This is a genomic window from Limnohabitans planktonicus II-D5 (genome assembly GCF_001270065.2).
GTDB classification, from domain to species: Bacteria; Pseudomonadota; Gammaproteobacteria; order Burkholderiales; family Burkholderiaceae_C; genus Limnohabitans_A; species Limnohabitans_A planktonicus.
The window spans coordinates 1-52,516 of record NZ_LFYT02000030.1; the positions used below are offsets into that span (position 1 = coordinate 1).

Annotated in this window: 64 protein-coding genes and 1 tRNA gene; 28 read left to right on the forward strand and 37 right to left on the reverse strand. The window is 56.2% G+C overall.

The window, feature by feature from the left end; translation table 11 throughout:
- Positions 1 to 116: 116 nt before the first annotated feature.
- Complete coding sequence (locus H663_RS37475; protein WP_053172723.1) at positions 117 to 416, reverse strand: RNA recognition motif domain-containing protein; 300 nt, start codon at positions 414 to 416, stop codon at positions 117 to 119.
- A 250-nt stretch (positions 417 to 666) separates the two neighbouring features.
- On the opposite strand from H663_RS37475, the gene radA reads away from it, so the two are divergent.
- The 8 genes from radA (at position 667) to H663_RS37515 (ending at position 8,061) form a co-directional block, all read left to right on the forward strand.
- Complete coding sequence (radA, locus tag H663_RS37480) at positions 667 to 2,058, forward strand: DNA repair protein RadA (RefSeq protein ID WP_053172724.1); 1,392 nt, start codon at positions 667 to 669, stop codon at positions 2,056 to 2,058.
- A gap of 172 nt (positions 2,059 to 2,230) precedes the next feature.
- On the forward strand, positions 2,231 to 2,644 hold the full coding sequence (locus H663_RS37485; RefSeq protein ID WP_053172726.1) for a hypothetical protein: 414 nt from the start codon (positions 2,231 to 2,233) through the stop codon (positions 2,642 to 2,644).
- A 48-nt stretch (positions 2,645 to 2,692) separates the two neighbouring features.
- Entirely contained in the window at positions 2,693 to 3,631 is a 939-nt protein-coding gene (locus H663_RS37490) for a branched-chain amino acid transaminase (protein WP_053172728.1), read from the forward strand.
- Between the two features lie 11 nt (positions 3,632 to 3,642).
- On the forward strand, positions 3,643 to 3,849 hold the full coding sequence (locus H663_RS37495) for a zinc-finger domain-containing protein (protein ID WP_053172730.1): 207 nt from the start codon (positions 3,643 to 3,645) through the stop codon (positions 3,847 to 3,849).
- Between the two features lie 23 nt (positions 3,850 to 3,872).
- Positions 3,873 to 4,760 carry a glycosyltransferase family 2 protein gene (locus H663_RS37500; RefSeq protein ID WP_083451171.1) on the forward strand — a complete coding sequence of 296 codons (888 nt, stop codon included), beginning with the start codon at positions 3,873 to 3,875 and terminating at the stop codon, positions 4,758 to 4,760.
- Complete coding sequence (locus tag H663_RS37505) at positions 4,741 to 5,526, forward strand: glycosyltransferase family 2 protein (RefSeq protein WP_053172732.1); 786 nt, start codon at positions 4,741 to 4,743, stop codon at positions 5,524 to 5,526. The genes H663_RS37500 and H663_RS37505 overlap by 20 nt, the downstream gene beginning before the upstream one ends.
- A complete protein-coding gene (locus H663_RS37510; RefSeq protein ID WP_083451172.1) occupies positions 5,526 to 6,509 on the forward strand; it encodes a glycosyltransferase in 984 nt (327 codons plus the stop codon). The genes H663_RS37505 and H663_RS37510 overlap by 1 nt, the downstream gene beginning before the upstream one ends.
- Positions 6,510 to 6,855: 346 nt before the next feature.
- Positions 6,856 to 8,061, forward strand: a complete 1,206-nt coding sequence (locus tag H663_RS37515; protein WP_240620564.1) for an IS4 family transposase — start codon at positions 6,856 to 6,858, stop codon at positions 8,059 to 8,061.
- A 42-nt stretch (positions 8,062 to 8,103) separates the two neighbouring features.
- Here H663_RS37515 and H663_RS37520 read toward each other — a convergent pair whose 3' ends face one another.
- A complete protein-coding gene (locus tag H663_RS37520; protein WP_053172735.1) occupies positions 8,104 to 9,624 on the reverse strand; it encodes an AmpG family muropeptide MFS transporter in 1,521 nt (506 codons plus the stop codon).
- 119 nt (positions 9,625 to 9,743) lie between these two features.
- Here H663_RS37520 and H663_RS37525 point away from each other — a divergent pair, with 119 nt between their 5' ends.
- Together H663_RS37525 and H663_RS37530 are read left to right on the forward strand one after the other, a co-directional pair.
- Positions 9,744 to 10,616 (forward strand): M48 family metallopeptidase, encoded by an 873-nt coding sequence (locus tag H663_RS37525; protein ID WP_053172737.1) that lies wholly within the window; start codon positions 9,744 to 9,746, stop codon positions 10,614 to 10,616.
- Positions 10,617 to 10,699: 83 nt separating this feature from the next.
- A complete protein-coding gene (locus tag H663_RS37530) occupies positions 10,700 to 11,155 on the forward strand; it encodes a hypothetical protein (RefSeq protein WP_053172739.1) in 456 nt (151 codons plus the stop codon).
- Positions 11,156 to 11,168: 13 nt separating this feature from the next.
- Here H663_RS37530 and H663_RS37535 read toward each other — a convergent pair whose 3' ends face one another.
- Complete coding sequence (locus H663_RS37535; protein WP_053172741.1) at positions 11,169 to 11,810, reverse strand: MBL fold metallo-hydrolase; 642 nt, start codon at positions 11,808 to 11,810, stop codon at positions 11,169 to 11,171.
- A gap of 149 nt (positions 11,811 to 11,959) precedes the next feature.
- Here H663_RS37535 and H663_RS37540 point away from each other — a divergent pair, with 149 nt between their 5' ends.
- Positions 11,960 to 12,652, forward strand: a complete 693-nt coding sequence (locus H663_RS37540; RefSeq protein ID WP_240620563.1) for a class I SAM-dependent methyltransferase — start codon at positions 11,960 to 11,962, stop codon at positions 12,650 to 12,652.
- A gap of 4 nt (positions 12,653 to 12,656) precedes the next feature.
- Here the strand turns inward: H663_RS37540 and H663_RS37545 are convergent, their stop codons facing one another.
- On the reverse strand, positions 12,657 to 13,766 hold the full coding sequence (locus tag H663_RS37545; RefSeq protein ID WP_053172745.1) for an SMP-30/gluconolactonase/LRE family protein: 1,110 nt from the start codon (positions 13,764 to 13,766) through the stop codon (positions 12,657 to 12,659).
- Positions 13,767 to 13,833: 67 nt separating this feature from the next.
- Positions 13,834 to 14,625 carry an exodeoxyribonuclease III gene (locus tag H663_RS37550; protein ID WP_053173585.1) on the reverse strand — a complete coding sequence of 264 codons (792 nt, stop codon included), beginning with the start codon at positions 14,623 to 14,625 and terminating at the stop codon, positions 13,834 to 13,836.
- 10 nt (positions 14,626 to 14,635) lie between these two features.
- On the opposite strand from H663_RS37550, the gene pyrE reads away from it, so the two are divergent.
- The 6 genes from pyrE to H663_RS37580 all read left to right on the forward strand — a co-directional run bounded on the left by pyrE (position 14,636) and on the right by H663_RS37580 (position 22,488).
- Complete coding sequence (pyrE, locus tag H663_RS37555) at positions 14,636 to 15,340, forward strand: orotate phosphoribosyltransferase (RefSeq protein WP_053172747.1); 705 nt, start codon at positions 14,636 to 14,638, stop codon at positions 15,338 to 15,340.
- An 806-nt stretch (positions 15,341 to 16,146) separates the two neighbouring features.
- Positions 16,147 to 17,514: a TolC family protein gene (locus H663_RS37560; RefSeq protein ID WP_165803946.1), complete on the forward strand. Its 1,368-nt coding sequence runs from the start codon at positions 16,147 to 16,149 to the stop codon at positions 17,512 to 17,514.
- 35 nt (positions 17,515 to 17,549) lie between these two features.
- Entirely contained in the window at positions 17,550 to 19,766 is a 2,217-nt protein-coding gene (locus tag H663_RS37565; protein ID WP_083451176.1) for a type I secretion system permease/ATPase, read from the forward strand.
- A complete protein-coding gene (locus H663_RS37570; protein ID WP_053172755.1) occupies positions 19,763 to 20,992 on the forward strand; it encodes an HlyD family type I secretion periplasmic adaptor subunit in 1,230 nt (409 codons plus the stop codon). Before H663_RS37565 ends, H663_RS37570 begins: the two co-directional genes overlap by 4 nt.
- 24 nt (positions 20,993 to 21,016) lie before the next feature.
- Positions 21,017 to 21,688 carry a helix-turn-helix domain-containing protein gene (locus H663_RS37575; RefSeq protein WP_053172757.1) on the forward strand — a complete coding sequence of 224 codons (672 nt, stop codon included), beginning with the start codon at positions 21,017 to 21,019 and terminating at the stop codon, positions 21,686 to 21,688.
- Positions 21,676 to 22,488, forward strand: coding sequence for a helix-turn-helix domain-containing protein (locus H663_RS37580; protein WP_133240061.1), 813 nt, complete (start codon positions 21,676 to 21,678; stop codon positions 22,486 to 22,488). Before H663_RS37575 ends, H663_RS37580 begins: the two co-directional genes overlap by 13 nt.
- Positions 22,489 to 22,939: 451 nt before the next feature.
- Here H663_RS37580 and H663_RS37585 read toward each other — a convergent pair.
- Positions 22,940 to 23,015 (reverse strand) — tRNA-Arg (locus H663_RS37585).
- Positions 23,016 to 23,155: 140 nt separating this feature from the next.
- On the opposite strand from H663_RS37585, the gene H663_RS37590 reads away from it, so the two are divergent.
- Positions 23,156 to 23,671 carry a c-type cytochrome gene (locus tag H663_RS37590; RefSeq protein WP_053172762.1) on the forward strand — a complete coding sequence of 172 codons (516 nt, stop codon included), beginning with the start codon at positions 23,156 to 23,158 and terminating at the stop codon, positions 23,669 to 23,671.
- 44 nt (positions 23,672 to 23,715) lie between these two features.
- On the opposite strand, the gene H663_RS37595 is transcribed toward H663_RS37590, so the two are convergent.
- The 12 genes from H663_RS37595 to H663_RS37650 all read right to left on the reverse strand — a co-directional run bounded on the left by H663_RS37595 (position 23,716) and on the right by H663_RS37650 (position 33,132).
- Positions 23,716 to 24,267, reverse strand: coding sequence for a DUF2946 family protein (locus tag H663_RS37595; protein ID WP_053172763.1), 552 nt, complete (start codon positions 24,265 to 24,267; stop codon positions 23,716 to 23,718).
- Positions 24,260 to 25,273 carry a YheT family hydrolase gene (locus H663_RS37600; protein WP_053172765.1) on the reverse strand — a complete coding sequence of 338 codons (1,014 nt, stop codon included), beginning with the start codon at positions 25,271 to 25,273 and terminating at the stop codon, positions 24,260 to 24,262. The genes H663_RS37595 and H663_RS37600 overlap by 8 nt, the downstream gene beginning before the upstream one ends.
- 6 nt (positions 25,274 to 25,279) lie before the next feature.
- Positions 25,280 to 25,729, reverse strand: a complete 450-nt coding sequence (locus H663_RS37605) for a YybH family protein (protein WP_053173586.1) — start codon at positions 25,727 to 25,729, stop codon at positions 25,280 to 25,282.
- Between the two features lie 186 nt (positions 25,730 to 25,915).
- Positions 25,916 to 26,329: a F0F1 ATP synthase subunit epsilon gene (locus H663_RS37610; RefSeq protein WP_053172767.1), complete on the reverse strand. Its 414-nt coding sequence runs from the start codon at positions 26,327 to 26,329 to the stop codon at positions 25,916 to 25,918.
- A gap of 70 nt (positions 26,330 to 26,399) precedes the next feature.
- On the reverse strand, positions 26,400 to 27,803 hold the full coding sequence (gene atpD / locus H663_RS37615) for a F0F1 ATP synthase subunit beta (protein WP_053172769.1): 1,404 nt from the start codon (positions 27,801 to 27,803) through the stop codon (positions 26,400 to 26,402).
- 38 nt (positions 27,804 to 27,841) lie between these two features.
- Positions 27,842 to 28,729 (reverse strand): F0F1 ATP synthase subunit gamma, encoded by an 888-nt coding sequence (gene atpG, locus H663_RS37620; RefSeq protein ID WP_053172771.1) that lies wholly within the window; start codon positions 28,727 to 28,729, stop codon positions 27,842 to 27,844.
- 27 nt (positions 28,730 to 28,756) lie between these two features.
- A complete protein-coding gene (atpA, locus tag H663_RS37625) occupies positions 28,757 to 30,310 on the reverse strand; it encodes a F0F1 ATP synthase subunit alpha (protein ID WP_053172773.1) in 1,554 nt (517 codons plus the stop codon).
- Between the two features lie 44 nt (positions 30,311 to 30,354).
- Positions 30,355 to 30,885: a F0F1 ATP synthase subunit delta gene (locus H663_RS37630; RefSeq protein ID WP_053172775.1), complete on the reverse strand. Its 531-nt coding sequence runs from the start codon at positions 30,883 to 30,885 to the stop codon at positions 30,355 to 30,357.
- A gap of 22 nt (positions 30,886 to 30,907) precedes the next feature.
- A complete protein-coding gene (locus H663_RS37635) occupies positions 30,908 to 31,378 on the reverse strand; it encodes a F0F1 ATP synthase subunit B (protein WP_053172777.1) in 471 nt (156 codons plus the stop codon).
- Between the two features lie 36 nt (positions 31,379 to 31,414).
- Entirely contained in the window at positions 31,415 to 31,663 is a 249-nt protein-coding gene (gene atpE / locus H663_RS37640; protein ID WP_053172779.1) for a F0F1 ATP synthase subunit C, read from the reverse strand.
- Between the two features lie 56 nt (positions 31,664 to 31,719).
- Positions 31,720 to 32,598 carry a F0F1 ATP synthase subunit A gene (gene atpB, locus H663_RS37645; RefSeq protein ID WP_053172781.1) on the reverse strand — a complete coding sequence of 293 codons (879 nt, stop codon included), beginning with the start codon at positions 32,596 to 32,598 and terminating at the stop codon, positions 31,720 to 31,722.
- A gap of 15 nt (positions 32,599 to 32,613) precedes the next feature.
- Positions 32,614 to 33,132, reverse strand: a complete 519-nt coding sequence (locus tag H663_RS37650; RefSeq protein ID WP_083451177.1) for an ATP synthase subunit I — start codon at positions 33,130 to 33,132, stop codon at positions 32,614 to 32,616.
- Positions 33,133 to 33,323: 191 nt separating this feature from the next.
- On the opposite strand from H663_RS37650, the gene H663_RS37655 reads away from it, so the two are divergent.
- The 5 genes from H663_RS37655 to yghU are packed head-to-tail and all read left to right on the forward strand — an operon-like array spanning position 33,324 to position 36,727.
- Positions 33,324 to 33,770, forward strand: coding sequence for a CopD family protein (locus H663_RS37655; RefSeq protein ID WP_053172783.1), 447 nt, complete (start codon positions 33,324 to 33,326; stop codon positions 33,768 to 33,770).
- A 26-nt stretch (positions 33,771 to 33,796) separates the two neighbouring features.
- Positions 33,797 to 34,096, forward strand: coding sequence for a DUF493 family protein (locus tag H663_RS37660; RefSeq protein ID WP_053172786.1), 300 nt, complete (start codon positions 33,797 to 33,799; stop codon positions 34,094 to 34,096).
- Positions 34,097 to 34,098: 2 nt separating this feature from the next.
- Positions 34,099 to 34,761, forward strand: a complete 663-nt coding sequence (gene lipB / locus H663_RS37665; RefSeq protein ID WP_053172788.1) for a lipoyl(octanoyl) transferase LipB — start codon at positions 34,099 to 34,101, stop codon at positions 34,759 to 34,761.
- 47 nt (positions 34,762 to 34,808) lie between these two features.
- Entirely contained in the window at positions 34,809 to 35,822 is a 1,014-nt protein-coding gene (gene lipA, locus H663_RS37670; protein ID WP_053172789.1) for a lipoyl synthase, read from the forward strand.
- A gap of 32 nt (positions 35,823 to 35,854) precedes the next feature.
- Positions 35,855 to 36,727, forward strand: a complete 873-nt coding sequence (gene yghU / locus H663_RS37675; protein WP_053172791.1) for a glutathione-dependent disulfide-bond oxidoreductase — start codon at positions 35,855 to 35,857, stop codon at positions 36,725 to 36,727.
- Positions 36,728 to 36,730: 3 nt separating this feature from the next.
- Here yghU and ptsP read toward each other — a convergent pair whose 3' ends face one another.
- The 5 genes from ptsP to H663_RS37700 are packed head-to-tail and all read right to left on the reverse strand — an operon-like array spanning position 36,731 to position 41,044.
- Entirely contained in the window at positions 36,731 to 38,488 is a 1,758-nt protein-coding gene (ptsP, locus tag H663_RS37680; RefSeq protein ID WP_053172793.1) for a phosphoenolpyruvate--protein phosphotransferase, read from the reverse strand.
- A gap of 40 nt (positions 38,489 to 38,528) precedes the next feature.
- Positions 38,529 to 38,798 carry an HPr family phosphocarrier protein gene (locus H663_RS37685; protein ID WP_053172795.1) on the reverse strand — a complete coding sequence of 90 codons (270 nt, stop codon included), beginning with the start codon at positions 38,796 to 38,798 and terminating at the stop codon, positions 38,529 to 38,531.
- Positions 38,767 to 39,210: a PTS sugar transporter subunit IIA gene (locus tag H663_RS37690; protein WP_053172797.1), complete on the reverse strand. Its 444-nt coding sequence runs from the start codon at positions 39,208 to 39,210 to the stop codon at positions 38,767 to 38,769. The genes H663_RS37685 and H663_RS37690 overlap by 32 nt, the downstream gene beginning before the upstream one ends.
- Positions 39,211 to 39,221: 11 nt before the next feature.
- Positions 39,222 to 40,499 (reverse strand): MFS transporter, encoded by a 1,278-nt coding sequence (locus tag H663_RS37695; protein ID WP_053172799.1) that lies wholly within the window; start codon positions 40,497 to 40,499, stop codon positions 39,222 to 39,224.
- Entirely contained in the window at positions 40,496 to 41,044 is a 549-nt protein-coding gene (locus H663_RS37700; protein WP_053172800.1) for a hypothetical protein, read from the reverse strand. Before H663_RS37700 ends, H663_RS37695 begins: the two co-directional genes overlap by 4 nt.
- A gap of 53 nt (positions 41,045 to 41,097) precedes the next feature.
- Here H663_RS37700 and H663_RS37705 point away from each other — a divergent pair, with 53 nt between their 5' ends.
- From H663_RS37705 to H663_RS37715, 3 genes are all read left to right on the forward strand, one after another.
- Entirely contained in the window at positions 41,098 to 42,342 is a 1,245-nt protein-coding gene (locus H663_RS37705) for a CaiB/BaiF CoA transferase family protein (protein ID WP_053172802.1), read from the forward strand.
- On the forward strand, positions 42,342 to 43,070 hold the full coding sequence (locus tag H663_RS37710; RefSeq protein WP_053172804.1) for an alpha/beta fold hydrolase: 729 nt from the start codon (positions 42,342 to 42,344) through the stop codon (positions 43,068 to 43,070). Before H663_RS37705 ends, H663_RS37710 begins: the two co-directional genes overlap by 1 nt.
- A gap of 261 nt (positions 43,071 to 43,331) precedes the next feature.
- On the forward strand, positions 43,332 to 43,859 hold the full coding sequence (locus tag H663_RS37715; protein ID WP_083451224.1) for a TlpA family protein disulfide reductase: 528 nt from the start codon (positions 43,332 to 43,334) through the stop codon (positions 43,857 to 43,859).
- A gap of 42 nt (positions 43,860 to 43,901) precedes the next feature.
- On the opposite strand, the gene H663_RS37720 is transcribed toward H663_RS37715, so the two are convergent.
- Entirely contained in the window at positions 43,902 to 44,354 is a 453-nt protein-coding gene (locus H663_RS37720) for a c-type cytochrome (RefSeq protein WP_053172806.1), read from the reverse strand.
- Positions 44,355 to 44,453: 99 nt separating this feature from the next.
- Here H663_RS37720 and H663_RS37725 point away from each other — a divergent pair, with 99 nt between their 5' ends.
- Positions 44,454 to 45,116 (forward strand): cytochrome b/b6 domain-containing protein, encoded by a 663-nt coding sequence (locus tag H663_RS37725; RefSeq protein WP_053172808.1) that lies wholly within the window; start codon positions 44,454 to 44,456, stop codon positions 45,114 to 45,116.
- Between the two features lie 60 nt (positions 45,117 to 45,176).
- Complete coding sequence (locus tag H663_RS37730; protein WP_053172810.1) at positions 45,177 to 45,662, forward strand: GNAT family N-acetyltransferase; 486 nt, start codon at positions 45,177 to 45,179, stop codon at positions 45,660 to 45,662.
- 61 nt (positions 45,663 to 45,723) lie between these two features.
- On the opposite strand, the gene H663_RS37735 is transcribed toward H663_RS37730, so the two are convergent.
- The 13 genes from H663_RS37735 to H663_RS37795 form a co-directional block, all read right to left on the reverse strand.
- A complete protein-coding gene (locus tag H663_RS37735; RefSeq protein ID WP_053173589.1) occupies positions 45,724 to 46,230 on the reverse strand; it encodes a peroxiredoxin in 507 nt (168 codons plus the stop codon).
- A 101-nt stretch (positions 46,231 to 46,331) separates the two neighbouring features.
- Positions 46,332 to 46,601, reverse strand: coding sequence for a 30S ribosomal protein S17 (gene rpsQ / locus H663_RS37740; protein ID WP_053172811.1), 270 nt, complete (start codon positions 46,599 to 46,601; stop codon positions 46,332 to 46,334).
- 9 nt (positions 46,602 to 46,610) lie between these two features.
- A complete protein-coding gene (rpmC, locus tag H663_RS37745) occupies positions 46,611 to 46,805 on the reverse strand; it encodes a 50S ribosomal protein L29 (RefSeq protein WP_053172813.1) in 195 nt (64 codons plus the stop codon).
- 17 nt (positions 46,806 to 46,822) lie between these two features.
- Positions 46,823 to 47,239 carry a 50S ribosomal protein L16 gene (gene rplP / locus H663_RS37750; RefSeq protein ID WP_053172815.1) on the reverse strand — a complete coding sequence of 139 codons (417 nt, stop codon included), beginning with the start codon at positions 47,237 to 47,239 and terminating at the stop codon, positions 46,823 to 46,825.
- Positions 47,240 to 47,250: 11 nt separating this feature from the next.
- The gene (gene rpsC, locus H663_RS37755) at positions 47,251 to 48,129 is read right to left on the reverse strand and encodes a 30S ribosomal protein S3 (RefSeq protein ID WP_053172817.1); all 879 of its coding nucleotides are present in this window, start codon (positions 48,127 to 48,129) and stop codon (positions 47,251 to 47,253) included.
- A gap of 12 nt (positions 48,130 to 48,141) precedes the next feature.
- On the reverse strand, positions 48,142 to 48,471 hold the full coding sequence (gene rplV / locus H663_RS37760) for a 50S ribosomal protein L22 (RefSeq protein ID WP_019426902.1): 330 nt from the start codon (positions 48,469 to 48,471) through the stop codon (positions 48,142 to 48,144).
- A gap of 9 nt (positions 48,472 to 48,480) precedes the next feature.
- Positions 48,481 to 48,759, reverse strand: coding sequence for a 30S ribosomal protein S19 (gene rpsS, locus H663_RS37765; RefSeq protein WP_007847809.1), 279 nt, complete (start codon positions 48,757 to 48,759; stop codon positions 48,481 to 48,483).
- A 10-nt stretch (positions 48,760 to 48,769) separates the two neighbouring features.
- Complete coding sequence (gene rplB / locus H663_RS37770) at positions 48,770 to 49,594, reverse strand: 50S ribosomal protein L2 (RefSeq protein WP_019426904.1); 825 nt, start codon at positions 49,592 to 49,594, stop codon at positions 48,770 to 48,772.
- Positions 49,595 to 49,596: 2 nt separating this feature from the next.
- Positions 49,597 to 49,911: a 50S ribosomal protein L23 gene (gene rplW, locus H663_RS37775; protein ID WP_053172819.1), complete on the reverse strand. Its 315-nt coding sequence runs from the start codon at positions 49,909 to 49,911 to the stop codon at positions 49,597 to 49,599.
- On the reverse strand, positions 49,908 to 50,528 hold the full coding sequence (rplD, locus tag H663_RS37780) for a 50S ribosomal protein L4 (protein ID WP_053172821.1): 621 nt from the start codon (positions 50,526 to 50,528) through the stop codon (positions 49,908 to 49,910). Before rplD ends, rplW begins: the two co-directional genes overlap by 4 nt.
- Positions 50,528 to 51,193, reverse strand: a complete 666-nt coding sequence (rplC, locus tag H663_RS37785) for a 50S ribosomal protein L3 (RefSeq protein ID WP_053172823.1) — start codon at positions 51,191 to 51,193, stop codon at positions 50,528 to 50,530. Before rplC ends, rplD begins: the two co-directional genes overlap by 1 nt.
- A gap of 182 nt (positions 51,194 to 51,375) precedes the next feature.
- Positions 51,376 to 51,690: a 30S ribosomal protein S10 gene (gene rpsJ, locus H663_RS37790; protein WP_019426908.1), complete on the reverse strand. Its 315-nt coding sequence runs from the start codon at positions 51,688 to 51,690 to the stop codon at positions 51,376 to 51,378.
- A gap of 75 nt (positions 51,691 to 51,765) precedes the next feature.
- On the reverse strand, positions 51,766 to 52,516 hold a 751-nt coding region (locus H663_RS37795; RefSeq protein ID WP_116695926.1), incomplete at its 5' end, for an elongation factor Tu.

The following is a 52,516-nucleotide window of genomic DNA, read 5'->3' on the forward strand; positions in this document are numbered from 1 at the left end:
GCCCACTTTTGGCAAAACTTCATAACGCCTCTCACGCTCATCGGCATACGTTTATGGGTCATCCACATGAAAAAAAGCCGCTTTTCAGCGGCTTTTTTCATGAAGGTCAAAACCAATCAGTAGCTGCTGCGGCTGTCGCGGTAACCGCTGCCGTAACCTGTGCTGGGCTCTTTAGGTTTGGAGATGTTCACCACGATGGCGCGACCACCGACAGACATGCCGTTCAAGCCTTGAATCGCGGCTTGCGCTTCATCGCTGCTGGACATTTCGACGAAGCCGAATCCTTTGGAACGGCCGCTTTCGCGGTCCATCATGACCTTGGCGGATTTGACGCCACCGAAAGCCGAGAAGTTCTCGCGCAAGTTGGCATCGTCGATGGTGTAAGGCAAGTTGCCCACGTAAATTTTGCTGCTCATGGTAGAGCCTTTCAGAGAGAAGGCGCACAGGCTTAAAATGTTCTGCACTGTGGCGCGGGAGAAGCGGCATCCCAGCAAGGAAGCCGCAGAGACTGGAGAAACCGCAGCATCTCGATCCGATGGAGCAAGGATCTGAAGGATTTCGAATTTTTGACTATATTCATTTTTTGAATAAATGTCAATTCATATATTTCCATTTGTTTTATAGAACACTGATCATAAAAACAGTAGTCGGGCACAATCAGGCCCCATGGCCAAAGACAAATCCATTTACACCTGCAGCGAATGCGGCGGCACCAGTGCTCGCTGGATGGGCAAATGCCCCAGCTGCAACGCCTGGAACACACTGATTGAAAGCGCGGCCGAAGCTGCCAGCGGCGGCAAAAACCGCCTGGGCTCGGCGCAATACCAGGCGCTGGCCCCCTCCAGCGAGGTGTTGCCCCTGTCCCACATCGAAGCCGCCGACTTTGACCGCCACCCCACTGGCATTGACGAGTTGGACCGAGTGCTGGGCGGCGGCATGGTTGAAGGCGGCGTTGTGTTGATCGGCGGCGATCCGGGCATCGGCAAATCGACCTTGCTGCTGCAAGCGGTGGATGCGCTACAACGCAGCGGCATGAGCACCCTGTATGTGACGGGTGAAGAAAGCGGCGCGCAAGTGGCGATGCGCTCGCGCCGTCTGGGCCTGCCCGACTCGCAAGTGCCCGTGCTGCCCGAGATCCAGCTTGAAAAGATCCTGCACACCCTGCAATCACGCCAACCGAACATCGCCATCATCGACTCGATCCAGACGGTGTACTCAGACCAGCTGACCAGCGCCCCAGGCTCGGTGGCTCAGGTGCGTGAATGCGCGGCGCACTTGACCCGCACCGCCAAAGCCACCGGCACCACCATCGTGCTGGTGGGCCACGTCACCAAGGAAGGCGCGCTGGCTGGCCCCCGCGTGCTGGAGCACATGGTGGACACGGTGCTGTACTTTGAGGGCGACACGCATTCGAACTTCCGCCTGATCCGCGCCATCAAGAACCGCTTTGGCGCCGTCAACGAAATTGGCGTGTTCGCCATGACCGAAAAAGGCCTCAAGGGCGTGAGCAACCCCAGCGCCATTTTTTTGAGCCAGCACAGCGAGCCGGTGCCCGGCAGCTGCGTCATGGTCACGCTCGAAGGCACACGGCCCATGCTGGTCGAGATCCAGGCCCTCGTGGATTCGGGCGGCCCGAGCCCCCGGCGGCTGTCTGTGGGCCTGGAGCGCGACCGCCTGGCCATGCTGCTGGCCGTGCTGCACCGCCACGCGGGCGTGGCCTGCATGGACCAGGACGTGTTTGTGAACGCGGTGGGCGGTGTGCACATCCGCGAGCCCGCCGCCGACTTGGCAGTGATGCTGGCCATCACCAGCAGCCTGCGCGGCAAGCCCCTGCCCAAAGGCTTCATCGCCTTTGGCGAAGTGGGCTTGGCTGGTGAAGTGCGCCCCGCGCCCCGCGGTCAGGAACGGTTGAAAGAAGCCGCCAAGTTAGGCTTCAAGACCGCCGTGGTGCCCAAAGCCAACATGCCCAAAAAAGGCGACAAGGCCTTTGAGGGCCTGACCGTCTACCCCGTAGAGCGCATTGAAGAGGCGATGCAGGTGGTGCGGGGTCTGGACTGAAAGTCAACACCCCAAAGCCCTAATCCCAGGCAAGCCGTGACGCTGGAACAGCCTTACCTCACCCCAATCTTGATTCGGGGGCCATGGTCGCAAAACCCAAGCACTTGTCATACCGGATCAAGTCCGGCGTGACAAGAAGACCGCCCTCATTTACAAGGCAAAATCGGCCCCCATGAATTTCACCAAAATACTGACTCCACTGGCCATCATCGTTTTCACCGTTGGGGCCTGGCAGGCTTTTCAGTGGGCGGGCATAGCCCTGGCCGTGGGCGGCGTCGTCATGTGGGTGCTGCTGCACTTCACGCGCATGGTCACTATCCTGAAAAAAGCCGCCAATCGGCCCATCGGCCATGTGGCCAGCGCTGTCATGCTCAACGCCAAGCTCAAAAAGGGCGTCAGTTTGATGCACGTGATCGCCATGACGCGGTCTTTGGGCCAGCTTTTGACGGAAAAAGACGTCCAACCCGAGGTTTACACCTGGACCGACACCAGCAAATCGGTGGTCACCTGCACTTTTATTGGCGGCAAGTTGTCCGAATGGACACTGGTACGCCCCCAAGTAAGCCCGGAAGAGCCAAACCTTTAAAATCCACGCAAACTCCTGTTTATTGCAGCTATTTCAAAGGACACTTTCATGAGCGTTGTCATTCCTTCTATGTCTGACCGTGACGGCAAAATTTGGATGGACGGCCAGATGGTCGATTGGCGCGATGCCAAGATCCATGTTCTGAGCCACACACTGCACTACGGCTGCGGCGCTTTTGAAGGCGTGCGCGCCTACAAAACTGAGCAAGGCACCGCCATCTTCCGCCTACAGGATCACACCGACCGCCTGTTCAACAGCGCCAAGATCCTGCGCATGGCCATTCCTTTCACCAAAGATCAGGTCAACGAAGCCCAACGTGCCGTGGTGCGCGAGAACAACTTGGAAAGCGGCTACATCCGGCCCCTGACTTGGATCGGCGACAAAAAGCTGGGCGTCAGCCCCAAGGGCAACACCATCCACCTGATGGTGGCCGCCTGGACCTGGGGTGCGTATCTGGGGGAAGAAGGCATGAAGCGCGGCATCCGCGTCAAGACCAGCAGCTACACACGCCACCACGTCAACATCACCATGACGCAAGCCAAGGCGGTGAGCAACTACACCAACTCGATCCTTGCCAACATGGAAGTGACCGACGAAGGCTATGACGAAGCCCTGTTGCTGGACACCTCGGGCTTTGTGTCCGAAGGCGCAGGTGAAAACATCTTCGTGGTCAAGGATGGCGTGATCTACACCCCCGATCTGTCAGCTGGTGCCCTGAACGGCATCACCCGCAACACCGTGTTCCACATCGCCAAAGACCTGGGCCTCGAGATTGTGCAAAAGCGCATCACCCGCGACGAAATTTACATCGCTGACGAAGCCTTCTTCACCGGCACAGCCGCTGAAGTGACCCCGATCCGCGAACTCGACCGCATCCAACTGGGCGCAGGCAGCCGTGGCCCGGTGACCGAGAAAATCCAGACCGCGTTCTTTGACATCGTCAATGGCCGCAACCCCAAGTACGCCCACTGGCTGACTTTGGTTTGAGGAGCAAGAAGATGAGCAACCAAGCTGTTGAACTGCTGGCCACCGATTTGAACCCCCAAGGCGGCGTTTTCTGCCCCAGCCCCAAAGCAGACATGAAACTCTGGAACAGCCACCCCAAGGTCTACCTGGATGTAGCCAAGACTGGTGAAGCCAAGTGCCCGTATTGCGGCACGGTTTATCAGCTCAAGGCGGGTGAGGTGGTGGGTCAACACCACTGATCACAACCCAGACTGGATTTCTTTTGAGTGATCAAACTGTTCATGACCTGAATGACGTCACGATCATCATCGTGACTTACAACAGCGCCCACTGCTTGCCCGAACTTGGGCGATCACTTGCGCAATGCCCTCACATCATGGTCGTGGACAACGGCAGTGATGACGGATGCGCAGATGCCGCTCGACAGCATTTGCCTGATTCAAAAATTATCGCGCTGCCTAAAAACCTGGGGTTTGGTGCCGCCAACAACCTTGCGTTGCATCAAGTCACCACCACTTTTTCACTGCTGTTGAATCCAGATTGTGAGATCACACCTGCATCCATATTGGCATTGATGCACACTGCGATCGCACATCCTCAAGCCGCCATCATTGCGCCTCAACTGCTCCACTCAGACAACTCCCCAGACACCAACTACCGTTGGCCCCATCTCCTTTGGAAATCCAAAGGTCCTGCTGCAACGCATGGACCAGCCTGCGTGGGCTTTGTGTGTGGCGCGACCATGCTTTTCAGAATCAAGGCTTTTGATGTGGTCGGATTCTTTGACGAAGGCTTTTTCCTCTACTACGAAGATGATGATCTGTGCCTCAGGTTATTTAAAGCCAAGCGCGCCATGATCATCGACCCCGCCGTGACGGCAGTTCATCGGTCACGAGGTTCGGTCAAAGGTAAAAGTCCTCTGAAAAGTGAGTATGTTCGTGGCTATCACCATGCGCAATCCAAACTCTTCTTCACGGCCAAACACATTCACCTTGAAAAAGCCATCTCGAAGCGCAAAAAACTGATTTTTCAAACCTGTCTGGCTCTGCCCTTGAGAATGCTGCTGCCATCACCCCGGCTCGTTGCCAGAATGGTTGGGCGACTGAGAGGGGTGATTGATTGGAAACCCCATGAAAACCAAAACTCCTAGCTTGTGTATAGGGATTCTCACCATGAATGAGTCCCGGCGCATTGCAAAATGCATTGAAAGTGCCAAGTTTGCTGATCAGATTGTGGTGGTAGACAGCGGAAGTAAAGACGATACCGTGCTCATTGCACAATCCCTTGGCGCTCAAGTTCATATCCATACAGACTGGAAAGGATTTGCAGAACAACGCAATAGACTTTTGCAATACTGCTCTTCAGATTACATATTCTTTCTGGATGCGGACGAGGTCATAACCCCTGAACTGGAAAAAGAAATTCAGACTGCCGTCTCAAGTGGACTGAATGGTGTTTGGGAGATTTTGTGGCTTCAAATCGCATATGGAAAACCCCTGAAATATATGAAGGCTACAGGTGGTGTAAAGCGGCTTTTCCGGACTTCTAATTTATTTAAATTTGAAGGCGTAGTTCACGAAAATGCTGTATTACATGACACCAATACACCTGTTATCACATGCAAATCCCGGTTACTTCATTATTCACGTGAAACAGTCTACGAGAGCCTTCAAAAATTAGCTCAATATTCTCAACTTGGCGCATTAAAACGGGCCAACACTGGAAAAAAGGGTGGGGTTTTACGAGGTTTTGCATCGGCATTTGTCAGTTTTATTCAGCTATATATTTTCAGGCGTGGATTTATGTGCGGCCCACAGGGATTTCTCTTCTGTTTTTTTATCGCGCTTGAGTGTTTTTTCAGGTACACCATGCTCCACTACGACAGATCAATGCTCAATAAATCTTTCATACGATAATGCACATTCTATTTATCAATCGTGCTTCAATTCCTGTATTTGCTTATGGTGGAACAGAACGCGTAATCTGGGACTTGGGCCAAGCATTGGTTAAAATGGGACACCGGGTCAGTTATTTAGTGCCACAGGGTTCAGAGTGTCATTTTGGTCAAATTATTCCAATTCAAGAAGATCTTGATTGGCAAAATCAGATCCCTGAAGATGTAGATATAGTTCACTTCCAGTTCAACCCCGGTCTAGGTCTTGAACTTGATCGCCCATGGTTGATCACCCAGCATGGAAACTCGCAAGTCAGCGAACCACTTCCCGAAAATACGGTATTTGTATCTCAAAATCATGCATTAAGACACAACTCTAATTGTTTTATTCATAATGGATTGGATTGGTCTAGTTATGGCCCTATTGAACTCGACAAGACGGATGATTATTTTCATTTTTTAGGAAAAGCTGCTTGGAGCGTAAAAAATGTTCAAGGCGCTATAGATAGCAGTTTGCAAGCCAACGCCCCATTAATTGTGATGGGCGGCGATCGCCTGAATATCAAACGTGGATTTCGCTTCACTTGGTCTAGAAAGATCAATTTTCTAGGAATGGTTGGCGGAGAAACCAAATTTTCTGTCTTGCGGAAGTCAAGGGGCTTGATTTTTCCTGTGAGATGGCACGAACCATTTGGTTTGGCCGCCATCGAAAGCCTTTATTTCGGTTGCCCAGTCTTCGCCACTCCGTATGGTGCACTTCCGGAGTTAGTTCCCACAGAATGTGGAACGCTTTCAATAAAAATGTCTGATCTGGTTGATGCCATGAAAAATCAATCATTTAATCGGGAAGTTTGCCACCTACATGCTGCGAATAACTTCAACGCCGAGAAAATGGCTGCCAGCTACTTTCACATCTATCAAAGAGTAATTAACCGAGAAAAATTACATACTGCGCATCCATGCATGGAAATCTCAGCCTCAAAGCTACCTTGGCAAAAAAATTAAATAGCAATATTTAGCGATTTCATTTGGCACTCACTCTAAAAAGTCATCCCTGATAAACCCCTGAAACCCGCATGAATGCTAGCTTTCAGGGTCATTCCCAATGTTCAAAACTCCCACATTGATATTCAATGGAGCCTGTTTTCTGGGAGTTTTTGAGGCCCATATGTCCATCAATCCACCGAACTTAAGCCATAATCATTCACGCAACTCATTGATTTAATTGCAGTTTTTCTTATTTTCTTGTTCCACATCATGACTCCCACCATGGCAAGAAAATACAGGGTTTACCCTTGATTCATCACCTCTTGATGACCTGACCTCTCTCTTTGCCCAGCTGGGTCAGTTCATCCACAGCCCTGCCTTTGCAGATTTGGCCCGAGGCACCCAGTCCACCGCCTTTGTTCGCCAACGCAAACTGCCCCTGCCTTGTCTCGTAGGCGCTTTGCTCAGCCATCGTTCCCAATCTCAGCAGTTGATGCTGGACTCCTTTTTCGCCAGCTTGGCCGGTCACGCAGGTCTTGAGCGCGTGGCCAGTGACCGCGCCTTTGCCCAAGCACGTAACAAAATCAAGCCCGCCGCCCTGACTGCCTTGAACGCTCAATTGCTGGACCTGGCTCAGGCCAGAGGCTGGATGCCGCTTTGGCATGGCTTGCGTGTGGTGGCCGCAGACGCCTCAGTGTTCATGCCCGCCACCCGTGCGTGCCACCAAACGCGCCTTGCAGCCCAACCCGATCAGCGCTTGTTTGGCCTGTATTTGCCCGGCCCTGAGCTGTGTCTGCATGCCCAGCTCTACGGCCCCGAGACGGGCGAGCGTCAGATGCTCTTTGAGAGTCTGCACCACCTGCAAGCCAATGATGTGCTGGTGCTTGACCGGGGCTATCCGGCTGCTTGGTTGATCGCCTTGTTGCAGCAGCAAAGTATCCGCTTTTGCATGCGCTGCGACAGTGACAGCGGCTTCAAGGCGGTGCGCGAGTTCTTGCGCAGCGGACCCAGCGAGGCGATGGTCACCCTGAACATGCCCAGCACTGAAGATGCCAAGGATTACGAGTTCATTCGCCAAGCCCCGCGCGTGCGCCTGGTGCGTTGTGTCAGCTCCAGCGGCAAGGTGCGCGTGTTGCTCACCAACTTGGATGCACGGGCGTTTCCTGCTGAGGTGTTTGGGCAGCTGTACCACCAACGCTGGCGCATCGAAGAAGCCTTCAAACGCCTCAAGAACCGCCTGAAAATTGAAAGCGTCAGCGGCCTGAGCCAGCAAGCCTGTGTCATTAATATCGCTGCCAAAGTGTTGGCCGACAACCTGGGCGCTTTGCTCAGTCACTGTGCCCGTGGCATGCAAGAGCGCACGGATCGTGTCTGCAACCGCAGCTATGCGGCCAGCTTGATGCAACGCATGCTGCCTCGTTTGCTGTTGCTGCCGGGTGCCCTTGCGACGTGCATCGCCCAGAGCATTGAACTGCTCAAAGGCAATCTGGTGCGACGGGTTGATGGTCGATCTCGGCCGCGCCCTGCGAGCAAAAACAAGCCGCATCCGCATTTGGCTTACAAGGGTTAGTGGCTTAAGTTCGGTGGATTGGGGTGAAACCCGGCGTGACATTCAAGTCATGTTCGGCAGGGTTTTTGCCTGCAGCCGAGAGGCCAACGCCACCAGCAGCAGCACCGGTAAGCCCATCAGCGTGGTGAGCATAAAAAAGCCGGGATACCCCATGGCGTCGACCATGCCCCCCGAATAACCGCCCAGCGTCTTGGGCAGCAAGGTCATCAAGGAACTGAAAATGGCGTACTGCACCGCTGTAAATGACACATTGGTCAAGCTGGACAAAAAGGCCACGAAGGCCGCACTGGCAAAGCCCGCTGCCAGATTGTCGGCTGCCACCACCACGTACATGCCGCTCACATGGTGGCCCGCATACGCCAACCAGACAAAGCCCAGGTTGGTCAGCGCCGACAACACCGCTCCCCAAAACAAGGAACGCATCACCCCGATGCGGGCAGCCAGCAGGCCACCCCAAAAACCACCCACGATGCTCACCACCACACCAAAAGTTTTGACCGCATTGGCGATCTCGATTTTTGAAAACCCCAAATCTTGGTAAAACACATTGGAGATGACGCCCAACACAATGTCCGATATGCGGTACAGCCCAATGAGTGCCAGCAGCAGCCAAGCATTGCGCGCGCCATATCGCGCAAAAAAATCGAGCACCGGCATGACCCAGGTGGTGCGCGCCTGCTCTCGGCTGGCCAGCCCGCGTTTGACCAACACCGTGCCCACACCAAAGGCAGCAGCCAATGAAACCGCCATGCGCACAGCCTCCAAGAGCAGTCCAAGCAAAGGTCCTGTCTTGACGTCGCCCATGGCGTTGCCCCATTGCGCGAAAACGCCCACAAAAGCCACAACGCTGGCCAGAAACACCCCCAGCAAGCGAAGGTGCTGACCCGAGGGTTGGCGTGGTGCCTGAGCACTGGCGGCTGGCTCACGGGTGATCAATGTCGTCAGCATGCCCACCACCATGATGGCCGCCATCACGCCATACGTCCACTGCCAGGCACCAAACACATACGCCCCTTTGCTTGAGCCCCAATACGACGCCAAATACAAAGCCCCAGCTCCCGCCACAATCATGCCCAAGCGATACCCTGCGATGTACGCCGAAGACAAGAGCCCTTGCTGTTCGGGCCCGGCAATCTCGATGCGGTAAGCGTCAATGACAATGTCTTGTGTAGCTGATGCAAACCCCAGCAACACCGCAAACATGGCCATTCGGGTGAGTGCATCTTCACCAGCCGCAGGGTCAGTACTGGCCATGCCCAATATGGCCAACACCACGCCACACTGGGCCAACAACATCCACGAACGACGCCGCCCCAACCATGCCCCCAACAACGGCAAAGGCAAGCGGTCCACCAAAGGTGCCCAAACAAATTTGAACGAATAGCCCAACGCAGCCCAACTGAAAAAGGTCAACGCCTTGCGCTCAACACCGGCTTCTCCCAGCCACAAGGACAGAGACGAAAAAATCAACAAAATAGGAATACCCGCCGAAAAACCCATGGCCAACAAACACAGTACACGCCAATCCCACAGGGTTTTAAGGGTGTCCCGCCAGCTGGGCATCGGGGGTTTTTGGTGACTGGGCTTTACAAGCGTATTCATACGCACATTGTGCCCAAGCTGGTGACACCTCCCGCTGTCACCAAGGTGCATGCTGCTGTGGTTTTCCCTATGATGGCGGCATGTGCAATCTTTGTGACCTCAAAAACCCTCCCGCCGACCCCGCTGACATCGCATCAGCTGGTACATCTGTGCGTTGGCAAGCCCGGCGTGCATTTTTGTTGGCGGCTGGAGCCTCAGCCGCCGGTTCAGCTTTGGCGCAAGTGGAGGTGGGCTCATCTTCCAGCCTGCGTAATTTGGTGCCTGCCGAAACCCTGGAAGGCTCAGCCCGCCAGCAATACAACCAAGTGCTGACCGAAGCCCGCAACAAAGGCGCTCTGGCCCCCGAAGGCCACCCACAACTCAAACGTCTGCACGGCATTGCGCAGCGGCTCATTCCGCACACAACGCAATGGAACCCACGTGCCCGCGAGTGGCGCTGGCAAGTTAACTTGATCGGCAGCAAACAAATCAACGCTTGGTGCATGCCCGGCGGCAAGATCGCTTTTTACACAGGTATCCTGGACCAGCTGCAGCTCAACGACGACGAAGTCGCCATGATCATGGGCCACGAAATGGCTCACGCCTTGCGCGAACATGCCAGGGAGAGACTGGCCAAAAGCCAAATGACCGGCATGGGCCTGTCCATCGCCTCACAACTTCTGGGCCTAGGCTCTTTGGGCGACGTCGCCGCCAATCTGGGCACACAACTGCTGACGCTCAAATACAGCCGCGACGATGAAACCGAATCCGATCTGGTCGGACTGGAAATCGCAGCACGCGGCGGCTTTCGCCCCGAAGCCAGCGTGGCCTTGTGGAAAAAAATGCTCGCCGCCAATGGCAACGGCAGCCCCTCTTTCCTGTCCACCCACCCCAGCGGTGCCAACCGCATCCAGGAACTCGAAGCCAATCTGCCCAAAGTGCAGCACCTGTACGAACAAGCCCGTCAGGGGTGATGGAATGCCACGTCCCACCACGTCTCTTCGCTCCTAGAGGCTAAAGGCGGCTCCTCGCAACGACAGGAATTCGGCTTCTCGCGATGACCCATTTCCGTCATTGCGAGCGCAGCGCGTCAATCCAGTGCCCGGACAAGCTCAGCTGCTGGATCGCCGCGTCTCAAGCTCCTCGCGATGACGGATTTGGGTTGCTGTGGCTCCGCGCGATGACCCATTTCCGTCATTGCGCGCGCAGCGTGGCAGTCCAGTGCCCGGACAAGCTCAGCTGCTGGATCGCCGCGTCGCAAGCTCCTCGCGATGACGGATTTGGGTTGCTGTGGTTCCGCGCGTTGACCCATTTCTGTCATTGCGCGCGCAGCGTGGCAATCCAATGCACGGACAAGCTCAGCTTCAGCTGCTTGATCGGCGCGTCGCAAGCTCCTCGCGATGACGGATTTGGGTTGCTGTGGTTCCGCGCGATGATCCATTTCCGTCATTGCGAGCGCAGCGTGGCAATCCAGTGCCCCCGGCTTCTCGCAATGACGGGGATGGCTTCGTAATTGCGCGCTCTGCTCAGGTCCCGCCCACGTAGGGGTTGCTTTTGCGCTCGCGGCCAAAGGTGCTCTCGGGGCCATGGCCAGGGATGAACACCGTGTCGTCGCCCATAGGCCACAGACGTTGGGTGATGCTGGCAATCAAATCGTCATGGTTGCCTTGCGGAAAATCTGTGCGGCCAATGCTGCCTGCAAACAACACATCACCCACAAATGCCCGCTTGATCTCCGGTGAATAAAACACCACATGGCCCGGCGTGTGCCCGGGGCAATGGCGCACCTGCAAAAGGTGCGCCCCCAAACTCACCGTGTCGCCATCGGCCAGCCAGCGCGTGGGATGGAAAACCCGGGCAGGCGGAAAACCATAGGCTGCAGCCGCCTGAGGCAGTCCGTCAATCCAGAACTGGTCTGCCGGGTGAGGCCCGATGATGGGCAATCCGCCCAACTGCTCGGCCAAGTCGGCCGTGCCCGAAGCGTGGTCCAGGTGGCCATGGGTAATCCAAATCTGCTCCAAACGCAGGCCATGGGTATTGACGGCAGCCAATATCAATTCGAGATCGCCCCCCGGATCGACCACCGCCGCTTGGCGGCTTTGGTCATCCCAGACAAGGGAGCAATTTTGCTGAAAAGGGGTGACAGGAATAGTTTCGTATTGCAGCATGCTGCAAATTATCGGGCATGCGGTCAATGTGATGGGATCAACACATCAGGCCGATGCAGGGGTGTACAGTCCAACTCAGCCAGCGCCTTTTGATTTTTGGCATTTGCGCTGCAACGATTGTTTGTTTGCACCCCTCTTCACCCGGCTACTTGACCCAACAACACAGCGTTGCCATTGCGGGAGTAGATAACCTGCTCATCCGCTCCCTGCTGGACAACAACCAGTTTTACGACCCCTTGGATGAGGCCTTGAACTTAGGCATCTCATCGGCCAACTGGCCTTTGTTTGGTCTGCTTTGGCCCTCCGGTCAACACATGGCCGAACGCATGGCCAAACGCCCCGTGTCGGTCGAACGCATTTTAGAAATTGGCTGCGGTCTGGGGCTGGCCAGTCTGGTGGCCCATCGCAGAGGGGCTTCGGTCACCGCCAGTGATTGCCATCCCTTGGCGCACGCCTTTCTGGATGAAAACACGCGATTGAACGGTTTGTCCCCCATAGCCTACTGTCACGGCCTGTGGGGCAAGGCGGCATTGCGTGAAGATGGTTTGCCTGTATTGACGACAGCCCAGGACGCACTGCCCAGCGGGGTGTTCGACCTGATCATGGGCAGCGACATCTTGTATGAGCGCGACGACGAGGGCACGCTGGCCAGCTTCATCCATGCGCATGCAGCCAGCCGCTCGGAAATCTGGGTGGTCGATCCCAATCGGGGCAACCGTGCGGCCTTTCACAAACAGATGGCCAGTCTGGGTTTTGCCCGTCATGAACAGGTGCTGGATCAGCCCCCGCACGAGGGCCTGCCAGGCTACAAAGGCCGCATGCTCACCTACACACGCGAATGAAGCCTCAACGCGGCAACCAGCCCAGTCCCTTGGCGTGCAGGCTGTGGATATAGAGTCGGTCCGCCGTCTCGGTCACGCCCGTGCTTTCGGGGTACTGGCCGCTGGGGTCTTGCAGGTCTTGGACCACTTTGCCGTCTTCGGTGAAGGCCATCACATGGCCGTAGGCCTTGGGGATGGGCCACAGGGCGCGGGGCAGGCGCAGCGTGACCTTGCGCATGAAGGGTTTGTCAGCCATCTTGTCGATGGTCGGGTTGCGGGGCTTGGCAAAGCCCAGCCAGATCTTGCCGCCCCGTCCTCGCATCAGGTTGTCAGGGTAGCCCGGCAGGTTGTCAAACAACACGCGGGCCTGTGCACCGCCTTGGGCCACGTCCAGGTTCTGGGCGTTGACGTCGATTTTCCAGACGCGGTACTTGCCCGTCTCGTTCACGAACAGGTGTTTTTCATCCTGGCTCAGCGCCACGCCGTTGGCAAAGCTCAGACTCCGGGCCACCACGCGGGTTTGGCCGTTGGCCGGGTCAAACTCCAGCACTCGGCCCGTAGCCGCTTGCTCCAGGATGTCGAGCACGCTGGCCTCGAAGGTGCCGCCCCAGTCCTTCGGGGCAAAACGGGTGGATGCATCACTCAGGTACATCTTGCCGTTTTGGGCCACCACCACCGCATCGGCATAACGGATCGGGTCGGGCTGACCGTTCACCGCCACCTTGTCGGTCAGCAGTTGGATGGATTTGTCGGGCGCAATCGACAGCAAGCCCTTGACCGCATCGGCCGCGATCAGGTGGCCGCGGACGTCAAAGTCAAAACCGAGCACCCGCCCCCCCGTCTGGGCAAACACCTCTTGCTGCGAGCCGTCAGGCTGCATGCGCAAAATGCGCCCGCTCTCCACCGTGGTGTAGAGCTTGCCGTCCGGCCCGAAGGCGATGTGCTCTGGCCCTGTCTCGGTGCCCAGGTCGATGATGTTGAGCTTGGTTAGCTTGTTGTTAACCGCATGCGGCCCGGCATAGCCCGGTGCATCGGGTGCGTTCCAGCTGACTGGCTCGACCGGAACCGGCCAAAGACAAAAATACGCCAGCCCAGCCAGAACCAGCACACCCAAAAGACCCAACAGCTTTTTCATATGACATCCTGCATGGCGGCTCACAGACCAAGCGTGCCATTGAATCAGCTTCAGAGCGTCAGGGCCCTCAGAGCAAACCCTCGTAAGCGATGGTGATCGGCGCGTGGTCAGAGAACTTCTCGCCCTTGTAGATGTGCTCGGTGCGGGCTTTTTCGGCCACGGCGGGCGTGGCCAAGTGGTAATCCAGGCGCCAGCCCACATTTTTGGCGTAGGCTTGGCCGCGGTTGCTCCACCAGGTGTAGCAATCGTCAGTGGTGTGCGGCTGCAGGCGGCGATACACATCAACCACACCGCCTTCGGTGGTCAACTGCGTCATCCAGGCGCGCTCTTCGGGCAAAAAGCCGCTGTTTTTGAGGTTGCCCTTCCAGTTCTTGAGGTCGGCCTGTTGGTGGGCGATGTTCAAGTCGCTGCAGACGATGAAGTCGCGCTCGGCTTTGAGGGCCATCAGGTGCGGGTACATTTTGTTCAAGAAGCGGAACTTGGCTTCTTGCCGCTCGGGCCCGGACGAGCCACTGGGAAAGTACACGCTGATGATGGACAACTTGCGCTGCGGTGTGTCGAAACGCGTTTCCACATAACGGCCTTCGGCGTCAAACTCTCCGCCATCAAATCCCACCACCACATCGCTGGGTTCGTGGCGGGTGTAGACGCCCACGCCCGAGTAGCCTTTTTTCTCGGCAAAGTGAAAGTGGCCTTTGAGGCCCGCGAGTTCCTCAAACTTGCCCGCCACATCGGGGGCCTGGGCTTTGACCTCTTGCACGCAAATACAATCGGGTTTTTCTTGGGCCAGCCACGCTGCGACCCCTTTGGTCGTGGCCGAACGGATGCCGTTGAGGTTAAGGCTGGTGAGTTTGAACAAGGATTTCCCCATGGTGACAGGACAGGCAAGCAGCGCCGAGATGCAGGCGCTCGCTCAGGAATTTGTGCAGTTTGCGGTGGATTCGGGCGTGCTGCGCTTTGGGCAATTCAAGACCAAAGCCGGGCGCATGAGCCCTTACTTTTTTAACGCCGGCCTGTTTGACGATGGTGCCAAGCTGAGCCGACTGGCGCAATTTTATGCAAAAGCCCTGCTGGCCAGCGGGATCGAATTCGACATGATCTTTGGCCCCGCCTACAAGGGCATCCCGCTGGGTGCGGCCGTGGCCATCGAGCTGGCCCGACTGGGCAAGAACGTGCCCTTTGCCTACAACCGCAAGGAAGCCAAAGACCACGGCGAAGGCGGCTCGCTGGTGGGCGCACCGCTCAAAGGGCGCGTGCTGATCGTGGACGACGTGATGAGCGCAGGCACCGCTGCGCGCGAATCGATTGCGCTGATCAAGGCCGCCGGGGCCACGCCGCACGCCATTGCGATTGCGCTGGACCGCCAGGAAATGGCCACTGAAAAGCAAGACGATGGCTCGGTGAAGGACGTGTCCCACAGTGCTGTTCAATATGTGCAAGGCTCGCTGGGCATGGCGGTGTGTTGCATTGCCCAGTTGTCTGATCTTTTGGCTTATTTGTCGACACAAAGCGGCAACGAACTGGGCCAGCACCTGCCCAGGGTTCAGGCTTACAGGGACCGCTATGGTGTTTGAAATGCCTTATTGAGACGGCACTCTGAAGTTTGAAATGTGGGAGGCATGTCATCTCTTATTGATCCGGTCCAATGAAGTCTGCAGAATGACTTCAATCTTGCACCTTGTGGGAGCTAGCCCTGCTGGCGATCAGTCGCTTTTGGGCCACAGGCTTTTCGCTTGCAGGGCAAGCGCCCACAAAATCCTGCAACTGGCAACACACGGTTCAGTCTTCATCAGGCCGAATCAATAGGTCGGTACTCGCAGTGTTCGAGCTGATGGTTTTTGGCACTGGCCCATGTCGGGGTCTTTGACCGCCGACCTGCAACCTCTTTGAGAACTGGAATCTTCACAGGGCCTAATCAACAGGCAGCGTCATTTTTTCAAATTTCTTTACTTTCACCTCACTTGGAAGTGACGCGCACCCTCAATAAATTCTGATTTTTTTAATTTACTCAATTTAGGCAGTTTGACGCCTCGTCAACTGCCTTTTTTTTGTTCCAACTGGGTTGTTTAGGGGTAGACAAACCGATTGGAAGGCCATTAGAGCGCCTGTAAAACATTTATCATGCTGCTTCTTTGTACAAAGACACGCATCAGTGTAGAAAAAAATCACCTAACTCATGAAAAAGATGAAAAAATTTTTTTAATTTTTTGGAATTCATTCATTTAGATTAAGTGTATTTAAGTTTCTATTTTTTCATCTTTCAATCGAATCATCACCAAAAACCCCCAAAGGCGTACCCCAATTGGTGGATTCGTACCAAGAACTTTATCTTGAGAATTACAGTTTTCATGTACTTGGCAATTTTCTCTTGATGCTCAATATGATTTATCAAAAACGAACTCGCGGCAACGGGCCTATGCCCATCGCGCACGCTCGTTTCTGGGCGGGCTCCAAGCAGGTTTGGCAGGTCCTGGGAACATTCGTCTTGTCTGGACTGACCGCCAGTGTCTGCGCGCAATCATTGCCAGCCGTCGTATCAAAAGCCTTGCAGGATTACCCGTCAATCCAGTCTGCCAATGCCAAATCTGCAGCCGCACGGTCTGACATTGCTCGCGCTCGCAGTGCCCATTACCCACAAATTGGGGTTTCAGCCACGGCCAACGCCTATGCTTCCGGCACGGCATTGCCATCGAATCAACGACTGACTTTGTCTCCCACAACGCGTTTGAACTTGTGGTCAGGCGGCAAGATTGAAGCTGACTCTCAGCGCTCTGAAGCACTGGCTCGCGCGTCCGAATTCCAACAAGCCATCACTCTGGAAGACGTGGCCCAACAAGCTGCTGAGGCTTACCTCAACTGGGCCAAGACAGCCGACCTGTACAGCTTGGCCGTTCGCAATGTGAATTCACACCGCGAGACGCTGGATGACATTCGCAAAATCTCAGAGGTCGACAAGGGCCGCCGCGTGGACTATGAGCAAGCCCTGGTGCGGATGGAAAACGCGACGCTGAACTTGCAGCAACGCAAATCAGATTTCTCCCAGGCCATTCAGCGCATGACCCGTTACTGGTCTGGCCCTCTCGATGCCCGACCCATGGGGCTGGATGAAGCGGTCTCCAGCTCGGGGCCTCTGGGTCGTATGCCTTTAACGATGGCCGCTGCCATGGACATGGTGTCCAGCAATTTGCCTGTCATCGCCCAATCGCAAGCCCAAGTGCAAGCCGCTGAAGCGGCTGTGCGCATGGCCAAAGCCCAACACTGGCCCACCGTTGACCTGGCGGTCTCCAGACAAGTGGCGACTGCAACAACCCGCAATGAGGTCCTCACCCAGTTGCAACTGAACGCGCCGCTTTATTCAGGTGGCAACGCTTCAGCCGCCGTGGAGACTGCTGTCAGCCAACTCAAAGCAGCGCAGTTTGCCATGGATGAAGCCCGTTTATTGGCCAGAGAAAAAGCCGCTTTGGCTTGGCAAGAATGGGCGTCGGCCCAATCGCGCACGATCACTGGCAATGCGCAATCCGATGTTGGAGACAAATTGGTCGACTCCTACCGCCAACAGTTCCGCGTCGCCCGCAGATCCCTTTTGGAGTTGCTGAACATGCAGGCTGATGCCTTCAGTTACCGATCGACTGCAAGAACAGCGTTTCATGACGAGCGTATCGCTCGCGTGCGCTTGTTGGCATCCACAGGTGAGTTGGCGCGCCGCTTCAACTCTGAGCCTGGACTCGTTACCCAAGCCGGGCGTTGATGAGCACCCTGAACACTTTAATGAATTGATGGTCCATGACTAATTTATTGAACTTTTCTCCCCCTGGTGCCGCCGGACTCAAGTCCCCGCCACCGGACAAAAAAGCCAGCGACGGCATGAACGATCCATTGCTGATGTGCTTGGCCATGACGGCCAAGTTGCTGGGACGCCCGGTTCATTTCCAGGTCTTGCGTGCGGGCTTTGCACTGGATGAGCGTGGTCGCGTGCCCATGGCGGCTTATCCGGATATGGCGCACAAAAACGGCCTGATGGCCGCTTGGTCGCGCACCCGCATCGCGGATATCCCACACTACGTGTTGCCCGTGCTGATGTCGCTCACGGATGGCCGTGCCTGTGTTTTGCGCAATATTGATGGCCCCAACGCTGTTGTCTGGTGGGCAGAAACGGGCATGGAGGACCAGCTCATCTCCTTGGCCGAGTTGCAGGGCCTGGCGCGACCAGAAGTGCTGGCTCTGAAGTTACCCCCCACGCGCCACGACCAAACACTCACGCCTTTCAAAGGCGCAGCCTTCGGTTGGTTCTGGGGGACGCTGTGGCGATTCCGTCACTTTTATGTGGAGTCCATGATCGCCACGGTGGTGGCCAACGTGCTGACCTTGGCCAGCGTGTTCTTCACCATGAACGTGTATGACCGCGTCGTGCCGACCAGCGCTTACGCATCATTGTGGACGCTGGCCATTGGCACCGCTGCGGCCATTGTCATGGAATTCATCATGCGTTGGCTCAAAGCCCGTTTGGTGGATTTGGGCGGCAAGAAGGCCGATTTGGCCATCAACGCCACCTTGCTGCGCGAAATCATGGCCATTCGCCTGGAGCACCGACCTCAGTCTGTGGGCATTTTTGCCAGCTCGATGCGTGACTTTGAATCCCTTCGTGACTTCTTTTCCTCCGCATCTTTGGTCTTGCTGGCCGACATGCCATTTGTCCTGATGTTCCTGGCATTGATTGCGATCGTGGCCGGTCCCCTGGCGTGGATTCCTGGTTTGGCTGTGCCTTTGTTGATTCTCATCGGCCTGGCATCTCAAAAATCGCTCATGTCAGCCATGCGCGACAACATGAAAGAGTCTGGCGACAAGCAAAGCGTCTTGGTCGAAGCTGTGCTGAACCTGGAACTCCTCAAAGCCCACAACGCAGAAAGCTATCTGCAACGCCGCTGGGAAATGTCCAATCTGGCCGGTGCCGATTCCTACAAAAGATCGCGCAGCCTGACCAACTGGGTCATGGGCCTGACCACCGCTGTGCAGCAGTTGGTGACGGTGGGCATGGTGGTGGCCGGTGTGTACATGATTCACGCCAACACCTTGACGGTTGGTGGATTGATGGCTGCAGTGATTTTGGCCGGTCGCGCCCTGGGACCATTGGCCAGCGTGATGTCTTTGGCGACACGTTACCAGCAAGCCGTCACCTCGCTTGAAACCCTCGATGGCTTGATGAAACGACCACGCGACCGCATTCACGGACGTAACTATGTGGTGCCAGAGGTCATTCACGGCGGTCTGCAAGGTGAAGCGCTTGAATTTGCCTATCCCGGACAGCACAAGATTCCAGTGATCAAGAAACTGTCCATCAACATCGCCCCTGGTCAAAAGGTGGCCATGTTGGGACGTGTCGGCAGCGGCAAGAGCACTTTGCTGCGCCTCATGGCCGGCCTGTATTTGCCTCAGGCGGGCAATGTTCGGCTCGATGGTGTCGACTTGCAGCAACTGGAGCCTGTCGAAGTTCGCAGCCGTATTGGTTATGTGGGCCAAGACCCCCAGTTGTTCATGGGCACGCTGCGTGAAAACATGGTGTTGGCCGACAGCTGGATCAGCGACATGAAGATCACGGAAGTGCTCAAGACCCTGAACATCTACGACATGGTGGCCAATCACCCCATGGGCCTTGACATGCCCATCACCGAAGCCGGTGGCGGCCTGTCCGGTGGTCAACGCCAGCTGCTGTCCATTGCCCGCATGATGCTGCGCAACCCGCAACTGGTCTTCATGGACGAGCCCACCGCCAACATGGACCAAAACACGGAAGCCCGTGTGATTGCGGTGATGAAGGAGTGGTTGCACGGCCGCACTTTGCTGATGTCCACACACCGCCCCCAACTTCTTGAATGGGTTGACATGATTGCGGTCATCGACAACGGTCAGTGCGTCGCGTTGGGGCCTAAACAAGAAATGATCGACAAACTCTCACGCGGCATTGACGTGAACTCTGCTCGCGCACAGGGGGCTGCAGCATGAAACGCAAAAATGACAAACGCTACAAGAGCATGCAAGGCTCCGGATTCGGCATTGACACGGTTGAGGACGACGAGCGCCGTGCCAGTAAAACATTGGTCTGGATGACAGGCTTCACGCTGATCGTCGCCCTGGTATGGGCCCACCAGTTTGACTTGGATGAAATCACGCGGGGTCAGGGCAAAGTCATCCCCACCAGCCGCGAACAAGTCATCCAAAGTCTCGACTCGGGGGTTCTCAGTGAAATGCTGGTGCGAGAAGGCAGCGTGGTGGAAAAAGACCAGATCCTGCTTCGCATTGACGACGCGCGCAGTGGTGCGGTTTACCGGGAATCGCAAGAAAAATACCTTTCACTTGCGGCCATGGCCGCGCGACTGAAAGCCGAGTCTTACGGCACGGCCCTGTCATTCCCCCCCGAACTCAAAGCCTACCCTGCCCTGATGCAGCAGGAAATGCAGGCCTTTAATGCACGCAAACGAGCACTCTTTGAATCGCTCACGGCATTGGACAGTTCGCTGGCAGCCGTCACGCGTGAGCTCAACATCACCGAACCCATGGTTAAACAAGGCGTGATGTCTGAAGTGGAATTGTTGCGCCTCAAGCGGCAATTGGCTGACCTGCAAGGCCAGCGCGCCGAACGCCAAAACCGTTATTTGACAGATGCCAACAATGAGCTGGTACGCGTCTCATCCGAGTTATCTCAGACCAAGGAAAACAGCGCTGCCCGCGCGGATGCGCTCAACCGCACCACCATCAAATCGCCCATGAAGGGGATTGTCAAAAATGTGCAGATCACCACCGTGGGTGGAGTCGTTCAAGCTGGTCAGCCCATTTTGGAAATTGTGCCCACCGAAGACGAAATGTTGGTGGAGGCCTATGTCAAGCCATCTGAAGTCGCCTTTTTGAAGATCGGCCAAAAAGCCACCGTCAAATTGACTGCCTATGACTTCAACAAATACGGTGGACTCGATGGCGTGCTGGAGCATTTGAGCCCTGACACCATGCGTGATGAAAAGCAACGCAAGCCAGGCAATCCGGTAGAACTTGAAGAAGGCTTTTACCGAATCATGGTTCGTGTCAGGGAACCTGAAAGCATGCGACGTGGGCTCAAGCTTGTGCCCCTGCCCGGCATGACCGCCACCGTTGAAATCCGAACCGGACAAAAGAGTGTCCTTGAGTACCTCTTCCGACCTTTGCAAAACGTGACGCAAGCATTGCGTGAACGTTGAATCACCAACATTCAGGAGATACCTATGAGTGAAGACCACACCATGTCCATCGAAGAAATCATTCCCTCGCCGGAATCTCAACCCGCCTTGAAGCGCAAGTCAGACATGAATGCCCCACAGTTTTTAAGCACAGCTGAGGCCGCCAGGATGTTGGGGCTTTCCACCACGCTGGTACAAACGCTTGTCGATCAGGGTGATCTCAAGGGCTGGAAGACGCGTGGCGGCCACCGCCGCATTTCCATCGATTCCATTTTGGACTACCAAAACGCTTCGCGCAGCGTTCTGGGCAACTATGCAAAGGCAACCATTCGACCACGCGTCACGGTGGTGGTGGAGACCCCTGCATTGTTGTCAGATTTGATCAAGGACTATTCTCTTTGGGACTTTGCGGTCGACGTCACTTTCTTCGACTCCGTCACTGAAGCCTTGCTGGAACTGTCCAGTAAACGACCGGACATGATGGTTGTTGAAATGTCCATGCCCCGCGCTCAACAAGAAAAAACCTTCCAAGCGCTTGAGAATTTCAATCAACGCGGTCGCGCGCCTTTGTCCGTAGTTCTCATCAGTCAAGAAAAAGGGTTAAGCTCAGCCATACAAGCGGGTGCACCTTCGACGATTCAAGTCATTTCAGGTCCCTTGAATCCCTTGTGGTTGCACGCATACCTCACAGGAGTTGTCGCCTCATGCCGGAACTGATGCTCACCTCATTCTCAAAGAATTCACCTTTGTCGAGAACGCTGGCTCGGCCCGGACACAACAAAAACTTGTTGCAAGCCAACCGCGATGCAGTGACTCTATTGGGCCTAGGCAACGACCCCACATTCGACATGAAGGGTCAAGTCCTCAGGCAACTGCGTCTGACCCAAAATCTTGATCCAGCGGTGCTCGCGACCGAAGCCTGTATTTCCGTCGCGCAACTCTACGAAATCGAGAAAGGCGTTGACAGTCTCTTTTATTCGGACAATTTGCGCCAACAAGCAGCACGCAGAGTCGCTCAACTTTTGGGCATTGATTGGGACCATATCGACGAAAGTTTTGAGGTCCTGCAAACAGCCCACAATGTCGTGACCTTGCAACGCAGCACCCTCGTCAGGGGCGTCACCCCAGCTGTCCCCCCCACAGCCCTTTCGGCCACGAACGCCCCTAATTCATCCATTCCACCTGCCCCTTCACCCATTGATATTGCCGTGAATTCGCACAATTCCCTCAACGAGGCTTCAACCATGCCTCATGGCAAAACATCGCCAGCTGCACAAACCACGTTTGCCCTTGGTTTATCGACCCCCTCGGCTGATTCGCAAGCTGTTGACGAACCAGAAGTTAAACGCATCGAACAGCCATCCGCTCATGTTCGTTCTGGTCGAGGCCTGTGGTGGCTGATGACCGCAATTGGCTTGACAGCTGCTTCGTTTTATGTGGCCGAAAAAGAAGGTTTCGTACGGCAGTACTGGCCTGAGTTTTATCAATTTTTGCGAAACGTCCAGCAAATCGTCTGACGATCAATTTGTGCAAGCCCAGTGAGGCACATGCACCTGATGTCGCACCCCTTGTAAGGATGTACTCGTGGCCACCCTTTAGACGAGCGGACACCTTCAGCAGTACACGAAATTTTTCATTCAGTTGTGTGCACACAGGCCCGTCATGCTGTGAGCGTGGACTCAATTTATGCCCACGCGCCGGACTCCAAATTGCGCGAATGGCTCGGCTTTCAGACCACAACCATACCCAGCTCAAGGTATCGCGTTCAAGCCCAATTTTCTGAGTCTTTTTTTCCCAGCACACCGTCAGGTTCCTCTGGCAGCCCCTCCGCTTTTTGATTTGACAAAGTCATTTTCAGTGCATTTTCTGACGTTCAATTACACCGTCTTGAATCGACTCGCTGAACGTTATCCATGAACTTTTTAGCACCAACAAAAACGCCACCGCGAAGGGTGGCGAATTGGAGTTTGGTGCGGCTGGCGGGGATCGAACCCACGACCCTTGGCTTCGGAGGCCAATACTCTATCCACTGAGCTACAGCCGCACTTCACAAGGTTTGAATTATCTCACGCCTGCACCTTCGCTTGGCATTTATCCATGATCTGTGGAGGCTCAACGCTATAATCATCGGTTGATTTCGATCATCACATTGGCCCTTGTGGCCACGCCCCTACAGAGGATTTTATGAGTGACAACAGCCACGATCAGCACGAAGCCCACACAGGCCCAGTCAAAACCCCTAAGCAGATGCTTTTGCTGAGTTTGGCCTCCTTCGTTATTCCAGTGTTCATCATCATTGGCTTGGTTTTCTATGTGACATCTGCCAACAAACCCGGCGCTGGTGCCGTCGACACCGAAAAGGCCACTGCACTTCGTATCCAGAAAATCGGTTCTGTTGAAGTTCGCGATGCCAATCGGCCACTTAAATCTGGTTCTGAAGTCTACAAAGCGCAGTGCGCGGCATGCCATGAAGTTGGTGCAGCTGGCGCTCCCAAATTTGCAGAAGCTGGTGCATGGCGTGCACGTTTGGGCCAAGGACTTGATGCTCTGGTGAACTCAGCCCTCAAGGGCAAGGGTGCCATGGGTGCCCAAGCTGGTGGAGATTTCAACGACACAGAAATTGCCCGTGCTGTTGTATATATGGCCAACGCTGCTGGCGGCAAGTTTGTCGAGCCCAAAGCCCCTGAAGCTGCCAAGTAAGTTTCCACCCTCTTTAAAAAAACCGGCGTTGATCGTCGGTTTTTTTATGCCTGTTGGATTCCATTTTTTGTTTTTTGTGGGCTCATCACATAGCCATATTGATCGGGCAGTTCATCTGCAACAGCGTCTTCCAAAGTCCATCGCGCCATCTCCAGCGCTTGCGCTGCCCTTTGCACATCAAGTGTATGCACCAAACCCAATCCCAGCGTGGTGTGCAGATAGAGCTTGCCATATTCATCCACCAGACTCTTGTGCACTGTTGCTGATGCCCCCGTGTGGGAAGTGACTGCAAAATCATCCTCAATGCGCCATATATGGGGTGTGACCTCAAGTTCGATGTACACGCGTTGCGGTCCGTTCTGAAAATACCAACACCCCAGCGCATCGGGCTCGTAGTTACGCTGGATGAAATCGATCAATTTGGTGTGATGCAACAGCGAACCTTTAGCCCCAGGTAGACCGCTTTGAAACACGCCCAAGGCCTGTGCGCTGTCATCTCGCATCCACCATTGACCTCGACTGTCCAGACCCAGCCAACCATAACAATCCGGAACATCGGGCCATTTAGCCATGGCTTGCAAAACAATGTCATCCATGTTTTGAATCCTCCGTTTTTTCCCCGTTACCTGCGGACTGCAACAGCCAAGCCCCCACCGAATCGGGCAAGGCCCGCACATGAGCAGGCCAGCGTCCTTGAGCAAAACCGACATGGCCACCCTGGTCTGGCTGCCATAAGGTCACGCTGCTTGACACATCACCTGGTCCCGGCAAACTGCTGGCAGGCACAAAAGGATCATTCAATGCATTGAGGGCCAACGCAGGCAAGCGGATATCGCACATCAAGGGTTTTGCTGAGGCACGGGTCCAGTAATCCTCTGTGTCTTTAAAGCCATGCAAGGGGGCGGTGAAGACATTGTCAAAGGCATAGAGGTCTTTGGCGTTCAGCAAAGCGTCTTTGTCAAACAAACCGGGGTGTTGCGCCCATTTGGCCATGGCCTTGGGCTTCATGCTGCGCAAGAACATTGGGGTGTAGATCCAACGATTCAGGCCACGGCCAATCGCCAAACCGCTTTCCATCAGATCCAGCGGGGAACAAATGGATGCCACAGCATCTGCACTGAGTTGGGCTTGGTGGCCGTGTTCGGCAGCCCAGCGCATTAAAGCATTGCCGCCCAGGGAAATGCCAACAGCCACCAGTGTTTGTCCGCCGCAAGCCCTGTGGTCTGAGCGCAGTCGTTGCAGTAGCCAATCGATCTCTTGATGGTCTCCTGAATGGTAGGCGCGTGGTGCGTGGTTGAGTTCACCACTGCAGCCTCGAAAGTGGGGCAATGCCAAATTCAAGTCTTTCTCAGCTGCCCAGTCGGCAAAGGCCTGTGCATAGTGGCTAGCCGATGAGCCCTCCAGACCATGAAACAAGACGAGCAACGGTCGATCCGATCGGCTGGCTGCTTGCTTGTCAATATCCAGAAAGTCGCCATCAGGTGTTGGCCAACGCTCTCGCATCAAGGGCTTCAGTGGCCTCCAATGCCTGCGTGTGTACAGCGCAGACCAGATGGTTTGGGCGTGTCCACCTGGCAGCCAGGTGGGTGCTTGGTAAAGCATAAGGTTTCAGTGAAAGACCGTGGGTTTGGCTCCCACATCGGCCGCATCTTTGGACGTGCCAGGGCTGGCGTGGTGGGCCACCATGCGCCAACCTTGAGGTGTCTTATGGTAGACGTTGGTCGCAATGACATAGGCCTGCCGCACCCCTTGTGGTGTGATGACTTCCACCCTTTCAACCAAGTGGTGCACCGAACTGGCCAAGGATTGAACCTTGTGCACCCGCTCTGGAAAGGCCTGCACGCTGCCATTGTTGAACATGGCCTCGAAAGTGGACCGAATCGCTCCAGCTCCAATCAGGCGACCACCCCCCGGGTGAACACACACGATGTCGTCTTCTTCTGCCCAACAAGCCATGAGTTGTCCGATGTCGGCGTTGTGCAGGGCTTCGTAAAAAGTATGCTCGATGTCATCGGGGGTACCACCGACCACGGCCGCTTGCAGTTTTGAGCGTTTCATGGGCTTGTCTTGTAGCATCGTTTCATTTCAACATTTTGCCTTGTTTGACTGTCCCTGCCTTGTGTGTTGCCTTACTGTGTCGATGCAAGAAACCCACGAAAGAAAAAACCCGGTCACAGAAGGCTGTGCCGGGTTTTTTGACTGAACTTAACTTGCTGAGTCAGCCCATCTGTTTACGCAAATGCTTTATTTTTTGCGGTATTTGCGCAGGGCCGACAACTGAGCCGCAAGCACGGCCAATTCGGACTGCGCCACGGCCAAGTCGATTTCACTTTTGGCGTTGCGCAGAGCTTCTTCGGCCAATTGCTTGGCGGCATTGGCTTTTTCTTCGTCCAGGTCTTTGCCGCGGATCGCGGTGTCTGACAAAACGGTCACGCAGTCAGGCTGGACTTCAAGTATGCCGCCAGCGACGAAAACAAATTCCTCCCCGCCGTCGGCCTTTTCGATGCGAACTGAACCGGCCTTGATGCGGGTGATCAAAGGCGTGTGGCGTGGGTAGATGCCCAACTCGCCAGACTCGCCAGGCAAAGCCACAAATCGGGCCTCACCCGAGTAGATGGATTCTTCGGCACTGACCACATCAACGTGGATGGTGTTCATGTTTACTCCTATAAAAAGGTGCTTATAAGCGGACCGAGGGGAGGCTTTAAAGCCACCCCTCAGCATGGCTTTAAGCTGCCTTTTTGGCCTTTTCGAATGCTTCGTCGATGGTACCGACCATGTAGAAGGCTTGTTCGGGCAGGTGATCGCACTCGCCAGCCACAATCATTTTGAAACCACGGATGGTTTCGGCCAGTGTGACGTACTTGCCAGGCGAACCGGTGAACACTTCAGCAACGTGGAAAGGCTGCGACAGGAAACGCTGGATCTTGCGAGCACGGGCCACAGCCAACTTGTCTTCAGGAGCCAAGTCGTCCATACCCATGATGGCGATGATGTCGCGCAGTTCGCGGTAACGCTGCAAAGTGCCCTGGACAGCGCGGGCTGTTTCGTAGTGGTCTTGACCCACAACCAATGGGTCCAGCTGACGGCTGGTGGAGTCCAGTGGATCGACCGCTGGGTAGATACCGAGCGAAGCGATGTCACGCGACAACACGACGGTGGAGTCCAAGTGAGCGAAAGTGGTCGCTGGCGATGGGTCGGTCAAGTCATCGGCTGGCACGTAAACGGCCTGAATCGATGTGATCGAGCCGACTTTGGTCGACGTGATACGTTCTTGCAAACGGCCCATTTCTTCGGCGAGGGTTGGCTGGTAACCCACAGCAGAGGGCATACGACCCAACAAAGCGGACACTTCGGTACCGGCCAGTGTGTAGCGGTAGATGTTGTCCACGAAGAACAACACGTCTTTGCCTTCGTCACGGAAGGATTCAGCGATGGTCAGACCGGTCAAGGCGACGCGAAGACGGTTGCCTGGTGGCTCGTTCATTTGACCGTAAACCATGGCCACTTTGGACTCAGGCAGGTTCTCCAAATTCACGACGCCGGAGTCGGCCATCTCGTGGTAGAAGTCGTTACCTTCACGGGTACGCTCACCCACACCAGCAAACACGGACAAACCGCTGTGCGCCTTGGCGATGTTGTTGATGAGTTCCATCATGTTCACGGTTTTGCCCACACCGGCACCACCGAACAAGCCGACCTTACCGCCTTTGGCGAAAGGGCAAACCAGGTCAATCACCTTGATGCCGGTTTCCAGCAATTCTTGTGAAGGGCTCAGTTCATCGTAAGCGGGGGCTTTGCGGTGAATCGATGCGGTCAGTTCTTGGCTGACGGGGCCACGCTCGTCAATGGGCGCGCCGAGCACGTCCATGATGCGACCCAATGTGGCTTTACCGACGGGAACCGTGATCGGGTTGCCGGTGTTGGACACGATCAAGCCGCGGCGCAAACCGTCGGATGAGCCGAGCGCAATGGTCCGCACGATGCCGTCACCGAGTTGCTGCTGCACTTCCAGGGTCAGCGCAGAGCCTTCCATTTTGAGCGCGTCATAAATTTTAGGCATCTGGTTGCGTGGAAACTCCACGTCGACCACGGCGCCAATACACTGGACAATTTTTCCTTGGGCTTGCATTTTTCGCTCCAAATAATTTGAATTTGCTGAACTGGGAATCAACCGCTGATCGCGGCTGCGCCAGAGACGATTTCCGACAGTTCTTTGGTGATGGCGGCTTGACGGGTCTTGTTGTAGACGAGCTTGAGCTCACCAATCACATTGCCAGCGTTGTCTGTGGCGGCCTTCATGGCCACCATCCGTGCTGCATGCTCTGAGGCCATGTTTTCGGCCACAGCTTGGTAAGCCAGGGCTTCTGCATAACGGATCAACAAATCGTCAATGACCGACTGTGCATCGGGCTCATAGATGTAATCCCATCCATGTGCCACGGTACCTGCCGCCTTGGTGTCAGCTTCCATTTGGGAGGAAGACAGTGGCAACAATTGGTCGATGGTGGGCACTTGTGCCATGGTGCTGACAAACTTGTTGTAGCACAGATACACAGCGCTCACCTCACCAGCGGCGTAAGCATCGAGCAGCACCTTGACGGGGCCAATCAGCTTTTCCAGGTGTGGCTTGTCGCCCAAATGGGTCACATGTGCCACCACTTTCGCGTTGACGCGGTTCAGGAAGCCCAAACCTTTACCGCCAATGGCCACGGCCAGTGGCGTCTTGCCTTCAGACTGCGTTTCACGCAATTTACCCGTCACAGCGCGCAGCAGGTTGGTGTTCAAACCACCGCACAAACCTTTGTCCGTGGTCACCACAATGAAGCCCACCGACTTGCCGTCGTTTTGCTTCATGAAAGCGTGCACGTACTCAGGGTTGGCCTGACCGAGATGGGTCGCAATGCTACGAATCTTCTCGCTGTAAGGCCGGGCAGTGCGCATACGCTCCTGCGCTTTGCGCATTTTGGAGACGGAAATCATCTCCATGGCCTTGGTGATCTTCTTGGTGTTTTCCACCGATTTGATCTTGGTGCGTAGTTCCTTGCCCGATGCCATCAGAGGCTCCTTTTGATCAGGTAGAAATTAAGCAAAGCTTTTCTTGAAAGCGGCCACGGCGGTGTTCAATTCGGCTTCTGCCTCTTTGTCCAGCGCTTTGGAGCTTTCGATCTTGGCCAGCAATGCGGCGCACGAATCTTTCAGGTAAGCGTGCAAGCCATGCTCGAAGGACAGGACCTTCTTGACATCGATGTCGTCCATGAAGCCTTTGTTCACGGCAAACAAGCTGGCACCCATCAAGCTGATCGAGAGCGGGCTGTACTGGGCTTGCTTGAGCAATTCTGTCACGCGCGCGCCACGGTCGAGCTGCTTTCGTGTGGACTCGTCCAGATCGGAAGCGAACTGCGCGAACGCAGCCAATTCACGGTACTGAGCCAAGTCGGTACGGATACCGCCTGATTGACCTTTGATGACCTTGGTCTGAGCCGAGCTGCCCACGCGCGAGACCGAGATACCGGCGTTGATCGCAGGGCGGATGCCGGCGTTGAACAAGGACGTTTCCAGGAAGATCTGACCGTCGGTGATCGAAATCACGTTGGTTGGCACGAAAGCGGACACGTCACCGGCTTGGGTTTCGATGATGGGCAAAGCCGTCAAGGAACCTGTTTTGCCAGTCACAGCACCTTTGGTGAAGGCTTCGACGTAGTCGGCATTCACCCGGGCTGCGCGCTCGAGCAGACGGCTGTGGAGATAGAACACATCGCCAGGGTAGGCTTCGCGGCCTGGTGGGCGGCGCAAGAGCAAAGACACTTGACGGTAAGCCACAGCTTGCTTGGACAGATCGTCATACACGATCAATGCGTCTTCGCCGCGGTCACGGAAGTATTCGCCCATAGTGCAACCGGAATAGGCCGACACGTACTGCATGGCTGCAGATTCAGAGGCGGAGGCAGCCACCACGATGGTGTAGGCCATGGCACCCGCTTGCTCAAGAGCACGCACCACGTTCTTGATCGACGAGGCTTTTTGGCCAATGGCGACGTAAACGCAGGTCATGTTCTGACCTTTTTGGTTGATGATGGCGTCGATCGCGACAGCGGTCTTACCAGTTTGGCGGTCACCAATGATCAGTTCGCGCTGACCACGGCCCACGGGCACCATGGAGTCGATCGACTTCAGGCCGGTTTGCATCGGCTGGTCCACCGATTTACGTGCGATCACGCCAGGGGCGACTTTTTCAATCACGTCGGTCATCTTTGCGTTGATAGGACCTTTGCCGTCGATTGGCTGACCCAAAGCGTTCACCACGCGACCAATCAATTCTGGGCCCACAGGCACTTCCAGAATGCGGCCTGTGCACTTGACCGTGTCACCTTCGGAGATGTGCTCGTACTCACCCAAGATCACAGCACCGACCGAGTCACGCTCGAGGTTCAGGGCCAGACCAAAGGTAGCAGCACCATCTGCTGTTGATGGGAATTCGAGCATTTCGCCCTGCATCACATCCGACAAACCGTGGACGCGAACGATACCGTCGGTCACAGACACTACGGTGCCTTGGTTGCGGATATCGGCGCTGGCGGACAGCCCTTCAATGCGGCTCTTGATCAGTTCAGAAATTTCTGCGGGATTGAGTTGCATGACTCTTTCCTTCTTTCTTTAAATATGTCCGGTCTCAATCCGCATCAAGCGGTGAGGGCCGATTTCATTTGTTCCAGGCGGGCCTTGACAGAGGTATCGAGCACCTCGTCGCCCACCACCACACGGATACCACCGATCAGGGCAGCATCGAGCTCGACGCTCACATTGAGCTTGCGCGCAAAGCGTTTTTCGAGCGTGGACGACAAGTCGACCAAAGCCGCAGCGTCGATGGGGAAAGCGCTGTAAACCACCGCGTCAGCGGTGCCAGCTTGCGCATTCATAAGGGCCCGGTACTGCTGTGCAACGACAGGCAGCACACTGAGACGGCGGTTTTCGATCACCAGGCGCAGGAAGTTCTTGCCAGCCTCGGGCAGTGCTGTGCGCACCACACCGGAGATCAGTTCAAACGCCTGCTCGTCGGACACTTTGGGACTGTCGATGAACTGTTGCAGTTGCGCGTTGTCGGCAACGGCAGACAGTTCATCCAGCCAGGCGGCCGTGCCAGCAAGATCGGATGCCTGCGCTTTAAAAAGCGCGTCGGCATAAGGGCGGGCGATGGTAGCAAGTTCTGCCATGGTCTTCTCTGGCTGGAGCTGATTACAGCTCGGTCTTGAGGCGGCTCAGCAGATCAGCGTGGACACCGGCATTGACTTCCTTGCGGAGAATCTGCTCGGCACCCTTGACCGCCAAAGCTGCGACCTGCTCACGCAGAGCTTCACGCGCTTTGACAGCTTGCTGCTCAGCTTCGGCTTTGGCAGCGGCGATGATCTTGTTGCCTTCTTCGGTGGCTCGTGCTTTGGCTTCGTCAACGATGCCATTTGCACGGCGCTCGGCATCTGCCAGGCGCGAAGCCGTCTCGTTGCGTGACTGGGCCAATTCGGACTCTACACGCGCATTGGCGTTGCTGAGTTCGGCTTTGGCTTTGTCTGCGGCAGCGAGGCCGTCAGCGATTTTCTGTGCCCGTTCGTCGAGCGCTTTTGTGATCGGGGGCCACACGAATTTCATCGTGAACCACACCAGAATCGCAAAAACGATCATCTGAATGAACAGAGTAGCGTTAATGTTCACGGTTCAGTCCTTCTTCTGTTGGAAGAGGTACGTGGATTACTTCAGAACGAAGGGGTTGGCGAAGGCGAACAGCAAAGCAATGGCCACACCGATCAGGAACGCAGCGTCAATCAGACCGGCCAAGATGAACATCTTGGTTTGCAGTTCGTTCATCAACTCAGGTTGACGAGCTGAAGACTCGAGGAATTTACCGCCCATCAATGCGATACCGATGGAGGCACCGACAGCGCCCAGACCAACGATCAAACCACATGCCAATGCCACCAGGCCGAGAATGTTTTCCATGAGAAGCTCCTAAAAGTGATTGGAAAAAGAAACAAGAAACGAGAGAAAAAGTGTCATCAATGTGCGTCGTGCGCTTGACCCGTGTAGATCAGCGTCAACATCATAAAGATGAAGGCTTGCAAGGTGATGACCAGGATGTGGAACAAAGTCCACACGGTTCCGGCGATGACATGACCAATGGCCAAACCAACACCCGTTGCCGACAATGCCCAGCCGCCACCCATGAGGGCAATCAACATGAACACCAACTCACCTGCAAACATGTTGCCAAACAGTCGCATGCCATGCGAAACCGTCTTGGCCAAATATTCAATCATCTGCATCAAGAAGTTAATCGGATACAGAGCCCAATGGTCACCAAAGGGAGCAGCAATCAACTCGTGCGCCCAGCCACCCAGGCCTTTGATTTTGATGTTGTAGACCAGGCAGATGAACAACACCGAGCACGACAGACCCAGGGTGGTGGACAAATCAGCTGTTGGCACCACGCGCATGTAATCTTTGAAGCCCAAAGCCGGACCAGCGGCATGCCACGCGGCAGGAATCAGGTCGACAGGCAACATGTCCATGGCGTTCATCAGGAAAATCCAGACGAAGACGGTCAATGCCAATGGAGAAATGAGCTTGCGGCTCTTGGCGTTGTGGATGACGCCCTTGGCCTGGTTTTCGACCATTTCAGACAATATCTCGACCGCGGCCTGGAAACGACCGGGAACGCCTGAAGTGGCTTTGCGAGCCGCTGCCCACAACACGAAACAACCGATCACGCCAAGAACCAGCGAGAAGACCACCGAGTCCAGGTTGAACAGACTGAAGTCTACGATGTTGGTTTGCTTCACACCCTCAAATGAAAAATTCATTTGCAGGTGTTGCAAGTGGTGCTGGATGTACTCTCCAGCCGTTGGGGCGTGCGCGCCAGCGTTTTCAGCAGCCATAAATCACCAATCAGTTCAAAAAATAGTCGGCTTCGACTTGCGTTGCATCCAGCCCAGCGCCATGGCCAACCAGTACACCTTCATCGTCACCACGAAACCGGCCACCAAGGCAAACCAGTTCAGATCAGAAACCACTTTGGGCGCCACCAAAAGCAACGCCACGGTCAAGATAATCTTGACCAACTCCCAGACAAACAAACCCACCAAGGCTGAGCCCGGTTGGGTTCGTCGCATTTGTCGACTCAAAGCCCTGACAAAGACCACAGCAGGAATCACCACCGCAACCGCACCCCAAGCCACTGAAGCGGCCAAATGAAGTTCACCGGTGATCCACACTGTCAGCAAAGCCATCAGCACGCCAACGCCAACTTGCAGCCACAAGACACGCCAAGGCGATGCCTGCGGGTTGCTTTGCCGCCAAGCCTGCGCTTGTTCGGCACTCAGGGGCTTGAATTCGGACTCAAGGCCTTCATTTACAACATCTGCCCCGCTGTTGCGCAATTGCTCTTGTGAGGATGAGGCGATTTTCGTCATCTCAAATTACACCCGTGTTACGCATGCGGCGTTTGCTGCAAAGCCTCTGATTATACGTAGAAACCCGTGCGCGCCCATTTTTTTTGATTCATATTCCACGATCCCTTGCCTGAAGCGGCCCTCGCCAGCAGCGACAATCGCACTGAATGCCTGTTGGGGCCCTGCTTTTTCATCTGAAGATTGGTTGAGGCATGTACGAATGGATTAAATTTTTGCACCTTGCCGCAGGCATTGTTTGGCAAGGAGGCATGGCCTTGGTCATTTTGGCGTTGCGCCCAGTGGCCATTCATAGCATGGCCCCAGTCGAGCGCCTGACCTTGATGAGCAGTGTCTTGAGCCGCTTTTTTGTCATGGTCTGGGTCTCGATAGCCCTGCTCTTGGTCAGTGGCTTCTGGATGTTGTCAATGACCGACATGAAGCTCGCGGCCAAGGGCTGGCACGCGATGTCGGGTTTGGGTCTGGTGATGTGCCTGATTTTTGCGCACATTTGGTTTGGCCCATTTCGCCGACTCAAAGCTGCCGTGCAAACTTCTGATTGGCCCTCAGCAGGCCAAGCCCTCGGGAAAATACATCCACTCGTACTGACCAACTTTGTCCTGGGCTGGTTGGCGGTTCTGGCCGTGGTGGTCTGGCGTTAAGCTAGCGGTCTAATCAGAATACTCCCATGAGCGCTTCCATTACCCCACCCGGCGGCATCGACCCGCGCAAAGACAGCCTGATCGAATACCCCTCGGTCTTTCCCATCAAGGTCATGGGCACCATGGTCGACGGCTTTGCCGAAGCCATGTGCCAAGTCGCCCTGCAGTTTGACCCTGGCTTTGACCCCGCCACCATCGAGTTGCGCCCCAGCAAGGGCGGCAACTACCTGGGCGTGACGCTCAGCATCACGGCCACCAGCCGCGAACAGCTCGACGACCTCTACCGCGCCCTGACCTCGCACCCCATGGTCAAAATTGTGCTTTGAGCATGGACATCCGGCTGCTCGGGCGTGTGGACTACCTGCCCACTTACGAGGCAATGCAGGCGTTTACCGCCGAGCGCACCCCCGACACCCCCAATGAACTTTGGCTCTGCGAGCACCCGCCTGTGTTCACCCAAGGGCTGGCGGGCCAAGCCTCGCACCTCTTGACGCCCGGCGACATTTCGGTGGTCCAGACCAACCGGGGCGGACAAGTCACTTTTCATGGTCCCGGCCAAGTCATGGCTTACCCCTTGGTCAACCTGCAACGCGCCGGGTATTACGTCAAGGAATACGTCTTCAAACTGGAAGAGTCGGTCATCCGCACCCTGGCCTACTTTGGCGTGACGGGCCACCGGGTGGCGGGTGCGCCAGGCATTTATGTGCGCCTGGACGACCCCTTCAGCCACGCGGCCCTGGTCGGCCCGGCCCCGGCGGGCGACCCGTTCCAGGGCCTGGGCAAAATCAGCGCCTTGGGCATCAAAGTCAGCCGCCACTGCACCTACCACGGCGCGGCCCTGAACGTGGCCATGGACCTTCAACCCTTTGAGCGCATCAACCCCTGTGGGTATGCCGGCCTGAAAACCGTGGACCTTTTTACAATCGGTGTAGAAACCACCTGGGACGAAGTTGCCCGGGTGCTGGCCCACCAATTGACCACCCGTTTATGAACCCCTTGCCTGCGCACCCTCGCAGCGGCAGCGACTGAAAGACCCGAATGAGCAATATCCTCACAGAACGCAACGTGGTTCGCGAAGCCCAAAGCGTTGAAAACTACGACCCCTTGGCCAAACAAAAAGCGGCCGCCAAACTTTCGCGTATCCCGGTCAAAGTGGAACAAGCCGAAGTGCTGAAAAAGCCTGACTGGATCCGCGTAAAAGCAGGTTCGCCCACCACCCGCTTTTACGAAATCAAAGACGTGTTGCGGGCCAACAAACTGGTGACCGTGTGCGAAGAAGCCAGCTGCCCCAATATCGGTGAGTGCTTTGGCAAAGGCACCGCCACCTTCATGATCATGGGCGACAAGTGCACACGGCGCTGCCCTTTTTGCGACGTGGGCCACGGCCGCCCCGACCCGCTGGATGTGAACGAGCCGGACAACCTGGCCAAGACCATTGCGCAGCTCAAGCTGCAGTACGTGGTCATCACCAGCGTGGACCGCGACGATCTGCGCGATGGCGGTGCCGGGCACTTTGTGGAGTGCATCCGCAAGACTCGCGAGTTGTCACCACAAACCCAAATTGAAGTGCTGGTGCCCGACTTTCGGGGCCGTGACGACCGCGCCCTAGAGATCCTGAAAGCCGCGCCGCCTGACGTGATGAACCACAACATGGAAACCGTGCCGCGCCTGTACAAGGAGGCACGCCCCGGCTCGGACTACCAGTTTTCGCTGAACCTGCTGAAAAAATTCAAGGCGCTTTTCCCGAATGTGCCCACCAAGAGCGGCCTGATGGTCGGCTTGGGCGAGACCGACGAAGAAATTCTGGACGTCATGCGCGACATGCGTGCGCACAACATCGAGATGCTGACCATCGGCCAATACCTCGCCCCCAGCAACAGCCACCTGCCGGTGCGCCGCTACGTGCACCCTGACACGTTCAAGATGTTTGAAGCCAAAGCCTATGAAATGGGGTTTTCGCATGCAGCCGTGGGTGCCATGGTGCGCTCCAGTTACCACGCTGACCAGCAGGCGCATTCTGCCCACCAGACTCTGGCCGACAACCGCGCATAAAGCCTTCCACCGCCACCAGCCTCAAACCCACCATGAACAATTCCAGCCCTTACACACCACCCAATATCTGGACCTGGAACAAAGCCAACGGGGGGCGATTTGCCAACATCAACCGACCCATCGCAGGAGCTACTCACGAGCAGGAACTGCCTCGCGGCAAACACCCGCTGCAGCTGTATTCACTGGGCACACCCAACGGGGTCAAGGTCACGGTCATGCTCGAAGAGTTGCTGGCTCTGGGGCACATGGGTGCCGAGTACGATGCCTGGCTGATCCGCATCCAGGAAGGGCAACAGTTCAGCAGCGGGTTCGTGGGCGTGAACCCGAATTCCAAAATACCGGCGCTGCTCGATTGCAGTGGCCCTGAGCCGGTGCGGGTGTTTGAGTCGGGTGCCATCTTGCTGTACTTGGCCGAAAAGTTTGGGGCTTTGGTGCCCACCGACCCGGCAAAAAGAGCCGAATGTTTGTCATGGCTGTTCTGGCAAATGGGCAGCGCGCCTTATCTGGGCGGTGGCTTTGGGCATTTTTATGCTTACGCGCCCGTCAAGATCGAGTACGCGATTGACCGTTTCGCAATGGAAGTCAAACGCGAGATGGATGTGCTGAACCGGCGTTTGGCCGAGAACCGCTTCATTGCCGGCGATGATTACTCGATCGCCGATATTGCCATCTGGCCCTGGTATGGCGGCATGGCCAAGGGCACCATGTACGAGGCTGGTGAATTTCTCCAGGTCCATGAATACGAGCATGTGAACCGCTGGGCCGATGAGCTGGCCAAACGCCCTGCCGTGCAACGCGGGCGCATGGTCAACCGTGTCATCGGGGCACCAGAAACACAGCTGCACGAACGGCACGATGCCAGCGATTTCGACACCCGAACGCAGGACAAAATCAGCAAGACCTGATGATCAATGGGTCATGCAGCTTGCAGGATCGTCCGACTCCAGCACCTGATCAGCCCACATCGCCAGCTTGCCGGTATCCGAGCGCAACACCTGTTGCTTGACCGACAGGATTTGGGATGGGTGCATGGAAAAGCTGCGCAAACCCATGCCCAGCAACAAACGGGTCATGGTCACATCACCGGCCATCTCGCCGCATACCGATACACCCTTGCCCTGCCTATTGCACTCGACAATGGTGTCTGTGATCAGACGCAACACGGCAGGGTGCAATGGGTCATACAGGTGCGCGACAGATTCATCGGCCCGGTCAATCGCCAAGGTGTACTGGATCAGGTCGTTGGTGCCAATCGACAAGAAATCGAAATACTTGAGAAACAGGCGCAAAGACAAAGCCGCCGCAGGAATTTCGATCATCGCCCCCAGCCGGACAGGTCCATGGGCGATGCCGCGACAATCCAGATCCTGGCGGGCCTGCTCAATCAAGGCCATGGTTTGGCGAATTTCGCTGCCATGCGCCAACATGGGAATCAGTAAATTGACTTGGCCGTGAGCCGCAGCGCGCAAAACGGCTCGCAACTGCGTCAAAAACATCGCAGGGTCAGCCAGACTCCAGCGAATGGCACGCAATCCAAGCGCCGGGTTCAGGTGGGCCGCGTCGTGACGTGCTTCGTCAAGGGGCTTATCTGCACCCACATCGACTGTACGGATGGTCACAGGCAAGCCGTTCATGCCATCGACCGCACGACGGTAGGCGGCGTATTGTTCCTCTTCATCAGGCAAATTGCCCTGACGGCCCATGAACAGAAATTCGCTGCGGAACAAGCCCACGCCCACCGCCCCTGCGTTGATGGCAGCCGTTGTGTCTTCCGGCATTTCTATGTTCGCCAGTAGCTCGATTTTTTGACCATCCAGCGTGACCGCCGGGGTGTGGCGCAGGCGGGCCAGCCGCTCACGCTCCAGATCGCCTTGGCGTTGTTTGAAACCGTAGTCGGCCAATATGATCGGCGAGGGGTCAATGATGACAACGCCCGCATCGCCATCAATGATGACCCAATCGTCCTGCTTGACCAACTGGCTGGCGGTGCGGGCACCCACCACCGCAGGAATGTCCAGGCTGCGTGCCACGATGGCGGTGTGGGATGTCTTGCCACCCACATCGGTCACAAAGCCGGTGAACACGCTTTGCTTGAACTGCAACATGTCGGCTGGCGACAAGTCGTGTGCAATCAGGACCAAAGGCACATCCGTATCGCCCAGCTGCAACTCATGCTGGGGTCGAGTGGGGCGGGCGGGTCGAGTGATCTTTGCCACAGGAGAGCCTGTACCCTTGAGGCTTTGCAACACGCGCTCGGCGACCTGCTCCACATCGGCTTTTCTCTCACGCAGGTACGGGTCGTCCATCTCGTCAAATTGACGTGCAATGATCTCCAGTTGGTTGGACAGTGCCCATTCGGCGTTGTACAAGCGTTCCTTGATCCAGTGCACCACACTGCTGTTGAGCTCTTCGTCCATCAACAGCATCAGGTGCACATCCAGCAAGGCGGCCAACTCGTGTGGCGCATCCTTGGGAATATCGAGTTGCAAGCGCTGCAGTTCGTCAATCACCACATCGCGCGCAGAACGCATACGCTCGATTTCGGCAGCCACCTGTTCCGGCTTGATGAAGTAGTGCGCCACATCGACGCGGCTTGAAGCCACCAGCACGGCGCGGCCAATCGCTATGCCTCTAGCCACCGCGAGACCATGAATGCTGAAGGTCATTGCACGCGCTCCATGGACTGTATTTGCGCCAACACCACCGTCACTCGCCCTCGCCAAACTTGTCGCCAATCAGGGCCAGCAAAGCGTCTAACCCCTCTTGCTCGCGTTCTCCTGAAGTCTCAAGCACCACTTCGCTGCCAAGACCTGCTGCCAGCATCATCACACCCATGATGCTTTTGGCATTGATGCGGCGCTCGCCTTTGCTCATCCAGACTTCACACGGGAAGCTGCCCGCCAGCTTGGTCAGCTTGGCCGAGGCCCGGGCGTGCAACCCCAGCTTATTGCTGATGGTCGTGGTGGCTTGGGGCATGTCTCTTTCCTTTTTGGTGATGGGGTTCGGTGCTGCCCACGGGCATCACACCTTGCGTGCCACCCGCATGTGCTCGGGTGGCCAAGGCCTCCAGGCCTTCGTGTCTATAGCAGACGCTGCGCAACAACATGGGCAAATTGGCACCCGCCAGCAGGCGTGTGTGCAGGCCGTCATGGAGTTTCTGGGCAACGTTGCAAGGTGTGGCACCAAAAACGTCGCTGAGCAGCAAGACTTCGGGCGAGTTCAAGGCGGCCATGGCGTTGCGTGCCTTGGCCAGACTGACTTCTGGCGGATCATCGGGCAAGACATCGATCGCCAGCACCCCGGCTGCACAGTCCGGAAACACGTGCAAGGCACAAGCGCGCAAGGCGCTGGCCAGTGGGGCGTGAGCAATGATGAGGATGCCAATCATGGTGTTGATTATCAGTGCTGAACCGGCTTTTTCAGCAGAAAGTACAACCAGGAAAACACCGAGCAAATGCCAAAGCTGCCCAAAGCGAACTGATAGGCGGCAGGCTTGCTCAAACCCAATTCAAGCCCCGCATCCACCAGCAAGCCAATTCCCCACTGCACCACAAAAATACCGGCAAACACCACCAGGTTGTAGGCCGACAGGGCACGCCCTGCCAAATGAGAGGGAAAGGCCATGCCCACGGCTGGCTGGGCCAGTGAAACAAAGGTACTGGTCACGCACAGCAGGGCGACACCCACTGCAGCTGCGCTGCCCACGGCGGGTCCCAGCCAGACCAAAACGCCAATGACCACAAAGCTCAAGGGAATGCCCCAGGCGATCAGGCGCTCGACCGTGATCCCACGACGCGCCAGGCCCGGCATGAACAAGCCCCAAAGCCAAAAACTCAGCAGCATACAAAAATTGATCAGAAACAAGCCTTGCGCAGCTTCCCCCGCAGTCCAGCCTGCCACTTGCGTCATCCATGGACCGGCCCAAAGGGTCTGGATGGCCACCATGCCCCCGTAGGTGAAAAAGCCGATGGGCGTCATGCGCCAGAAATATGCGCTGCGCCAGATCTCGCGGTAGCTGCCGTCGTCATCTCGCGGCGGGGCCGTGTTCACCAGGCTGGATAACTGCTTTCGCCACTCTGGCACCACCAGCGCAATCAACGCCATGGCAATGGCAATCATCACGCCGAGCATGACAAACAGGGCGCGCCAACCCCAAATCGGCATCAGCCATTGCACCGGCAAGGTGGCCGCCAACATGCCCAATGAACCGGTCATCAGCATCCAGGAGTTGTTGCGCAGCTGGGTGCTGGCATCAAACCAGCGCCGATAGCCCATGAGTGGGGCCATCAAACAAGCACTCACCCCCATCCCGCACAGCACGCGTGCAGCCAGCAGGCCGTGAAAGCTGTCGGCCCAGGCAAAGGCCAGACAGCCCAACACCGCAAAGGTCAAAAAAGCAAGGATGACTTTCTTGGGCCCATGTTGGTCCAGCCACCGCCCCAGGGGCAGTTGGGTGAGCGAGAAGCCCAAAAAATAACCGCCCGCCAACAAACCCAGGTCTTGCGCGTTCAAATTGAATTCACTTGTCAAGGTCGGCGACAAAGTGGCGGTGATGGCCCGCACCAGGGCCGAGAAAAAATACGCCAAAGCAAAGGCCAGAAACACCACCGCTGCCATGCGGCGCGGCAAATGGTCGGGATGCGCCAAGGTGGCCGCGGTCGTGTTGGTGGCGCTCATGGTTTGATTCCGTCAAACAAAGTGTTGGCCAGTTCAGCGGTCGGCTGAGCGTCGTACAACACGGCGTGGACCAAGCGCACCCGATTGCCTTCGCCTACAGCGCCCCACACCGCGTCCACATTCACCGGCTCACCATTGGCCCGCTGGCCAATGGCCTGAATGCGCAAGGAAGCAGCCAGCGGTAGCTGGCCGGGACGGTGCCAGACCTGCTGCTGCGAGGCCGTCAGCGCTTGGGCCACACGGGCATTGTCCAGGGTCGCTTTTTGCCAGGCCGCCATCACCCCACTGGCATCCGCCCCGGGGGGCAAGGACGCAGTCATCACCGCCACCATGGCCGATCCACTTTCGCAGCCCACCACTTGCAAATCCACAGCCACCCCGCCCAAAGGCACGATGCGGGTGGTGCGGTCGGGTTTGCAAGGCAATTGGACTTTCAGGGGGGTGCCCTCCAACGCGACATCGCGCCAATTCTGGGCGGGACTGCAAGCGCTCAAAGTCAGAGCACCGACGAGGCTGGCCATCAGGGCCGAGGAATGGATTCGCATGGGGTGATTATCCTGATCAGCGGCCGTATGGGGTTTTGGCGACAATGTGCCCTATGAATTCACTCGACGGCATCCGCGTTCTCGACCTGTCCCGCGTACTGGCGGGCCCCTGGTGTACCCAGACCTTGGCCGATCTTGGGGCCGATGTCATCAAGATCGAGCGCCCCGGCACGGGCGACGACACCCGCACCTGGGGGCCACCCTTTTTGAAAGATGCCCAAGGCCAGGACACTGCCGAGGCCGCCTACTATTTGGGTGCTAACCGCAACAAACGATCGGTGACCTGCGACATCGCCCAGCCCGAAGGCCAAGCCCTGATCCGCGAACTGGTTCAGCACTGCGATGTGTTTGTGGAGAACTTCAAGGTCGGCGACATGGCCCGTTACGGCCTGGATTACGCCAGCCTGAGCGCCCTGAACCCCAAGCTGGTTTACTGCAGCGTGACCGGCTTTGGCCAGACCGGCCCTTACCGCGAGCGGGCGGGCTACGACTATGCGGTTCAAGGCATAGGCGGCCTCATGAGTGTGACCGGCGAACGGGACGACTTGGGTGGTGGCCCGCAAAAAGTGGGCGTGGCCGTGGCCGACCTGTTCACCGGCATGTACGCCACAGTGGCCATTTTGGCGGCCCTGCGCCATGTCGAACGCACGGGCGAAGGCCAGCAGGTGGACATGGCATTGCTCGACACCCAAGTCGCCATGCTGGCCAATTTGGGCTCCAACTACTTGGTCAGTGGCAAAGTACCAGGCCGCGCTGGCAACGCTCACCAAAATATTGTGCCTTACCAGGTGTTTGAAACTGCGCCGCCCGCTGGGTCGTCACCCGGCAGCCGCGACCACCTGATTTTGGCGGTGGGTAACGACGGGCAGTTTGCCAAGTTTTGCACCGTGGCGGGCTGCCCCGAACTGTTGCATGACGCGCGCTTCGCCCTGAACGCCGACCGGGTTCGCCACCGCGACACGCTGGTGCCCTTGCTGGAAGATATTTTGAAAACCCGCTCCAAAGCCGATTGGTTGTCGGCCCTCGAAGCTGCCAAGGTGCCTTGCGGAGCCATCAACACCCTGAGCGAGGTCTTTGTCGACCCGCAAATCCAGGCCCGAGGCATGGTCCAGGATTGGCAGCACCCCGTCAAACCCGACCTGAAACTGGTGGCCAGCCCCATGAAGCTGAGCCGCACCCCTGTACGCCATGACTTGCCTCCCCCCATGCTGGGCCAGCACACCGCCGAAGTTTTGTCCGAAGTGCTGGGCTGGAACGCAGAAAAACTGGGGCCACTTCGCGGCAAAGGGGTGATTTGATGGCCAATTTTTTGCTGGTTCACGGGGCTTGGCACGGTGCCTGGTGCTGGCAGCGTGTGTTGCCCGGTCTGGTTCTTGCGGGTCACCGCGCCCACGCAGTGACCCTGACAGGGGTGGGAGAGCGCGCCCACCTGCTGCACCCCGGCATTGATCTGGACACCCACATCCAAGACGTGACGGCTGCCATGGACGCCGAAGAATTGGATGAGGTGGTGCTGGTGGTGCACTCGTATGCCGGCATGCTGGGCACGGCCGTAGCCGACCGCAGGCCCGAACGCCTTCGGCATCTGGTGTATCTGGATGCGGTGTTGCCCAAACCCGGAGAGAGCTGGAGCAGCACCCATGCCAGCGGCACCCGCCAAGCGCGCATGGCTGCTGCGCAAGCCCATCCCCTGCACGCGTTTCCTGCACCTGACCCTGCTGTCTTTGGCTTGGGTGATGCCGACCATGCCTGGGTTCAAAGGCGGCAAACGCCGCATCCGGGCGGACCTTATACCCAAGTGCTTGACTTTGATCCGAAACGCGTCGCCAGCGTGCCCCGCACGTTCATCAACTGTACCCATCCACCTTTGGGCACGATCGACGTCAGTCGCTTGCGCATGGTCGACCCAAAATTCTGGGACGGTGCCTGGTTACTCGGCTCTCAAGTGCTGGAGATGCACACGGGTCACGACCCCATGGTCAGTGACCCACAAGGCCTTTTGGCGCTTTTGCTGAGTCTGGCTTGAAGTCCACTCCTGCTGCCCTTGACCCTGAAGGACTCCAGGGTTGCTCCTACCTTTTGCACAGAATATTTTGCGCATTGCTAACCCTCCAGCTTGCCCCGGCTTCAGCGAGTTTTCTATTTTGCTCATGCCCTACAGACTGATCTGTCTTTTGCATCGACTTGTTGAAAGTTGACACATTCCCCAGCCCGATGCACAACTGAAATGGACAGCCCCAATGCCCCCCAAACCAGCGGACATGGCAAACGGATTAAACTTTGGACCATGAAAACGCTGCTTACTTTGCCCTGGAACATCCGACATGTGGCTCGCCGTTTGTTGTTCTGGAGTGGGGTGCTGGGGCTTTCTTTAGCCCTTTGGGGCTGCTCGGGTGACCGCGCGCCTGAATCCACTTTTGTTTTGCTCGATGGCTCCAAAGTCACCTCCAAGCAATTGCAAGGGAAAGTCGCTTTGGTGAACTTCTGGGCCACCAGCTGCACAACTTGTGTGGCCGAGATGCCCGAACTGGTGGCCACCTACAACAAGTTCAAAGACCGCGGCTATGTCACCTTGGCTGTGGCCATGAGCTACGACCCCCCCAGTTATGTGGTCAATTTCGCTCAATCCCGACAACTGCCCTTTGGTGTGGCCATTGACAACTCGGGCGCGGTCGCTCGCGAATGGGGCGACATCCAACTCACGCCCACCACGTTTCTCGTCAACAAGCAGGGCGACATCGTCAAGCGCTTTGTGGGGACGCCTGACTTTGCACAGCTGCACAAACTGATTGAGAAACTGCTGAACGAAACCTGAGCAGCAAAGACCAAGAAGGGCCCACCGCTCAGCAGGCTACGGTCAATCTTTGCGGAAATTGTCGTGACAAGCTTTGCACGATGCAGCGGCTGGACCAAAAGCCACTTTCAAAGCGTCGATATTGCCCGCCTTGGCAGCCACATTCAATTTCCCCATTTCAGCTTGCATTTTGTCTGCCGCCTCTTTGTACTTGGCGGACTCTTTCCAGATTTCTGGCTTGGCGCGTGTGTCTCCTTTGTCCGTCCCTTCACCAAAGGCTGCCCATGGCAACTTGGACATGGTCAACGCCACATCGGCATTTTCGGCAGCAGCCTTAGCGTCATAGGGCATGCGACCATTGGCCATCGCACCCAATCGGCCAAAATGCGCAGCCATCACGGTAAAACTTGCTTTGCGATACTTGACCGCATCCTCCGGCTTGGCAAACTGCGCTTGAGCAGGTAAGGTCACGGCCATCGCCATGGCCACAGAAAAAAGACCCGACAATATTTTCATGTTCAACTCCAATTGAGAGATATGTTGGCCAAAGCGTGGTGCTTTGACTGCGAATCAGTCTCTCATATCTTGGCTTTACCCGCATCAATGAAAGTCCTTATGGTTCGAGTTCGCATCTGGGATCTGCCCACCCGTCTTTTCCACTGGGGCCTGGTGCTTTGTGTGACCGGCCTGGTCATCACAGGCAATGTGGGTGGCAACGCCATGATGTGGCATTTCCGCTTGGGTTATTGCGTTTGGACACTTTTGCTGTTTCGTGTTTTTTGGGGGTTTGTTGGAGGTTACTGGTCTCGCTGGTCACAGCTGACTCTCAACCCTTCACGGGTTTGGGCTTACCTTCAAGGACGCGACAGGTTCACGCACTTTGCGGGTCACAACCCTTTGGGATCATGGTCAGTCGTGGCTTTTCTGCTCTTTTTGTGCGTGCAAGTGGGCACCGGACTCATCAGCGACGATGAAATCGCCAACATGGGACCTTTATCGTCATTGGTTTCCAGCCATTGGGTCTCTTTGGCCACCAGTTGGCACAAAGGATGGGGCAAGAGCACCTTGATCCTTTTGATCTGCATTCATGGTCTGGCCCTGATCTGGTACCGCTGGAAAAAAAACCAATCGCTGGTTCAGGCCATGTGGCATGGGGACAAGCCAATGCCTGATTCGGTTGCCCCATCGACCGATCATGGCCAGTCACGTGCCTGGGCCTTGGTGCTGCTCCTCGTTTCGGCCATGGCTGTTTTCTGGATTGTTTCCCTAGGGGGCTGAGCCCTTTGCGGCCATTCGCCTGCGGCTACACTGTAGATTGTTTTTTTGTCCAACTCACTCATGCAGATCGTTCAATTGCTGCCACCGGACAGCTCCGCTGACCTGAATGCGACCCGCGCCATATTTCAGGAGTATGCAGACAGCCTGAAAGTTGATTTGTGTTTCCAAGGTTTCGAAAACGAGCTGCAAACTCTACCGGGTCCATACGAAGAACCCCGCGGTGCACTCTTGTTGGCTTGGGTTGATGGCGCTTTGGCCGGGTGCTGTGCCCTGCGCCCCCTGGACAATTCTGACTATTCCAATGCCGCTGAAATGAAACGCCTCTATGTGCGTCCAGCTTTCAGGGGTTTGGGTTTGGGCCGTCAACTGACGGAAGGGATTCTCGACGCTGCCCGCCAATCGGGTTACAGCTGCGTTCTGCTCGATACGCTTGATGACATGGAATCAGCCCGAGCCCTTTATGAAGATCTGGGCTTTGTGGAGATTCCTCCTTACTATCACAACCCCGTCGCTGGTGCCCACTACCTCAAAGTCGACATCGCGTGAGCCGTCCAAGTGGCAACAAAAAAGGGACCGAAGGTCCCTTTTTCTGATTGGCTCGAGGGCTTCAGCCTTGAGCTTGAGCCAACAGCGTCGCGGCATCGCTGACTTCAAATTTGCCCGGGCCTTCAACGTTCAAAGTGGCAACTTTGCCATCTTTCACCAACATGGAGTAGCGGTTGCTGCGCACGCCCATGCCGCGTGATGTCAGGTCCAGTGTCAAACCTGTGGCCTTGCTGAAATCACCGCTGCCGTCGCCCAACATGCGCACCTTTGTGCCAGTTTTCTGCTCACGTGCCCAGGCACCCATGACGAAAGCATCATTCACACTCACACACCAGATTTCATCAACGCCAGCTGCTTTCAGAGCGTCGTGGTTTTCAACATAACCGGGTACATGTTTGGCTGAACAAGTGGGCGTGAAAGCTCCAGGCAATGCAAACAAGGCGACGGTCTTGCCAGCCGTGGCTTGGGCCACATCCACGGGATTGGGGCCAATGCTGCAACCGTTGCCTTCCACCTCGACATATTCCATCAGTGTGGCTGCAGGTAGCGTGTCTCCGACTTTGATCATGTGTTGCTCCATATTTGAGAAATGGCAGTATTGCCAGGAAAAAAAAACGACCCACTATTGTGGGTCGTTTTCAGAAAGTTTGCAGAAGTCCGGTTTTTGACTCAGACCGCTTCGGCTTTCTGCACCAGGCGGCTGGCCACCCAGTTTTTGGTCTTCGAAATCGGGCGGCTTTCCGTGATTTCGATGGTGTCGCCCAGGTGGTATTGACCTGTTTCGTCGTGCGCGTGGTACTTGCTCGACTTGGCCACGATCTTGCCGTAGAGGGCGTGTTTCACACGACGCTCAACCAGCACGGTCACGGTTTTGGCGCGCTTGTCGCTGACCACCTTGCCAATCAAGGTGCGCTTGAGGGATGTTTTAGCTTCCGTCATGGTCACTCCTTACTTGGCGGCTTGCTTTTGGGCAAGGATGGTTTTGGCACGGGCGATGGCACGGCGAGTCTGGCTCAGCGTACCGGTGTTGCCGAGTTGTTGCGTGGCTTTTTGCATACGAAGGCCAAAGTGGGCTTTTTGCAGCGCTTTGATTTCGTCTTTCACACCAGCAACGTCTTTTTGGCGCAATTCAGCAGCGTTCATTTCTTGTTTCTCCTGAATTATTGGCCAATCATGCGAGCCACAAAAGTGGTGCGCAGGGGCAACTTGGCAGCTGCCAATTTGAAGGCTTCGCGGGCCAACTCTTCTGGCACGCCTACGATTTCGTAGAGCACCTTACCGGGTTGGATCTCGGCCACGTAGTATTCGGGGTTACCTTTACCGTTACCCATACGCACTTCAGCAGGCTTGGTGGAAATCGGCTTGTCAGGGAACACACGAATCCAGATACGACCGCCACGCTTGACGTGACGGGAAATCGCACGACGTGCGGATTCGATCTGGCGGGCCGTCAAACGGCCACGATCTGTGGACTTCAGACCGAAGTCACCGAACGCCACCGTGTTGCCACGGGTAGCGACGCCGGTGTTGCGGCCTTTCTGTTCCTTGCGGAACTTTCTGCGAGCAGGTTGCAGCATGTAATTACTCCTTATTGACCGTCAGCTGCTGCAGCTGGCGCGGCGACTGTGCGTACGCGCTTAACGGCGGGTTTGGCATCACTACCTGCACCGGCGGGCTTGTCGCTACCGTCAGTGGGGGCTGTGTTGGTGCCAGCGGGGCGACGTGGGCCACCACGACGATCGCCCGTTGGGCGGTCGCCAGGACGTGCATCACGACGTGGACCACGTGGGCGGCGCTCTTCTTCTGCACGTGGCTCAGCCAGTGCAGGCGCATCGTTGCGGCCCAGTGTGTCACCTTTGTAGACCCAGACCTTGACACCAATGATGCCGTAGGTGGTCTTGGCTTCAGAAGTGGCGTAGTCGATGTCAGCGCGCAGGGTGTGCAATGGCACACGGCCTTCGCGATACCACTCGGTACGCGCAATTTCGATACCGTTCAAACGGCCAGCCGACATGATCTTGATGCCTTGGGCACCCAGACGCATGGCGTTTTGCATGGCACGCTTCATGGCGCGACGGAACATGATCCGCTTTTCGAGCTGCTGGGTGATGCTGTCAGCGATCAGTTGAGCATCGATTTCAGGCTTGCGCACTTCTTCGATGTTGACTGCCACAGGCACACCCAGACGAACAGCGAGTTCTTTCTTGAGCAACTCGATGTCTTCGCCTTTTTTACCGATCACCACACCTGGACGAGCCGAGAAGATGGTGATGCGGGCGCTCTTGGCGGGACGCTCGATGAGCACGCGGGAAACCGCAGCATTTTTGAGCTTTGCCTTGAGGTACTCACGCACCTTGATGTCTTCGGCCAGCATGCCGGCGAAGTCTTTGTTGCTCGCGTACCAGCGGCTTGCCCAGTTACGGCTGACAGCCAGGCGGAAACCGGTAGGATGGATTTTCTGTCCCATAGTTCTTCCTGATTAATTGCCGACCGTCACATACACATGGCATGTGGGCTTGCTGATGCGGTTGCCACGGCCTTTGGCGCGGGCAGTGAAACGCTTGAGCGTTGTGCCTTGCTCGACGTAGATGGTTTTCACCTTCAACTCGTCGATGTCAGCACCGTCGTTGTGTTCAGCGTTGGCGATGGCGGACTCGAGAACTTTCTTGACGATGCCCGCAGCTTTTTTCTGCGTGAATGTCAGGATGTTCAGAGCTTGATCCACTTTTTTACCGCGAATCAAATCGGCGACCAGGCGGCCTTTATCGACCGACAAACGGACGCCCCGGAGGACTGCACGTGTTTCCATGGTCTTTCCTTATTTCTTCTGGACTTTTTTGTCCGCAGGGTGACCCTTGAATGTCCGGGTCAGTGCGAATTCGCCCAATTTGTGGCCAACCATTTGGTCAGTCACATACACAGGAACGTGTTGCTTGCCGTTGTGAACGGCGATGGTCAGACCGATGAAATCGGGCAAAACCATGGAGCGACGCGACCATGTCTTGACGGGCTTTTTGTCTTTGGTGGCAACGGCTTTTTCAACCTTGGCCAACAAATGGTGGTCAACGAATGGACCCTTTTTGAGAGAGCGTGTCATTGTCTAACCCTTACTTCTTGCGACGCGACACGATCATGACCTGTGTGCGCTTGTTGTTACGGGTACGGTAGCCCTTGGTGAGGTTGCCCCACGGGTCTACTGCATGACGGCCTTCGCCGGTACGGCCTTCGCCACCACCGTGCGGGTGATCCACCGGGTTCATGGCCACGCCACGAACGGTTGGACGGATACCCATCCAACGCTTGACACCGGCCTTGCCCAATTGGCGCAGGCTGTGCTCTTCGTTGGCGACTTCACCGATGGTTGCACGGCACTCGATGTGGATCTTGCGAACTTCACCGGAGCGCATACGCACTTGAGCGTAGATGCCTTCGCGAGCCAGCAAAGTGGCCGAAGCACCTGCCGAGCGAGCGATCTGTGCACCAGCACCGGGCTTGAGCTCGATGCAGTGGATGGTCGAACCCACAGGAATGTTGCGGATAGGCAAAGTGTTGCCAGCGCGGATGGGAGCTTCTGCACCCGACATCAGCGTTGCACCGGCTTCAATGCCACGGGGGGCAATGATGTAACGGCGCTCGCCATCGGCGTAGCACAGCAAAGCAATGTGCGCTGTACGGTTAGGGTCGTACTCGATGCGTTCGACTTTGGCCGGAATCGCATCTTTGTTGCGCTTGAAGTCCACCACGCGGTAGTGGTGCTTGTGACCACCGCCTTTGTGGCGTGTGGTGATGTGACCGTTGTTGTTACGGCCCGACTTCTGGTGCTGGGGTTCCAGCAACGGCGCATAGCCCTCACCTTTGTGCAGGTGGTCACGGGTGACCTTCACCACGCCACGACGGCCTGGGGATGTCGGTTTGATCTTGATGACAGCCATGATTACGCAGCCTCCCCAGACAGGTTCAGCTCTTGACCTGGTTGCAGCGTGACATAAGCCTTGCGAACGTTGTCGCGACGGCCAATGGTCTTGCCAAAACGCTTGGTCTTGCCTTTGGTATTCACCACAGACACGCCTTTAACCTCGACCTTGAACATCAATTCCACAGCGGCTTTGATTTCAGGCTTGGTAGCGTCCTGCAGCACTTTGAATGTCACAGCATTGGATTTTTCAGCAACCATGGTGGCCTTTTCGGACACGATGGGAGCGACCAGCACGGACATCAGACGACCTTCGTCAAACTTCACGGCGCTCATGCGAACATCTCCTTGAGTTTGTCCATGGCACCTTTGGTCACGAGGACTTTCTTGAAGTTCACCAAAGACACGGGATCGGCGTAACGAGGCTCAACAATCAGGATGTTGATCAGGTTGCGCGATGCCAAGTACAGGTTTTCGTCGACTTCGTCAGCGATCACCAGCACGTTGTCCAGGCTCATGGCCTTGAACTTGGCAGCCAGTGCTTTCGTCTTGGGGGTCTCGACTTTGAAGGAATCCACCACAGCCAGACGGCCTTCGCGGGCCAACTGCGAGAAGATCGAAGCCATACCGGCGCGGTACATCTTCTTGTTGATCTTCTGAGTGAAGTTTTCGTCGGGCATGTTCGGGAAAATCCGACCACCGCCACGCCACAGAGGCGAGGAAGTCATACCTGCACGTGCGCGACCCGTACCTTTTTGTTTGAAAGGCTTCTTGGTGGAATGGTGAACTTGTTCACGGTCCTTTTGGGCGCGAGTGCCTTGACGGGCGTTTGCCTGATAAGCCACCACGATCTGGTGAATCAGGGCTTCGTTGTATTCACGACCGAACACGGTTTCAGGCGCATCCACTTTGGAAGCGGCTTGACCTTGGTCGTTCAGGAGTTCGAGCTGCATCAGTTCGCTCCTTTAACTTTTACGGCGGGACGCACGGTCACAAAACCACCTTTGGAACCGGGGATAGCACCTTTGATCATCAAAAGACCACGGGCTTCGTCAACGCGGACCACGGCCAGATTCTGGGTAGTGCAAGTGACATCGCCAAGGTGACCCGACATTTTTTTGCCAGGGAACACGCGGCCAGGATCTTGCGCCATCGAAATCGAACCAGGCACGTTGTGCGAACGGCTGTTACCGTGCGATGCGCGCTGCGATTTGAAGTTGTGACGCTTGATGGTGCCGGTGAAGCCTTTACCGATGGAAGTGCCTTGCACGTCCACTTTCTGGCCCACAGCAAACACGGCAGCCACAGGCACAGTCGCGCCTGCGGCGTACTGGGCGGCCGTGTCAGCGGTCACGCGGAATTCTTGAATGATTTCACCGGCTTCAACACCGGCTTTGGCCAGGTGACCTGCGATAGGCTTGGTCACGCGTGATGCCCTGCGGGCACCAAATGTCACTTGCAAAGCGACATAGCCATCGTTCTCTTGGGTTTTGACCTGGGATACGCGGTTGTTAGACACATCCACCACTGTGACAGGAACTGCATCCCCATCATCAGTGAACAGACGCATCATGCCCACCTTGCGACCCAGCAACCCGAGGGAGTTGCTCAGACTCATTGTTTTCTCCAAAACTTTCACCGCAGCCACTTCAATTGGCGACCACGTTTGGTGTGTGAAAGACTGTTAATAAATCTCACCCCAAAAGAGGTGAGCCTGAAATTATAGCCCGACTCAGCATTTCTGGCAAGTCGGGCTATTTTTCAAGTTGTTGAATGGCTTTTCAGCCACCCTAAACCGCATTACTGCAGCTTGATTTCGACGTCCACGCCTGCGGGCAGATCGAGTTTCATCAAGGCGTCCACTGTTTTGTCAGTGGGGTCCACGATGTCCATCAAACGCTGGTGCGTACGGATTTCCAACTGGTCGCGGCTGGTTTTGTTGACGTGCGGCGAGCGCAGGATGTCAAAACGCTTCATGCGTGTTGGCAAAGGCACAGGGCCCTTGACAATCGCGCCGGTACGCTTGGCAGTGTCAACGATCTCGGCAGCGGACTGGTCGATCAATTTGTAATCAAACGCCTTCAGGCGGATGCGAATTTTTTGCTTGGATGACATGTCAATTCCTTGTGGTGATTTTCTGCTTGCTACAGTGCAATGGCCAGGCCACTGCACTGCGGCGCCACAAAAGAATTAAGCGATGATCTTGGCAACCACGCCAGCGCCAACCGTGCGGCCGCCTTCGCGGATAGCGAAACGCAGACCTTCTTCCATGGCGATGGGGTTGATCAACTTCACAGTGATCGACACGTTGTCACCAGGCATCACCATCTCTTTGCCTTCTGGCAATTCGATAGCGCCGGTCACGTCAGTCGTACGGAAGTAGAACTGGGGACGGTAGTTGTTGAAGAAAGGCGTGTGACGACCACCTTCGTCTTTGGACAAGACATAGATCTCGCCCGTGAAGTGGGTGTGGGGCTTGATAGAACCTGGCTTGCACAGCACTTGGCCGCGCTCGACGTCTTCACGCTTGGTGCCACGCAACAAGATACCGACGTTGTCACCCGCTTGACCTTGGTCCAGCAGCTTGCGGAACATCTCAACGCCTGTGCAAGTGGTCTTGACCGTGTCTTTGATACCGACGATTTCGATTTCTTCGCCGACTTTGACGATACCGCGCTCGATACGGCCGGTCACCACAGTGCCGCGACCGGAGATGGAGAACACGTCTTCCACGGGCATCAGGAATGCGCCGTCCACTGCACGCTCAGGTGTAGGGATGTAAGTGTCCAAAGCGTCAGCCAGCTTCATGATGGCTTCTTCGCCCAAAGGACCTTTGTCGCCTTCCAGGGCCATCTTGGCTGAGCCTTGGATGATCGGTGTGTCGTCGCCTGGGAAGTCGTACTTGGACAACAACTCACGCACTTCCATCTCGACCAACTCG

Bases quoted from the DNA above. Each gene is read 5' to 3' on its own strand.
- H663_RS37685 (WP_053172795.1), bottom strand. From the start codon at position 38,798: ATGCCCCAAGCCACCACGACCATCAGCAATAAGCTGGGGTTGCACGCC.
- ptsP (WP_053172793.1), bottom strand. From the start codon at position 38,488: ATGACCTTCAGCATTCATGGTCTCGCGGTGGCTAGAGGCATAGCGATT.
- H663_RS37530 (WP_053172739.1), top strand. From the start codon at position 10,700: ATGACCCATTTCCGTCATTGCGAGCGCAGCGCGTCAATCCAGTGCCCG.
- H663_RS37735 (WP_053173589.1), bottom strand. From the start codon at position 46,230: ATGATCAAAGTCGGAGACACGCTACCTGCAGCCACACTGATGGAATAT.
- H663_RS37650 (WP_083451177.1), bottom strand. From the start codon at position 33,132: ATGACGAAAATCGCCTCATCCTCACAAGAGCAATTGCGCAACAGCGGG.
- H663_RS37485 (WP_053172726.1), top strand. From the start codon at position 2,231: ATGAATTTCACCAAAATACTGACTCCACTGGCCATCATCGTTTTCACC.
- H663_RS37595 (WP_053172763.1), bottom strand. From the start codon at position 24,267: ATGGATGACATTGTTTTGCAAGCCATGGCTAAATGGCCCGATGTTCCG.
- atpB (WP_053172781.1), bottom strand. From the start codon at position 32,598: ATGGCTGCTGAAAACGCTGGCGCGCACGCCCCAACGGCTGGAGAGTAC.
- H663_RS37525 (WP_053172737.1), top strand. From the start codon at position 9,744: ATGTGCAATCTTTGTGACCTCAAAAACCCTCCCGCCGACCCCGCTGAC.
- H663_RS37710 (WP_053172804.1), top strand. From the start codon at position 42,342: ATGGCCAATTTTTTGCTGGTTCACGGGGCTTGGCACGGTGCCTGGTGC.
- yghU (WP_053172791.1), top strand. From the start codon at position 35,855: ATGAACAATTCCAGCCCTTACACACCACCCAATATCTGGACCTGGAAC.
- rpsC (WP_053172817.1), bottom strand. From the start codon at position 48,129: ATGGGACAGAAAATCCATCCTACCGGTTTCCGCCTGGCTGTCAGCCGT.
- rpsQ (WP_053172811.1), bottom strand. From the start codon at position 46,601: ATGACGGAAGCTAAAACATCCCTCAAGCGCACCTTGATTGGCAAGGTG.
- H663_RS37570 (WP_053172755.1), top strand. From the start codon at position 19,763: ATGAAACGCAAAAATGACAAACGCTACAAGAGCATGCAAGGCTCCGGA.
- H663_RS37730 (WP_053172810.1), top strand. From the start codon at position 45,177: ATGCAGATCGTTCAATTGCTGCCACCGGACAGCTCCGCTGACCTGAAT.
- H663_RS37655 (WP_053172783.1), top strand. From the start codon at position 33,324: ATGTACGAATGGATTAAATTTTTGCACCTTGCCGCAGGCATTGTTTGG.
- rpmC (WP_053172813.1), bottom strand. From the start codon at position 46,805: ATGAACGCTGCTGAATTGCGCCAAAAAGACGTTGCTGGTGTGAAAGAC.
- H663_RS37705 (WP_053172802.1), top strand. From the start codon at position 41,098: ATGAATTCACTCGACGGCATCCGCGTTCTCGACCTGTCCCGCGTACTG.
- H663_RS37690 (WP_053172797.1), bottom strand. From the start codon at position 39,210: ATGATTGGCATCCTCATCATTGCTCACGCCCCACTGGCCAGCGCCTTG.
- rplB (WP_019426904.1), bottom strand. From the start codon at position 49,594: ATGGCTGTCATCAAGATCAAACCGACATCCCCAGGCCGTCGTGGCGTG.
- atpE (WP_053172779.1), bottom strand. From the start codon at position 31,663: ATGGAAAACATTCTCGGCCTGGTGGCATTGGCATGTGGTTTGATCGTT.
- H663_RS37545 (WP_053172745.1), bottom strand. From the start codon at position 13,766: ATGAAAAAGCTGTTGGGTCTTTTGGGTGTGCTGGTTCTGGCTGGGCTG.
- H663_RS37475 (WP_053172723.1), bottom strand. From the start codon at position 416: ATGAGCAGCAAAATTTACGTGGGCAACTTGCCTTACACCATCGACGAT.
- H663_RS37610 (WP_053172767.1), bottom strand. From the start codon at position 26,329: ATGAACACCATCCACGTTGATGTGGTCAGTGCCGAAGAATCCATCTAC.
- atpG (WP_053172771.1), bottom strand. From the start codon at position 28,729: ATGGCATCGGGCAAGGAACTACGCACCAAGATCAAATCGGTGGAAAAC.
- H663_RS37495 (WP_053172730.1), top strand. From the start codon at position 3,643: ATGAGCAACCAAGCTGTTGAACTGCTGGCCACCGATTTGAACCCCCAA.
- pyrE (WP_053172747.1), top strand. From the start codon at position 14,636: ATGGTGACAGGACAGGCAAGCAGCGCCGAGATGCAGGCGCTCGCTCAG.
- H663_RS37700 (WP_053172800.1), bottom strand. From the start codon at position 41,044: ATGCGAATCCATTCCTCGGCCCTGATGGCCAGCCTCGTCGGTGCTCTG.
- H663_RS37535 (WP_053172741.1), bottom strand. From the start codon at position 11,810: ATGCTGCAATACGAAACTATTCCTGTCACCCCTTTTCAGCAAAATTGC.
- H663_RS37510 (WP_083451172.1), top strand. From the start codon at position 5,526: ATGCACATTCTATTTATCAATCGTGCTTCAATTCCTGTATTTGCTTAT.
- H663_RS37660 (WP_053172786.1), top strand. From the start codon at position 33,797: ATGAGCGCTTCCATTACCCCACCCGGCGGCATCGACCCGCGCAAAGAC.
- H663_RS37490 (WP_053172728.1), top strand. From the start codon at position 2,693: ATGAGCGTTGTCATTCCTTCTATGTCTGACCGTGACGGCAAAATTTGG.
- H663_RS37565 (WP_083451176.1), top strand. From the start codon at position 17,550: ATGACTAATTTATTGAACTTTTCTCCCCCTGGTGCCGCCGGACTCAAG.
- H663_RS37715 (WP_083451224.1), top strand. From the start codon at position 43,332: ATGAAAACGCTGCTTACTTTGCCCTGGAACATCCGACATGTGGCTCGC.
- H663_RS37520 (WP_053172735.1), bottom strand. From the start codon at position 9,624: ATGCCCAGCTGGCGGGACACCCTTAAAACCCTGTGGGATTGGCGTGTA.
- H663_RS37575 (WP_053172757.1), top strand. From the start codon at position 21,017: ATGAGTGAAGACCACACCATGTCCATCGAAGAAATCATTCCCTCGCCG.
- rplV (WP_019426902.1), bottom strand. From the start codon at position 48,471: ATGGAAACACGTGCAGTCCTCCGGGGCGTCCGTTTGTCGGTCGATAAA.
- H663_RS37630 (WP_053172775.1), bottom strand. From the start codon at position 30,885: ATGGCAGAACTTGCTACCATCGCCCGCCCTTATGCCGACGCGCTTTTT.
- lipA (WP_053172789.1), top strand. From the start codon at position 34,809: ATGAGCAATATCCTCACAGAACGCAACGTGGTTCGCGAAGCCCAAAGC.
- H663_RS37590 (WP_053172762.1), top strand. From the start codon at position 23,156: ATGAGTGACAACAGCCACGATCAGCACGAAGCCCACACAGGCCCAGTC.
- lipB (WP_053172788.1), top strand. From the start codon at position 34,099: ATGGACATCCGGCTGCTCGGGCGTGTGGACTACCTGCCCACTTACGAG.
- atpA (WP_053172773.1), bottom strand. From the start codon at position 30,310: ATGCAACTCAATCCCGCAGAAATTTCTGAACTGATCAAGAGCCGCATT.
- rpsS (WP_007847809.1), bottom strand. From the start codon at position 48,759: ATGACACGCTCTCTCAAAAAGGGTCCATTCGTTGACCACCATTTGTTG.
- radA (WP_053172724.1), top strand. From the start codon at position 667: ATGGCCAAAGACAAATCCATTTACACCTGCAGCGAATGCGGCGGCACC.
- rplD (WP_053172821.1), bottom strand. From the start codon at position 50,528: ATGCAGCTCGAACTCCTGAACGACCAAGGTCAAGCCGCTTCCAAAGTG.
- H663_RS37695 (WP_053172799.1), bottom strand. From the start codon at position 40,499: ATGAGCGCCACCAACACGACCGCGGCCACCTTGGCGCATCCCGACCAT.
- rplC (WP_053172823.1), bottom strand. From the start codon at position 51,193: ATGAGTCTGAGCAACTCCCTCGGGTTGCTGGGTCGCAAGGTGGGCATG.
- H663_RS37580 (WP_133240061.1), top strand. From the start codon at position 21,676: ATGCCGGAACTGATGCTCACCTCATTCTCAAAGAATTCACCTTTGTCG.
- H663_RS37600 (WP_053172765.1), bottom strand. From the start codon at position 25,273: ATGCTTTACCAAGCACCCACCTGGCTGCCAGGTGGACACGCCCAAACC.
- rpsJ (WP_019426908.1), bottom strand. From the start codon at position 51,690: ATGTCATCCAAGCAAAAAATTCGCATCCGCCTGAAGGCGTTTGATTAC.
- H663_RS37605 (WP_053173586.1), bottom strand. From the start codon at position 25,729: ATGAAACGCTCAAAACTGCAAGCGGCCGTGGTCGGTGGTACCCCCGAT.
- atpD (WP_053172769.1), bottom strand. From the start codon at position 27,803: ATGCAAGCCCAAGGAAAAATTGTCCAGTGTATTGGCGCCGTGGTCGAC.
- H663_RS37505 (WP_053172732.1), top strand. From the start codon at position 4,741: ATGAAAACCAAAACTCCTAGCTTGTGTATAGGGATTCTCACCATGAAT.
- H663_RS37725 (WP_053172808.1), top strand. From the start codon at position 44,454: ATGGTTCGAGTTCGCATCTGGGATCTGCCCACCCGTCTTTTCCACTGG.
- rplP (WP_053172815.1), bottom strand. From the start codon at position 47,239: ATGCTGCAACCTGCTCGCAGAAAGTTCCGCAAGGAACAGAAAGGCCGC.
- H663_RS37720 (WP_053172806.1), bottom strand. From the start codon at position 44,354: ATGAAAATATTGTCGGGTCTTTTTTCTGTGGCCATGGCGATGGCCGTG.
- rplW (WP_053172819.1), bottom strand. From the start codon at position 49,911: ATGAGCGCCGTGAAGTTTGACGAAGGTCGTCTGATGTCCGTGCTGGTC.
- H663_RS37560 (WP_165803946.1), top strand. From the start codon at position 16,147: ATGATTTATCAAAAACGAACTCGCGGCAACGGGCCTATGCCCATCGCG.